Genomic DNA, 42,916 nt, shown 5'->3' on the forward strand with positions numbered 1-42,916 from the left:
AGCGCGCTCAGCGTCGCCATGGCGGTGCTGCGGGCGTACGGGGCGCGGCCCTCGACGGCGGCGTGCAGCGTGGCGCCGAGCGACCAGAGGTCGGCGCGTTCGCTGGACACCCCTTCGGCGGCCCGCTCCGGCGCGACGTACTGCGGTGAGCCCAGGATGGTGCCGGTCCCGGTCATCGTCTGATCCCCACCGTCGAAGACAGCCAACCCGAAGTCGGTAAGCAGCACCCGACCGTCGTCGGCGACGAGGACGTTCGCCGGCTTGACGTCGCGGTGCAGCACCCCGGCCTCGTGTGCCGCCCGCAACGCGTCCAGCAGCGACAGACCGATCCGAGCGGCCCGCTGCGGCGACAGCGGCCCGTCGGCGTCGAGGAGGTCCTGGAGGGTCCGAGACGGAACGTACTCCATCACGATCCATGGCACGTCGGCCTCGGAGACCACGTCGTAGACCCGGACCACGTTGGGATGGTTGAGCCGCGCCGCGGTACGCGCCTCGCGCAGCGTGCGGGCTCGCGACTGGTCGAGCTCGTCACCACCGAGCCAGGCCGGCAGCACCACCTGCTTGATCGCCACCTCGCGGTGCAGCAACGCGTCCTCGGCCCGCCAGACCGTTCCCATCCCGCCGCGCCCGACCAGATCGAGCAGCCGGTACCGGCCCGCGATCACCGCTCGCACGTTTCTCCCATCCGCCGCGGTCCGGCGTACACCATCAGGGTCTGCGTTCATGTCCCGGTCGAACCGGGTACTTCGACACAGACCCTAACCAGCGGATCGGGATTCACCTATCCGACAGGTCCACTCAGGAGGCGGCCCCTCCCACCGCGAGGAGGTTGCCGTCCGGTATGGCGATCGTCTGCTGGCGCGCGGGCAGCTCGGCGAGGCGCCGGGGCTGCGGCGCGACATGGTCGCGGCGGGCCGCGGCGTACGTGTCGGCGGTGCGGGCGGCGATGGTCGCCCAGCCGTACCGTCGACCGACCATGCTGCGTGCCTGCCGAGCGACCCGGCGGGCGAAGACCTCGTCGCCGAGGAGCTGCCCCACGGCACCGGCCAGCGCCGACGGGTCGCTGTGCGGGAAGGTGACGCCGGTGACGCCCGGTTCGACGATCTCGGCGAGCCCACCGGTACGGGCCACGGCCAGCGGCGCCCCGGCTGCGGCGGCCTCCAGCGCCACCATGCCGAAGGGTTCGTAGAGGCTGGGCACCACGGTCGCGTCGGTGGCGCCGAGCACCGCCGGCAACTGGGTGTTGTCGAGGAATCCGGTGAAGCGGACGGTGCCGCCGAGCCCGAGCTGACGGGTCCGGTCCTCCAACTCGCCCCGGTAGGGGCCGTCCCCGGCGATCAGCACCCGTAGCCCGGGATGCCGTGCGCGCAGCTTCGGCACCGCGTCGACCAGGTGCTGCACGCCCTTCTCGTAGACCAGCCGGCCGGCGTACCCGACCAGCGGCCCGTCTCCGGCGAAGCGGGCGCGGGCCGAGGCGACCGCGCGGGGCCGGGCCCGCCAGGCCCGGTCGTCGACCCCGTTGGGCACCACGTCGACGTGGTGCCCGGGGGCGCCGAACAGCGTGGTGACCTGATCACGCATGTAGCCGGAGCAGACGATGACCCGGTTCGAGGCGTTGCTGAGCCAGTGTTCGACGCCGTGGATGGTGCGGTTCATCTCGTCGGGTAGCCAGCCCTGGTGTCGGCCGGCTTCGGTGGCGTGGATGGTGGTGACGAGGGGGAGGTCGAGGTGGTCGCGCAGGGTGATGGCGGTGTGGGCGACGAGCCAGTCGTGGGCGTGGATGAGGTCGTAGTGTTCGGTGGCGGCGGCGCGGAGGGCGGCGCGGGTGAGGGTGTGGTTGAAGGCCATGGTCCAGGCCAGTAGTGATCCGGTGGCCAGGGGGAAGGTGACGGGGTCTTCGGCGGCGCGGACGACGCGTACGCCGTCGACGTATTCCTCCAGGGGTGCGTCGTCGGTGTGGCGGGTGACGACGGTGACGTGGTGACCGGCGGCGACCAGCGCCACCGACAGGGCGTGCACGTGCCGACCCAGGCCGCCCACGAGCACCGGCGGGTACTCCCACGACAGCATCAGCACCCGCTGCGAGCGCGCGGGGTTGATGTCGATCACGTCGGCGTTCGGTGACATACGCGCCCCTTTGAGTTGTCTCCGCGCACCCCTGGGAAGCCCCCTGACGGGTGGCGTTCGCGTTGCGGCCGGATCGGGACCAATCCTGGTCGTAGCTGGCTAACCGGCGGAGACATAACCGTTGCGGGGGTGTAAAGCGCTACCGGCGAACGCGCAGCAACTCGGCGACCGACCATGCCTGGAAGGGGCACCCGGTGGCGGTGTGCGGGGCGGTACCGTCGGCGGTCTCGCTGACCGAGCCGAGGCCGTACTCGCTCAGGTGCGCCTCCAGGCCGGTGAACAGGTCGTCGACCGGCAGCCCGGCGTGCCGGACGGCGTCGGCGTACGGGCCGATCAGCCACGGCCAGACCGTGCCCTGGTGGTACGCGGTGTCCCGCTCGGCCGGTCCGCCCCGGTGCCGGCCCAGGAAGCCGGGACCGTCGGGCGACAGGCTGCGCGGGCCGAGCGGGGTGAGCAGGCCCGCGCCGAGGTGACCCAGCGCCTCGGCATCCGGCTTCATCGGCGCGAACGGCAACGACCAGGCCAGCAGCTGGTTGGGGCGCAGCAGGTCGTCGTCGTGGTGGGCCGCACCACCGAGCGGGTATGCCGGCGCGGGCGCGTCGACCACGTCGTGCAACCAGCCGGCCGGGGTGGGAAACCGCTCCCGGAACGTCTTGACCGCCCGCTCGTGTAGCCGGTGCAGCCCGTCGGCGTCCTGCCCGGCCAGCTCGGCCAGTTCGGCGACCCCGGCCACCCCGTTGACCCACAGGGCGTTGACCTCGACCGGCTTTCCGTGTCGCGGGGTGACCGGCACTCCGTACACCCGGGCGTCCATCCAGGTCAGAGCGGCCCCGGGGGCGCCGCAGGTGAGCAGTCCGTCGACCGGGTCGACGGCGATGCCGTAGCGGGTGCCGGCCACGTGTGCGTCGATCACCGCCCGCAGCGCCGGCAGCAGGTCGTCGCCGAGGTCGGTGTCGCCGGTGACGGTGACGTGCCGGCTGGCCGCGTGCAGGAACCACAACGTGCCGTCCACGGTGTTGTATTCGACCCGCCCGGTATCGGCGGTGTTGGCCAGCATGCCCTCCGACAGCGTCGCCGCGTACGAGCGCAGCAGCTCACGACCCAGGTCGGCCCGTCCGGTACGCAGGAAGAGCCCCTCGTAGGAGATCATCGTGTCCCGCGCCCAGGCGCCGAACCACGGATAGCCGGCCATCACGTCCGGCCCGGTGGCGGTCCGCACCACGAATGCGTCGGCGGCGAGCACCAGGGTCGCCTCGACCGCGTCGGCCGGCCGCGCCGCCGCGACCACCTGCCGGTTGCGGTGCCGCGCCGCCGCCACCACCTGCGGCCCCGGCGGCGGTTCCTGCTCCACGTCCGTGGCCCAGGCCAGCACCGAGAGCGTGTCGCCGGGACGGTGCAGGGTGTCGCGGAACTGGCCCGCGTACCACAGGTCCTCCTCCGGGTGCAGGCCCCGCGCCGCCTCCTCGCGGTGGTACACGCCCCGCCACCAGTGGCCCTGCGGCGACCAGCCGGGGCCGGACAGCCGGTACGCCGCCTCGATCACCGCGCCACCGTCGACCGGGTCCATCCGCAGCGGCGGTCCGTCGCCGCGTCGCTCGCCGTGCGCGTCCCGCCAGGTGCAGGCGGCGGCCAGCTCCAGCTCGACCGGACCACCGCTGACCAGCCGGTGTACCACCGCCACGCAGGACCGACCGGGCAGCATGGCCAGCTCCCGCTCGATCACCACGTCGCCGACGCGCCACCGCCAGCGCGGCAGCCCGTCGGTCAGGTCGAAGCGCTCCAGCAGCTCGAAGCCGCGCGGGTCGACGTCGCCGGAGACCCACTCGTGGGCGCCGAGGCGCACCCGGGCGCCGGAGGGCAGCAGCACCGCCGGATCGAGGCTTACCAGTCCCACCTTTCGGGAAGCCGGAGTCTCGCCCGGAATAACCAGCAGCCCGTGGTAGCGACGGGTACGCAAGCCGGCGACCGTGCCCATGGCGTACCCGCCGAGGCCGTCGGGTACCAGCCACTCGCGGCCAGCGGCGCTGGTCAGCTCGCCGCAGACCTGCGAACCGTAGCTAATCTCGATCAACTTTCCTCCACGGCGGCGAGGCGTAACACGACATGACGACAATGGCCGCTGTGGTTAAGCACCGCGGCGGCGTCGAAGATGTTCAGGTGATCACTGACGGTTCGCCCTCTGCCCCCGACGTCGAGCGCATCCGGCTCGCCCAGGCCGATGCCGGGGAGCAGGACTGGCGCGCATGGGGTCCTTATCTGTCGGAGAGGGCGTGGGGGACGGTACGGGAGGACTACAGCGAGCACGGCACCGCCTGGGACTACTTTCCCCACGACCATGCGCGGTCCCGAGCCTACCGGTGGTCCGAGGACGGCATGGCGGGCGTGTGCGACGACCGGCAGACGATCGACGGCAGCCGGGACCACGACTTCCTGGCCCGGATGATGCACAAGCTGCTGATGAACTTCACCTGGTGGGTCAACCGCAAGGACACCGGTGGCAACAACGTCTTCGAGGGCGGGTTCCTCGGGCTGGACAACGTCGGACCGTTCGACCGCTCGGCGGCGCTGCCGGTGGCCGGGGTGCTGGAGCAGTCCGACGGCACCGGCTGGATGGCGATGTACGCGCTCAACCTGCTGGACATCGCCATCGTGCTGGCCGAGCACGACCGCACCTGGGTGGACACCGCGACGAAGTTCTTCGAACATTTCGCCTACATCGCCGCGGCCGCGTACGACCAGGGGCTGTGGGACGACGAGGACGCCTTCTTCTACGACGTGCTGCGGCTGGCCGACGGCACGAAGGTGCCGTTGAAGGTCCGCTCGGTGGTGGGTCTGCTGCCGCTGGCCGCGGTGACCCGACTGACCGCGCGAACCCTGCACCGGCTGCCCGAGTTGGGCGCCCGGCTGCGCTGGTTCCTCACCAACCGGCCCGAGTACGCCTCGGTGATCGGCGCGCGGCGGCTCGGCCCGGACGGTCGACAGCAACGGCTGCTGTCCATGTGCGGCCCGGAGCAGGTGGTGCGGCTGCTCGCCCGGATGCTGGACACCGACGAGTTCCTCTCCGAGTACGGGCTGCGTACGCTGTCCCGCGCTCACCTGGACAAGCCGTTCGCGGTGACCCTGGGCGGGCAGGAGTTCTGCGTCGGCTACGAACCCGCCGAGTCGACGAGCGGCCTGTTCGGCGGCAACTCCAACTGGCGCGGTCCGATCTGGATGCCGACCAACTTCCTGCTCATCAGCGCGTTGCGGGACTATGCCGCGTTCTTCGGCGACGACCTCCAGGTGGAGTATCCGACCCGCTCCGGGGTGAAGAAGACCCTCGACGAGATCGCCGACGACCTGTCGGCCCGGCTGATCGCGTTGTTCACCCGCGACGGTTGGGGTCGCCGGCCGATCTACGGTGCGGCGCAGTTGTTCCAGACCCACCCGGACTGGCGTGACCTGATCGCGTTCCCGGAGTACTTCCACGGCGACAACGGCGCCGGCCTGGGGGCCTGGCACCAGACGGGCTGGACCGCGCTGGTCGCCGACCTCATCCTCACCCTGCGCCGCTGACCGGGCTGCCGCCTACAGTCGCCAATCCGTCGCGACCAGGTGACCCTGCGTGACGTGGAGCTAGCATCGGCGGCGTGTCCGGAGCAGACGAACCAGGCGCCGGGCAGGACGGCGATGCCATCGTCACCACCGCCTGGCAGCTGGCCGAGGCCGAGGGCCTGGCCGCGGTGACCACCCGCCGGCTCGCCGAACGCGCCGACGTCGACCTCGGTGCCCTCTACCGGCGCTTCGCCGATCGGGACGCGGTGGTGGCCGCCGTCGCGGTGCGCGGCTTCGCCGACCTGGCCGCCGCACTGCTCGCCGCGCGTACGGCGGTCGACCGCCCGACGGCGATCTGGCCGGCGGTGATGGCGGCCTACCTGGACTTCGCGTACGCCAATCCCGAGGTCTACGACGCGATGTTCGCCCACACGCCGGAGCTGACCCTCGGTGCGGAGCAGGTGCCCGAGACGGTCGCGGCCACCTTCGGTGAACTGCGCACCGCGCTGACGGCACTGGCCGCCGGCCGGGACGCCGACATCCTCGCCGAGCTGGGCTGGAGCCTGCTGCACGGCATGGTGATGCTCACCCGGGGCGGCCGACTGCGCCCCGAGACCCAGGACCACCGCGAACACCTCCTCGGCACCAACCTCTTCCACCACCCGCCTTCCTGACCCACCCGGGGCCGGGGTTGCGGGGGGTGGGGCGGGGGCGTAGGTTCGCTGACACGCCGATCGAGTGGAGAGGAGGTCAGAACAATGTCCGATGTTCTGCGCCCCGTCCGCGGCCCGGCGTCCACGCGGATCTGACCCGGGGCATCGCTGTCCCGGAGGATCTGCCATGACCGATCTGGTCGTCCGCCCGCTCGTCGCGGGCGAGGAGAAACTGTTCGACTCGATGCCCGACCCGCTGCCGCAACTGCGGCAGATCAGCTACGCCGACGGGATCGCCGGTGGCGGCTACCAGCCGGAGCGCACCTTCATCGCGCTGCGCCGCGACCGGGTGGTGGGTCGCGCCGCCTGGCTGCTGCTGCCCGGTTCCGTCGGTGAGCCGTGGCTGGAACGGTTCGACCTGGATCTCAGGCCGTTCGCCGGTGCCGCGCGGCCGGCCGACGCAGCCGGGTCGGTCGACACCGTGCGGCTGGTCGACCCGACGCGGCCGGTCGATTCCGTCGGGCCGGTCGGCACGGCGGGGCCGGTCGGCACTGCGTCGGAGATCGGTGCCGCGTTGCTGCGCGCCGCACATGACGCGCTGGGCGGCCCGAAGGTCTACCACGCGGCGCTGCCGGCGTACTGGCGTCGGCAACCCGAGGCGCGGGCGGTCGCCGAGGCGACGATGGCCGCCGCCCGGCTCGCGGGACTGGTCGAGCGGGGGGAGCGGCTGCGGCTCAGTTGGGCGGGTGGACCGTTGCCGGTTGCGTCCGGCCGGTTCTCCTTCCGCCCCGCCGAGGACCCTGCGGAGATCGAGGCGCTGGCGGCCCGGATCGCCGAGCCGGTCGTGCTGACCGGTGCCGAGACCGCCCGGGCGGTGGCCGGAGTGGACCTGGCCCGCGATCCGCTGGCCTGGTTGACCGGTACGCCGTTCGGCAACTGGCGCGTCGCACTGCACGGCGACGAACCGGTGGGGCTGGCGGGGCCGACGGCCGACGCCTGTTTCCCGATGATCGCCTACCTCGGCCTGCTGGACGAGTCGGTGCTGGGTGAACTGCTGGCCGACGCGGTCGCGGCGCTGGCCGCCGACGGGGCGTACGAGGTGGTCGCCGACGTGGACGCGCACCGGGTGGCGGTGGTGGCGGAGCTGGAGCGGACCGGCTTCCGCCGGGTCCGCTCCCGGGTGGTCTTCGCACCGGCCTGAGCCGATCAGGTTCCCCGGTTATCCGGTGGCCCGCCGTGTGCCGGTTCGCCTAGAGTCCGCGTGGTGACGCGTGGGGCAGCCATCGAGCCGGGACGGGTGCTGGTCTTCGACGCCGACGACACCCTCTGGGAGAACAACGTCGTGTTCGAGCGGGTGATCGACGACTTCCTGGAGTGGGTGGACCATCCCACGCTGGACCGGGTGCAGCTACGGGTCGTGCTCGACGACATCGAGCGGGCCAACGCCGTCACCCACGGGTACGGCAGCAAGGTCTTCCTGCGCAGCCTGCGGGATTGCCTGGAACGGCTGCGCCAGCGTCCGGCCACCGAGGCGGAGCGCCGGCAGATCGAGGAGCTGGCGGTGGCCCTGGTGACGCACCAGGTCGAGCTGATGCCGGGGGTGGCCGACGCCCTGGACGAGTTGGCCGGCCGGCACGAGCTGCTGCTGCTGACCAAGGGCGAGCGCGAGGAGCAGCAGCGCAAATTGGACGCCTGCGGGCTGTTGCACCACTTCTCCGCCGCGCACATCGTGGCGGAGAAGAACGTCGAGACCTACCGGTGGCTGGCCGGGCGGCACGCCCTGGACCCGGGCCGTGCCTGGATGATCGGCAACTCGCCACGCTCGGACATCCTGCCCGCCCGGGCCGCCGGCTGGAACGCGGTGTTCATCCCGAACGCGAACACCTGGGTGCTGGAGCATGACGAGCTGGATCCGGCGGACGCCGGTGTGCTGCACCTGGATGCCTTCCCCGACCTGCTGCACCATTTCTGATCATCACGATCGGAGGCGACGGACCCGCTCGACGCCCGCTCGACGCCGATAAGCGTCGGAGGTCAGTGAGATGTTACGCCGCACTGCCGGGATTGCACGTTGCTGGGAATAGTGCGGGTACGGGCCCGAGTGGGCTTGTTCGCTGGCGGTGGCGCTGCCTAGCCTCGGCCGCGGCGTCGCGGTTCCCCCTTGGGGCGGGCCGCGCGTCGTTGTCCGGACGTGGGGCACCGTGGAGCTGAGTGCGGGCGGGTCGGTCGCCATGCTGGGGCTGGCCGCTCCGCCGGACGGCGCTCAGCAAAACCCGCCGTCCACACCCGGACGGGGTCAGGACCGGAGCTGGCGGGTCCGGTCCTGACCCGGACCAGGTCGGGGCGAAGTGCTGGGTCCGTCAGGTGGTCTCGCCGCGCACGATGGCGACCGCCACCCGGCACAACTCGTCCATGTCCGGTTCGAAACCGGCCGCGATGTCGGGGTGCAGGCCGACGCGGGTCTCGTCGAGCAACCGCTGGCAGACCTGCTCCACCGGCTCACCGGCATAGCTGTCGCGCACCCGGTCGGCGGCCACCTGCAGGGCAGAGGTCAGCTGCTCCTCCAGTGGCCCGCGCAGCTTCTCCTGCACCGGGTCGTGAGGATCCAGCGTGACGTGCGGCTCCGACATTGACGCTCCCTTCGTCGGCGGCTGCGGTACCCCACCGCTGCCGTCGGTCAAACCCCGCCCGGTACGGCCGCGACGCGCACCTGGTACGAGAACTCCTCGGCTGGCTGTTCCTGGTAGGACAGCCGGCGGATCTGCTTGTCGTCGTCGTAGAGTGCGACGTCGACGAGCACGCCGAGGTGGGCCAGCCCGATGCTGGAAAGCCGCTTCTTGTCCTGGAGCACCGCGCACACCCCACCCAGCAGCGTGCTGGCGTCGGAGGTGCGGTGCCCGGGCGGGCAGCGCAGGGTCAGGTCGATCTCGATCGGGCCGGACAGCGGGGTCCAGCCGGTCTCCTGCGCGGCCGCGCAGGCGGCCTGCAACAGGGCGCGTACCCTCGTCGCCTGCCGATGCCCGGCGGCGAAGATGGACAGCGCTTCGGTCTTGACCGGTGGCAGGCCGCTCACCTCGAATGTCAGGGTGAGAGCGCGGGTGTCCTGCACCACGGCGGCACCTCCTCGTTGGGGACGATCATGCCCAACCGGTAACCGGTGAGGGGCTGTTCCCGCGAGAACCAACCGATCGGGCGGGTCGGGGTCGGCCGGGGGCGTATCGACGGCGACGGCGTACGCGCTGGCTGCGGAGCTTGTTAAACGCTAGTCCACCTGACGGTTGCCCGGTAGCACCGGCCGGTCAGTCCCGTGGCGGGAAGGCGCAGAATTCGTTGCCCTCCGGGTCGGCCAGCACCCACCAGGACACCGCGTCGTCCGGCTCCCGCAGCAGGGTGGCCCCGGCCCTGATCAGCGCGGACGGTCCGGGGGCGGCGAGGTCGACGTCCCAGTGCATCCGGTTCTTGACGCTCTTGCGCTCGGAAACCGGGTCGAAGACCCAGTGGTCCCAGGGAAAGCCGGCCGCGCCGGTGACCGAGGCGTCCCCCTCCTCGCTGACCTGGACCTCGCCGCCGACGACGCCGGCCCACCAGGTGGCCTGGGCGGTCGGGTCGGCGGAGTCCACCACCAACTCGAACGGCCCCGGGCGGGTGTCGTCACGGGGGGCGAACGCGCAGAACAGGTTGCCGTCGGGGTCCGCCAGCACCCACCAGCTGATCTCCGAGTCCGGCTCGCGGACCAGCCGCGCGCCGGCTTCCAGCAGCGCCGTTGGGCTCGCCTCGGCCAACCGCAGGTCGAGATGTACCCGGGTCTTGACGGTACGTCGTTCGGGCACCCGGTTGACCCAGATCGACTCGGCACCGACACCGGTGGGCGAATCGACCCGGGTGTCGCCGTCACCGGTGTCGGCCAGCTTCCCGTCCAGGATTCGGGCCCAGAACCCGCCGAGGGCGTGCGCGTCGGTGGCGTCGAGGCAGAGGTCCCTGAAGCGTGCGATCATTCGCCGATCATGCCGGTCGGCACCGACATCCGCCGCCGAAGGCCGCTGCCGTCGGGGCGCAACCTGACGCCGCACGAGGGCCGCGCCGCCGGCACCCTCGCCGACTGACCGGCGTCACCGGGTGCATCTGTCGGGGTGACAGCGACAGACGCGCCCGGTGGGTGCCGGAGTCAGTGCGAGTGCCGAGGCACCGAACTGCCGCTGCCACCGACCAGGAAGTCCAGGTCGGCACCCTGGTCGGCCTGCTGGACGTGCTCGCTGTACAGGCGTACCCAGCCGCGATCCGCGACCGGCCGCGGCGGCTGCCAGGCGGCGCGGCGTGCGGCGAGTTCGGCCTCGTCGACCAGCAGGTCCAGGCGGCGCGTCGGGACGTCGAGGTGCACCAGGTCGCCGGTGCGCACCAGCGCGAGCGGGCCGCCCACCGACGCCTCCGGTGCCGCGTGCAGGACACAGGTGCCGTACCCGGTGCCGCTCATCCGGGCGTCGGAGATCCGCACCATGTCGGTGACGCCGTCGGCGAGCAGCCGTCGTGGCATGGGCACGTTGCCCACCTCGGGGAAGCCCGGGTAGCCGCGTGGCCCGGCGTTGCGCACCACGATGACGGTGTCGGGCGTGACGTCGAGATCCGGGTCGTCGGCGGCGACGGCGTACTCCTCGATCCGGTCGAAGACCAGCGCCGGCCCGGTGTGCGTGAGCAGGTGAGCCGAGGCGGCGGAGACCTTCAGCACCGCCCCGGACGGCGCGAGCGACCCACGCAGCACGACGGTGCCCGATCCGGCGGGTTGGAAGGGTTCGGCGAGGGTGCCGATGACCTGCCGGTTCCAACACTGGACACCGTCGATGTTGTCGGCCACGCTCTTCCCACTGACCGTGATCTGGTCCAGGTGCAGCAGCGGGGCGATCTCCGCCATCACCGCCGGCACCCCACCGGCGTACGCGAAGTCCTCCATCAGGTACGTCCCGGACGGCATCAGGTTGACCAGCATGGGCACGTCACCGGTGAGGGTGTCGAAGTCCTCCAGCGACAGGGGCACACCGACGCGGCCGGCGATGGCGAGCAGATGCACCACGGCGTTGGTGGAGCCACCGATCGCGGCGTTGACCCGGATGGCGTTCTCGAACGCCTGACGGGTGAGCACCGTGGACAGGCGCTGGTCCTGGTCGACCATGTCGACGATGCGCCGTCCGGCGGCGTGGGCGAGCGCGTACCGTCGTGAGTCGACCGCCGGAACCGCGGCGGCGCCCGGCAGTTGCACACCCAACGCCTCGGTCACGCAGGCCATCGTGGAGGCGGTGCCCATGGTCATACAGTGACCCCGGCTGCGGGACATGCAGACCTCAGCCTCGGCGCAGTCGGCCGCGGTCACCCGACCGGCGCGCAGATCCTCGGTGAAGCGCCAGACGGCGGTGCCGGATCCGATGTCCTGGCCACGGAACTTGCCGTTGAGCATCGGCCCGCCGGTGATCAACAGGGTCGGCAGGTCGACGCTTGCCGCACCCATCAGCAGGCCGGGTGTGGTCTTGTCGCAGCCGGAGAGCAGCACCACGCCGTCGAGCGGGTTGGCCCGGATCAGCTCCTCCGCCTCCATCGCCAGCAGGTTGCGGTAGAGCATGGTGGTGGGCCGCATGAGTGGTTCACCGAGGCTCATCGCGGGAAACTCCAGCGGCAGGCCGCCGCTCTCCCAGATGCCACGCTTCACCGATTCGGCCAGCTCGCGCAGGTGGGCGTTGCACGGAGTCAGCTCCGACCAGGTGGTGGCGATGCCGATCACCGGGCGGCCGTCGAAGACGTCGTCGGCGAACCCCTGGTTGCGCATCCAGGATCGATGGATGAAGCCGTTGCGGCCGTCGGCACCGAACCACTGTCCGCTGCGCAGCGGTCGACTCGTCATCGACATCGGCACACCTTCCTGTCAACGGTCTGGCCGCGCGGTGCGCGGCGGTCGAGGGGACAAGCTGCTGATCAGCTGGCGGTGGCGAGCTACCTGAGGCCCCCGACGGACAGTCCGCCGCGCCAGTGTCGTTGCAGGCTGAAGAACGCGATGATCAGTGGAATGACCGACACCAGGGCGCCCAGGATGATCAGGCTCCACAGGGAGGTGCCGCCCGCGTTGTTCGCGGAGGCGACCCCCTGCCAGAGGCCGAGACCGACGGTGACCGGGAAGAGTCGGTTGTCGGAGAGCATGGCCAGCGGAAGGAAGTAGTTGTTCCAGGACGCGACGGCGGACAGCAGCAGGACGGTGACCACCGCGGGACGCATCAGCGGGAGGGCGATCTGGAGGAACGTCCGTATCTCGCCCGCGCCGTCGGCCCGCGCCGCGTCCAGGATCTCGTCGGGCACCGCGTCGCGCGCGTACACGTGCATCAGGTAGACACCGAACGGGTTGAGCAGCGACGGGAGGATCACGGCCCAGACCGTGTTCGTCAGGCCGAGCCGGGCGAACATGATGAAGGTCGGGATGACCAGGGCGGTGGCGGGCACCATCAGCGCGCCGAGCACGACCGCGAAGCTGAAGCGCCGGGCGGCGAACCGGTACTTGGCGAACCCGTAACCGGCCATGACCGCCAGGACGGTCGCGCCGATTCCACCGGCGAGCGCGTACAGCGTGGAGTTGAGCAGCCACCGCAGGTAGATGCCCCCGTCGTAGGTGAACAACTGCCTGAGGTTGCCGAGGTAGTCGACCTGGTCGGCGAACCAGAGGGTGTTGCCGCCGCCGAACAGGCCCGGCGCGTCCTTCGAGCTGTTGACGACGACCCACCAGAACGGCACGAGAAAGTAGATCACCAGGAAGCCGAGCAGGATCTGCAGCGGAAGGTGGCGTTGCGCTCGGCGGTGGCCGGCGCTGGCGCTGGCGCTCTCGGACATCAGAGGAAGCTCCTCCGCTTGCGGGTGAGGAACAGGAAGGCGTAGACGCAGATGAAGACGACTCCGCCGAGGGCGAACGAGATCGCCGACCCGTAGTTGAAGTTGGCCAGCCCGAACGCCTGTTGGTACGCGTACATGTTGGGCGTGAAGTCCGGCCCGATCGTGCCCGCCGCGAGGTACCGCAGGATCTGTGGCTCGTTGAAGAACTGCAGGGTGCCGATCAGCGAGAAGACCAGGATCAGGATCAGCGCGGGCGCGATCAACGGAATCTTGATCCGCCGGGCGACCTGCCACCGTCCGGCACCGTCCATGCGGGCGGCCTCGTAGAGCGTCGGGTCGATGCCCTGGAGGGCCGCGTACAGGATGATCATGTAGTAGCCGGCCCACTGCCAGGTGACGATGTTCAACAGGCCGTAGAAGATCAGGTTGCTGCTGAGGAAGTCGGGCGCGGTGGCGCCGAAGAACCCGAAGACGTCGGTGAGCGGGCCGAAGCTCCGGCTGTACAGGAACCCCCACATCACCGCCCCGATGACCGTGGGGATCGCGTACGGCAGGAAGATCATCAGGCGGGAGAAGCGGGTGAACAGGGAGGTCACCGCGTCCAGGATGAGCGCCATGGCCAGCGCTACGGCGATCTGGACCGGGATGGCGACGAGCGCGAAGCGGATGACGAACCACGCTCCGGACAGGAAGCTCGGGTCGGTGAACGCCTTCACGTAGTTGTCGAACAGGACGAAGCTGGTTCCGCCGATCAGCTTCTTCTGGAACAGGCTCAGGTACAGCGCGTACCCCAGCGGGGCGATGAGGAAGGCGAGGAAGACGACCCCGAACGGCCCGACGAACAGCCACCCGGTCAGGTGCTCCCGGCGGCGCGTCTTGCCGCGGGTCTTGCGCCTCTCATCGTGGGTACGCGGTGTGCGCTTCTCGATCAACGATGTCATCTCGGGCTCCGGGACGAGGGCCGCTGGGTGGAGGGTGGGCCGGCCGGGGGAGGACGGCACGGCCCACCCGGTCGGTCACTGAACGGTGAATCCCTGTTCGGTGGCGTGCTTCGTCACGTCTTCCTGGAGCCGGTCAGCAGCCTGCGATCCGGTGATGGAGCCGGCGCTCATCTCGCTGATCTGCTTGGTCATGGCGTCGTAGTAGTACTGACCGAAGGGGCTGTACACCACGCCCTGGTATGCGTCGGCGGCGGGGACGTACACCTCCTTGTTGGCCTGCTGGCCGTCGAAGAACTCCACCTTGAGGTCGACGAACTCGGGATCGTTGAGCGCGGTCAGGTTGAGCGGGAAGATGATCTGGTTGGTCCAGCCGTCGGTGAGCGATTCCTGGTCGGCGTAGAGGCCGTAGGCGGCCTTGGCGGCGAGTTCCGGCTGTTTCGACTGGCTGGAGACGGAGAAGGCCGACCCGCCCCAGTTCACCTGGACCGGACTGTTCGGATCCCACTGCGGCAGCGGCGCCACCGCGAACGTGCCGGTGTCCGCGCCCTGACCGACGCCCGCGCCGGTCAGGTAGCCGGGCGCCCAGGCGGCCGAGATGTAGGTCGCGTAGTTGCCGTTGATCACCCCGGAGATGTACTCCGGGGTGAACTGGTCCTGCGTCCCGACCAGGCCCTTGCGTACCAGACCGCCCCAGTACTCCAGCACGTCCTTGGAGGCCTGGTCGTTCAGCCGTACCCCGATCGACTCCGGCTGGGCGGGATCGTAGGTGAACGGGGCCGCGCCCTTCTGGATCTGTAGCGCCATCATCAGCGCCGGGACGTTCGCGCCGAGGTCGCCGAAGAGAGGTCCACCGGCGTCCTTCACCTGCTGCGCGGCCTGCTCGTACTCGGCCCAGGTCTTCGGCGGGGTGATGTCGTACTTGTCGAAGATGTCCTTGCGGTAGATCATCGCCAGCGGGCCGCCGTCTACCGGTACGCCGTAGACCGCGTCGCCGACCGAGACGTCCTTCCAGGCGCCCTCGCCGTAGTTGGCCCGGACCGCGTCCAGGCCGTACCCGCTGATGTCGACGAGCGCGTCCTGGATCTGGAAGGTCGGGATCCGGTCCATCTCGACCATGACCACATCGGGCGCGCCGGTGCCCGCCGAGATGGCCGTCTGGAACTTGTCGTACTGGTCGCCGCCCTGCCCGACGTTGGTCCAGCAGACCTGGACCTCGTCGTTGGCCTTGTTGAAGTTGTCCACGACCAGTTGCATGTTGGGATACCAGGCCCACATCGTGACCACCGGCAGGTCCTGCTTGGTGATGGTGTTGGTGCAGTTGCTCGCGTCGCTGCCGCCGTCGTCCGAGGAGCAGGCGGCCAGGCCGGTCGCGGCGGCGAGCATCGCCACCGTGGCGAGTTTTCGTGTCGTCGTCATTGACGTGGTTCCCTTCGGGCTCGGTGCGCGAGGCTCCATGCGTCGACATCAGAGCTGCGGGTCGATTCCTGGCACCCACCTCCCATCGACTCGGCGGGGGATCGCGGTGTACTCGTCTCGCAACTCCTCGGGGAGAATCCACTCCGGGGCGTTCTGCCAGGCCAGCGGGCGCAGGAACCGCCGGATCGAGGTGGCGCCCACCGAGGTGTGCACGGCGTTCGTCGACGGCCAGGGGCCACCGTGGTGCTGGGCCCACGACACCCGGACACCTGTGGGATAGCCGTCGAAGACGATCCGACCCGAGCGGGCGGTGAGGACGTCGACCAGCCCGCGTACGGCTTCGGTGTCGTCGCCGGGTCCGCTGTGGAGGGATCCGGTGAGTGACGGCGGTACGGTCGCCAGCGCGGCGTCGAGGTCGGCGACGTCGCGGTAGCGGACCACGACCATGAGCGGGCCGAAGCACTCGTCGGCGATCTCGGCGGTCAGGCCCGGCAGGTCGACCTCCAGCAGCGTCGGCGCCACCGTGAAACCCGCGTCGGCGTCGATCCGGGGTTGTGCGACGAGGCGGGCGCCGGCCTTCTCCAACGCGGTGGCCCCGCTGTCGTACGCGTCCCGGATGCGCTGGTTCAGCAGGACCATTCCGCCGGCGGAGGCGACCTTGCCCCGGAGCGTGTCGACCAGGCGGTCTCCGCCCGGGTCCGCCGGAAGGAACGCCAGCCCCGGCTTGGTGCAGAGCTGACCGCCCGAGGCGGTGAAGGAGGTGAACAGCCCGTCGGCGATCTGGTCCCCCCGGCCGGCCGCCGCGTCGGGCAGAACGACGATCGGGTTCACGCTGCTCAGTTCGGCGTACAGCGGAACGGGGTCGACGCGTTCGTCGATGGCCGCCTGGATGGCGCGGGCAGCACCGACGGAGCCGGTGAGGGCGGCGGCCCGGATCGCTGGCTGGCGGACGAGCGAACGGCCGGCCTGCTCTCCGTACACGGCCGCGAGCACACCGTCGGGCCCGCCCAGGTCGCGCACGGCCGACTCGATCGCGTCGGCGGAGGCACGCGACGTCAGCGGATGGGACGGGTGAGCCTTCACCACCGTGGGACAGCCGGCGGCCAGCGCCGAGGCGGTGTCGCCTCCGGCGACGGAGAAGGCGAACGGGAAGTTGCTGGCCCCGAAGACGGCCACCGGCCCGAGGGGCACGAGCATCCGTCGCACGTCCGGGCCGGGTCCGAGGGGCGTGTCGGCGGCGTGGTCGATGGCCGCCTCCAGGTACCCACCGTCGCGCAGCACCGCCGCGAACATCCGGAACTGGATCGCCGCCCGGGTCAGCTCCGAGTCGAGTCGCGCCTGACCCAGCCCGGTCTCCGCGTCCGCCGTCGCGACGAGATCCGCACGACGGGACTCCAGGGAGCTGGCGACCGCGTCCAGCAGCCGCGCCCTGCCCGTCCTGCCCAGGTCGAACAGCCACTGTGCCGCTCGGGACGCCTGGCCGGCGATCGTCGCCACACCGGCCTCGTCCGTCTCGGTGAGATCCGTCGGGTGTTGCCGGCCGTCGCGCGGATCGGTGGTGGTGACTTTCACAGCAGGTCTCTCCTCGCCAGATTGCTCATGAGATCGCGGACGCCGAACCGCCACGGCTCGCACTGCTCCGCGTGCCGCACCCGGTTGACCAGGCTGCCGAGCGCCGGGCAGCTGATCCGCACCACGTCGTCGACCTTGTGGGTGAAGCCGTCACCCGGGCGTTCGCGGTCCTGGGTGGGGGCGAACATGGTGCCGAGCATCAGGACGGCGCCGTCGGGATACTGGTGGTGCGGGCCGATCATCTGCCGCACCAGCTCCGCCGGGTCGCGTGACATCCGCGCCATCTCCGAGGTCGCCGCCAGGTGAAAGTCGTCCACCCCGTGGACCCGGAGACCCACCTCCAAATCGCGTACCCGACCGGGCGGAAAGCGGTCGTCGAACAGCCGGATCAACGGACCCAGGGCGCATGAGGCGTTGTTGTCCTTGGCCCGGGGGAGCAGCAGCGCGGAGCGACCCTCGACGTCCCGCAGGTTCACGTCGTTGCCCAGGGTGGCGCCGACGATCCGACCGCTGGACTGGACGATGAGCGCCACCTCGGGCTCCGGGTTGTTCCAGGTCGAGGCGGCGAGGACGCCGACCGGGACGGCGGTGCCGACGGCGGACAGGGGCTGACCCTTGGTGAAGATCTCGGCGTCCGGCCCGATCCCCACCTCCAGGTACTGACTCCAGACGCCCTCCGCGACCAGCGCGGTCTTGAGCCGCTCCGCCTCGACCGAGCCGGGGACCAGGCTGTGCAGGTCGGCACCGATGTCGGCGAGCATCCGGCCACGGATGTCCGCCGCGAGGGTCAGGTCCCCCCGGGCCCGCTCCTCGATGACGCGTTCGATCATCGACACGGGAAAGGTCACGCCGGCGGCCTTGAGCGCTTGCAGGTCGACCGGGGCGAGCAGCCAGGGCCGGCTCCGGTCCCGGTTCGTGGCATCGGTGTTGGCCAGCAGTTCGTCGAAGCGCCCGACCCGTGGCCCGTCCAACCCGGCCACGGTCTTGGCGGGTTCGGGCAGTTCGCAGATGTCCCGAACGGTCGGGAACCGGCGGCTGAGGTCGATGACTCTGCCGTCGCGGACGGTCACCGGGGAGGGGCCGTCGACGGACGGATCCCAGATCCGCCCGACGAGGACGCTGTCCTCGGCGTCGTCGGGCAACGCCTCGGCGGCACTGCCGAACCAGGGCTCCTTGCTCATCGTCGCTCCCCTGTAGCAGGTCAGAGTCGTCGAGCTGGAATCTGCAACGATCGTAGCGTTATATGCAACGGTGTCAACGTCTAGTTGCGCCTGGAGCGGCGGTCATTGCATATGATGCAACAGGCGATCGTGTGGGTCGCCGCGTGGAGGGAGACGCCACCTTGTCGCAATCGATTCGCCGTGCGGTCGATCTGATCCGCCGTGCCGCGGAGCATCCGCTGTCCCTCACCGATGCGGCAGAGGTTCTGAGGGTCCACAAGTCCACGGCCCTGCGGATCCTCCAGACGCTCGAATCGGCGCGCTTCGTCCGCCGGACCGGTGCCGGGACGTACGTGCTCGGCAGCGGCATCATCGAACTGTCGGAACTCGCGTTGGGCTCGATGGACCTGCGCCAGTTCGCCGCCGCGCCCCTGCGTGCGCTCCAGCGCGAGACCGGCCACACCGTGCACCTGGCGCAGCTGACCGGGGACGAGATCATCTATATCGACAAGGTCGACAGCCCGGCCTTCGACGCGGTCAAGCTGCCGTCGCGGATCGGGCGCGCGGTGTCGATCTACGCGAGCGCCGTCGGCAAGACCATCCTGGCGTACCTGCCGACGGAGGAACGCGACCGCCTCCTCTCCCACGTCGTCTTCGAACGATTCACCCCCACCACGTACGCCGACCGCGAGTCGCTCGACGCCGAACTCGTCCGCATCCGGGACCAGGGCTGGGCCGTCGACGACGGCGAACACGACACGTACGTCATGTGCGTGGCCGCACCGATCAGGGACTCACGCGGACGGGTCATCGCCGCCGCCTCGATGACCGCCATCGAGGTCATCGCCAACCTCGACAAGCTCAGGGACAGCCTTCCTCTCCTGCTCGACACCGCGAACCAGATCTCCCAGGAACTCGGCCACCCCGCCGATCTCAGCTGAGCCCGAGCGGTGGAGCCCGCCCCGGGCCCGCGTCGGGGGAGTGCGCGGACCCGGGGCGGGCGGCTCATCGGGACCGTGCCGGAACCCAGTCGGTGAACCGGCGGTGCAGGTCGGTCGGCGGCTCACTGCCGCCCAGCCCGGCGAGCTGCTCGGCGGCCTCCTCGCGCAAGGTCACCAGATAGACCATCAGGCCGGGCATGTTGTCGCGGTACTCGGCGAGCAGACGCAGCTTCGCCGGGGAACAGGGCCAGGCGATCCCGCAGGCCCGGCAGCGCCACGTGGGACGGGACGCGACGTGCTCGACCGGGCCGCTGCTCACCCTCCCGCCCGCGCGGCGGGGTGGGGCGGGCGCCGACGCGTGGCGTAGGGGACCGGTGCCAGGCGTACCGGACGCATCCCCTGCGGCATCACGAACAACTGCCGCTTCTCCGTCGCGTCGCCGTGCCGATCGAGCTGGTAGCAGTCGACCCAGGTCCAGGCGTACGGCGGGTGCCGGTCTGGCAGCTCGCGGATCACCCGCACCAGTATCGGGCTGGCGAACTGCGGGGAGGCCGCCCGGTCCAGCAGGTACACGCCGGGAGCGACCCGAGGCGTACCGTCCTCCCGCATCACCAGACATGGCGACGATCGGGCCGGGCGGGTACGGCGCTCGTGGGCTTCGGAACAGGCACGGCGGGGCCTCCTCAGTCGACACGGAGTTGGGGAGGGCCGCCCGAGAGTGCTCGCCCGTCGGGCGGCCCCGTGCTGGTCCCGCCGATGGGCCGTGCCACGCCTGCGGTTCCGCTGGTGACACTCTGCTGTGCAGACCGCTACTCTCGGAAGGTGCTTCCGGCGTCCGGGCTGAGCTGGCGAAACGGCCGCCGACTCCGTGGCGACGTGGGTAGTTGACCTTCAGTGTGGGGAGCCCTGAATGCGTGACATGCCAGAACCCGTGGCGGCCTTCATCGTTGGCGAGATCCGCCGGGCACGGGGCACGGCCGGCATGACGCAAGAGGCATTCGGGCGCGGCGCCGGTTTCAGCGCCTCCCACGTCAGCGCTGTCGAGGGCGGTACCCGGGCGCTGACGTTGGACTTCGCCCGAGGCGCCGACCGCGCGCTGGGCAACGGTGGCCTGTTCGAGCGGCTGGCGGCGAAGCTCGGCACACCGTCGTGGTTCCTGCCGTGGCTCGACGCCGAGCGCGGTGCGACGCAGCTCCGCTACTTCGAGCCCAACCTGATCCCGGGCCTGTTGCAGGTGGAGCACTATGCCCGGGCGGTATTGCGGACTGTGGACAGCCTGACCGATGACGACGTCGAGCAGCGCGTCAGGACGCGTATCGACAGGCAAGCGATCCTGACCGGCGAACGCCCGCCGCAATTCGTCGCCGTGCTGGACGAGGCAGCGCTTCGCCGTACCGGCGACGGCCTCGGCGGCATCATGGCCCAGCAAGTCGCCCACCTGATCGCACAAGCAGAGCTTCCGCACGTGCACATTCACGTCATCCCGCTTGGAGGCGGTCTGCACGTCGGGCTGTCTGGGCCGTTCGCATTGGCGCGTATCGGGGAGGGCGTCTGGGTCGGCCATCTCGAAAATCAGCTCGGCGGAGATGTCGTTGACAAGGATGACGACGTGGCTACGCTTCAAGCGAGGTGGGAAAGTGTCCGGAACGAGGCGCTACCACGCCGGCAGTCCATCGACCTGTTGAAGGAAGTAGAGAGCCATCATGGACCTCAGTGACGCCCGGTGGCGCAAGAGCACCCGCAGCGGCGCGAGCGGCGGCAACTGCGTTGAGGTTGCCGACAATCTTCCCGGCGTCGTCGGTGTCCGCGACTCGAAGGACCCGACCGGCCCGGCGCTGACCTTCGCCCCGTCCGCGTGGCGCGCGTTCGTCGCCCCGCTCACCCGTCGGGCCTGACTCAGACGGGTCCTTCGTCGCGGCGCCACCGAGGCAGAATGGCCGCGTGACGCGGGTGCGGTTGTTCCGGCAGGACGACGCCTCGGCGGTGGCAGAGCTCATCGAGCGGATGTGCGCCCACTTCACCGCCGAGCGGTTGGCGCAACTGGCAATGGAACGTCAGGTATTCGTCGCCGAGTGGGACGAGGTCGTCGGCACGGTGTCCCGCGACGGCAACAAGGTTTTCACGATGTTCGTGCATCCGGGGGCGATCGGTCGCGGCGTCGGCCGCCGGCTGATTGGGCACGTCGAGGAACTCGCGGCGGCGGACGGGTTCGACCACATGGAAACCGGCGCCAGCATCACCGGGCACGGCTTCTACCACCGGCTGGGCTACGTCGACGTCCGCACCAGCGATACCGAGTTCGGTCTCAACTACATCCTCCGTAAGCCGCTACCTCGCCAAGGTGGCCCCGCCGAGAGCGAGCGCAGCCGGCGGCCGTTGCCAACGTGAGCGGACAATGGAGACGGATTCGCGCCGGTAGTCCAGTCACGATGACTCGTCCCGGCGGGAGGTAAGTCCGGTGCTTCGGCTGCGCCAGGGCGGGGTGCGGGAAGAGGCGGAGGGGCGTTCGCCGGGCCGTACAACTACAGGGATGTTGCTGCCTCGCGGTGGCTTGACACGACAACATCCCTGATGTTGTCGCCTCCTCGGCCAGCTACAGCGTTTGTCCGTCGCAGCCCCTGGCAGTCTGACCGGGGGCGCTCGCCCGGCTCAGGGCGTCGAGCAGCTCGGCCTCTCGGCTGGCGCTCAGGCCGGCGCGCCGGTCGCGGTGCAGTCCGGCCTCCCGCTCCCAGGCAAGGGTGTCCGCCAGCAGGTCTGGGCGTGGCCGGTGGCGCAGCCCGGCGTCGACGGCTGCCGCGCCGCTGCGCGCCGACCAGCCGGACCAGCCCGGTTCGACAAGCCACATCGGCAGCGACTCCGGGCCCATGTACTGGGCTACGCCCCGGGCCACCAGCCAGTCGGCGTCGGCGTCGACCACCGGACCGGTGTGCCCGCCGACGGCGCGGCATAGGGCGACCCATTCACCGAAGGGCACCACCGGGCCGAGCGCGTTGAACGTGCCGACCCTGCCGGCTGCGGCGCTGTCCAGCAGCCAGGCGGCCAGATCGCGCACGTCGACCACCTGCGTGGGCAGATCGGGGGTACGGGGTACCAGCATCGGCGCCTCGGGGGCGCGGGCGGCCCGGGCCACCCAGTAGCCGGAGCGATCGGTGTGGTCGCCGGGGCCACCGATCAACCCGGCTCGGGCCACCAGCAACCGGTCTCCCACCTCGGAGGCGGAGAGTTGCTCGCAGGCCACCTTGGCCTCGCCGTACTCCGCACGGTCGACCACCTCCCGCATCGTTGCCGAAAGCGTGGCCGCCGACTCGTCGGCGCCGGGTGTGTCATGGCTGGCGTAGGCGCTTACCGACGAGACGTAGCTCCAGTGCCGGGCCCGGCCGCCCAGCGCACTCAGGGCCTGCCGGACGAAGCCCGGCTGCCACGACACCTCGATGACGGCGTCCCAGTCACGGTCGCGCAGCACGTCGTACGCTGTCGGGTCGCTGCGGTCCGCGGCGACAAGGACCGCGCCGTCCGGCACCGCTCCGCTGTCTCCACGGGCCAGGCAGGTGACGGCATGTCCCCGGTCGACGGCCTGCCGGGCCACCTCCCGCCCCAGCCACGCCGTCCCGCCCAGAACCAGTGTCTCCATGGCGTCCAGCCAAGCAGCGGCGGCGCGGCGCGGCCAAGGATCTCTGCCGTGGGCAGAATGCGGAGCCGACGGCGCGGTCCGGCTGCTCTAACCTCGTCTGATGACCTCCATTACGGAGCGGCCGACGACCACCGTGACCCTGTCCGCCGGCCCGGTGGAGTATCGGTTGGACCAGCGCGGGGACGTGGTCGTCGTGGTGTTTCACGGTGGTCACATGCGCGCTGGTCTGGCCCTGGACGAGCGGGTCTACGCCGAGGCGGACGTCACCGTGCTGGCGCCGTCGCGTCCTGGGTACGGCCGCACCCCGGTCACCACCGGGACGACCGTGCCCGGCTTCGCCGACGTGACCGCCGACCTGTGCCGGCACCTGGGCATCGAGCGGGTCACGGCGGCGGTCGGCATCTCCGCGGGCGGGCCGACCGCGGTGGCCTTCGCGGCCCGTCATCCGGACCTGGTGCAGCGGCTGATCACACAGGCTGCGGTGGGGCCGCTGCCCTATCCGGACCGCCGTACCCGCCTGCTGGCGGGGCTGATGTTCTCGCCCCGCACCGAGGGCGTGACGTGGGGCGGGATGCGTTCACTGCTGCGCCGCTCACCGGAGCGTGGCCTGCGGCAACTGTTCGCCGGCCTGGCCACCGGCCCGGCGGACCAGGTGCTCGCCGAGTTGACCCCGGCGCAGCGTACCCAGTTGGTCTGGCTCTTCTCCCGGATGCGCTCCGGCGCCGGCTTCTGCAACGACCTGCGCCCCCGCGACGACCTCACCGCGCAGGTCACCCAGCCGGCCCTGGTGATCGCCAGCCGTCGCGACGGTGCGGTGCCGTTCGCCCACGCCGAGGCACTGCTCGCCGGGATCTCCGGGGCCGAGCTGATCGAGAGCCAGGCCGATCACCACTTCTACGAGTTCGCCGCGGACTGGCCGACCATCACCGACACGGTGCGTGCCTTCCTGACCTAGTCGTGGTCAGAGCCGCCACGGAGGAAATCCTTCGTGGCGGCTCTGACCATTGTTGACGGACAGGTGCGGCTATCTCACAGGCGCGGGTCCTGCTGGACCTTGAGGGCGTTGAGGACCGGGTCGCGCTCGCCCTTCTCGCGGCGAAGCTCGACCTTCAGATCGCCACCGGTGTGCTCGACGGTGAACGTGTTCACGTCGGCGGTCAGCGCACCCACCTTCGCCTGCACATCGTGGTCGTGTAGCGCGACCTTGCCGTCGACCAGAACATCGAAGGCACGCTGGCCGGGCCTGACCTTCTCGATCTCCGCGAAGTCGAGGGTGATTCGGTACTTCCCGGCGGGCGCGTTCCTGAACACGTAGTTGAACGTCTTGCCGGTCCGCTGGGTGCGGAACAGCGCGTCGTCCTCGGTGCCGGCGATGTCGGCCTTGGTGGCACGCGCCTTGCCGCCGACGTAGCCCCACGGCCGCGAATCGAGCCGCTGGTCCCCCGACCAGACGAAGCCGTCGGTGCCGATGTACCCGGCACCGCCGACGTTGACGCCCTTCCAGTAGGCCGAGGTCGCCATGCGGACCGGCTTGAGCTGGGCCTCGCCCTTGCCGGCGTTCGACGCCACGAGCACGGCGCCGGCGAGCAGGCCGGGCTCGACGTCGGCACTGTCAGCCGTCGCCGTGACCGTGGTGGACTCGCCGACCGCGAGCTCGACCGTGCCGGTTGCGGCCGCGCCAGTGAGGGTCAGCCACGGAAGGTCGGCGGCCTCGTGCCCGCCGTCGCTGGTGCGCTTCCGCTCGCTGATCCGCACCTCGAGCGGGGCGGAGCCGGTGTTGGTCACGGTCACGTCGGCCGTCGCCTTCTGGTCCCTGTCGAGGAGCCAGTCGAGGTCACCTGTCGTGACGGTGGCGACGCCCGTGGTCAACGCCGTGTCGACCACCTCGGCCTGATCCTTCTTGGCGATGGTCACCGGGTGGCTGGCGGTGACGTAGTTCGGCACCGAGACCTGCACGGTGTTCTCGCCGACCAGCGCCTGGGCCTTCCACCGGCCCTGCTCGTCGGCGGTGATGACCCGTTCGCCGCTCGGCCCGCCGAGCGTGACGATGGCACCCGCGATCGGCTCGCTGTCGTTCGCGTCGGTGACCGTGCCCTCGATCGTGCCTGCGGCCGGGAGGGTGTACTCCAGCCCCAGGCCGGCCGTCAGGATGGGCTCGTCGAAGGAGTACTGGCTCGCGGGATTGCCCGCCAGGCTCTGCAGGCCGACCGTCGCCGACGACCCTCGGGTGAGGGGATTGTCGCCGCCGATGCCGTCGCCGTACCCGATCTGGACCCGACCGTCCGCGACCAGGGTGACCGAGAAGCTCACGCGAGCCGTCGGGTCGCTGTCGAAGGTGACATCGCGCCATTCGATGACCTGCGCCGCCACCCCGTCCACCTGGGTCGTGCCGAGGTAGATGCCTGCCTGGGCGTCGACGATGAGGTCGTCCCAGAGCGGATAGATCGCGTCCACCGGACTCGGCGACGGCAGAGCCGTGTTGTTTCGGAGTGTGCTGTAGCGGTCGAAGACAAGCATGCCGTTCGTCGTCACACACACGCCGTCCCAGGCCGTGTCGTAGAACGGGAACAGGAAGCTGGAGTCGAACCACAGCACGCCGCAGACGTCATCGCCGTGCCACCCGGACTCCTCGGTGCCCTGGCGGTAGAGCCCGTCGGTCACCGTCATCGAGTACGAGCGACCGGCGGGGGCCACCGGCACGGGGCCCGGTTCCGGCTGCTCGGGCTGGGGCTCCGGCTCCGCCGCGTCCGCGCGCGGATCGCGCGTCACCCGCAGCGCGGCAACGGTCGGGGCCTTCAGTCCCTTCGAGCCCCGCAGCTCCACGGTCAGCGGACCACCCTCGTGCTGCACGACGGCGGTGCGCCAGTCGGCGGTGTTCGACCCCACGACCGCGGCCGCGTCGTACGCGTACTCCGCAAGCGAACCGTTCACGAGGACGTCGAACACCCGCTTCCCCTTCGCCACCTTCTCGATCTCGGCAAACCCGAAGTCGATCGCGTAGGTGCCCTTGGGCGCGTCGGGGAAGCGGTAGAACAGCTCCTTCTGCCGCGTGGTGCGCTGCGACTGGAACAGGGCGTCGTCCGTCGTGCCCGCGATGCCGGCCTTCGTGGTGGCGACCTTCGTCTTGCCCTCGTAGCCCCACGCCCTCTTGCTCGCGGCCTGGTCGCCGGACCAGGTGTAGCCGGAGGCGTCGGTGAAGGAGGGGCCGCCGGCGTTGACGCCGACCTGGTACTTCGTGGTCGTGAGCGTCACCGGGATGTAGGTCTTGGACTGGCGTCCGGAGTCGGACCTGACCACGATGTTCGCGCCGAGAACTCCTGGCTTGGTGTCCTTCGAGGAGATCGAGACCCTGACGGTGGTCGACTCACCCGGGGCGAGGGTTCCGCCGGTCGAGGAGAGCGACAGCCACGGCAGGTCGGTCAGCAGGTCGTCCTCGACGTCAACAAGCACGACGTCATCGGCGATCTGGTCCACCGCCCACAGCGCACCGGTCGAGTCGGTCTCGAGCCCGCCGCCCTGGCGTGGCTTCTGGTCGGGGAACCACCATGCGTTCACCAGCGAGCAGTCGTCGGGGTCGACCTGCAGCAGGCGGGTGGGCCGATTCGAGGTGAGGTCGGTGTACCAGATGGTGTCGGACGTCTGGTTGTAGGCCAGGCCAATCACCTCGGGCAGCGGTGGGGCGCAGAAGGACAGCAACGCACCCGGGTTGTCGTGCGACGTCCCGGCGACGGTTCCGATCATGCCGTTCGCCCGGCCGCCGACATAGAACACGTCCGCCTTCGGGTTGTAGGCGAGTCCGGTCAGCTGCAGCGTGGACCAGTCACCCTTGATCTGCCGGGTCTTCGTCCCGGTCTTCCGGTCGAAGCAGTGGATGAAGCTGGCGGGGCTGTCCTCCATCTGACACATGTCACCGGTCCTGGTGTCGAGCGCCATGTCGAACGCCCGGTACGCGGGGTTCCACGACGCGTCGAAGACCTTCCCGGTCGGCTTGCCGGTCACCGTGTAGGCGGTGTTGGTCCGCGCGAAGTAGTCGTGGACCCAGACGTCGCCGTCGTACCCGATGCCGGTGGGCTCCTTCTCGTCGATGGTGCCCGGGATGGCGATCCGGGTGATGACGTCACCGCCCGCGGTCGCGCCGACCTTGCCGGCCGCCTGAGCTTCCGCGGCGCTCGCCGTCGCTGCCTTGCCGTCGACGTTCGACGGCTTCAGGCCGCTTGCGCCCGCCCGCCACGCGGCGAGGTCGATCGTGCTGTCCGCACCCTTCCCGGTGCGCCTGGTGGCCGCGGCGGCGTCAAGGTCGGGGTGGCGCGCGGCCTCGCCCAGGTCGTACGTGAGTGGGGCGGAACCCTTGTTGGTGAGCGTCAGCGAGCCCACGCCGTTCTGGTCGGTACCCAACAGCGCGTCGAGGCCGTCGGCCTTCAGGCCAGCGACACCCGTGGTCAGCCGTACGTCGATCTTGGCATTCGCGTAGAGCTTGTCGAGGGTGAAGGGGTGTGTCGAGGTCGTGTAGTTCGACTTGTCGACCGTCATGGTGTAGCTGCCGAGCGGAAGCTGGCGATGCACGATGCCCGTCGCGTCGGTGGTGACGGTCTCGACGAGCCCATTCGGATTCGTGAAAGAGACCTTGGCCCCGGCCACCGGCAGCCCGTCGTTCTGGTCGACGACGGTCGTGTCGAGGTACCCGAAGTCAGGCAGGTCGTAGGTGACGATCATCCCGTCGCGCAGCACCGGGGCGCTGTCGGAGAACCGGATGCCGTCGACGCCAGCCCAGCCCTGTATGCCGGTGACGGCGTGGGCGCCGGCGGTCACCGGGTCGTCGGTCCCGACGCCGTCGCCGTACCCGAAGATCACGGTGCCGGAGCGGGTGAGCGTGGCCGAGAAGTTCACCGGCTCGGTGTGCTCCGACCGGGTCGGATAGGCCCAGATCCTGGCCTTGCGGAACTCGACGACGAACGCGTCCTCGCCGTTGACCTTGGTGGCCGCCGTGAAGACTCCGCCGCCAGGGGCGAACTCGACGGGGCTCTGGACGTAGAACGGGAAGACTCCCGCGCCGCCGAACCCGGGTCCGGTGCTGGTGTCCGGGGAGATCACGCCGCGCCGGCTGACACTGAGGGTGTCGTGGCTGCCGTTGTAGAGCGCGACCGGGAACGGCAGCTGCACCGTCGCCCACACGCCACTTGTGAACGCGACCGGGTCGGTGCCGCGCAGGTACTCGCCGTCGGAGACGGCGCAGCTGTAACCGCCCTCGTCAACGACGAGCCCGACGGTTATCTCACGCGACTCGTTCTGCGCGCCGACGGTCAGCGGGACGGTCGCGGGCGCGAAGCAGGCGTTGGGCTTGACGTCCAGCGTGTACCCGCCCTCGGGTACGGCGCCGATCGTGAACGCGCCGTTGGCGTCCGTGCGTACCGGCTTCAGCGGCGTGTCCCGGACGGAGACGTCGGCGTTCGGTACGGGCCGCTTCTTCTCATCGACGACCCTGCCGCTGACGTCGTGCCTCGCGGCGGCCGTGAGCGGTAGCTTGACGGAGGTGTCCTGGCCGAGGGAGATCGTGACGTCCGCGGTCGCGGTCAGGTAGCCGAAAGCCTGGGTGCTGAGCTGGTAGTCGCCGGCCGGCAGGTTCGTGGTGAACCGGCCGTCCTCGTCGGTTCTTGTCGACCGGCTGAACGGCCCGCTGATCGTCACCTTGGCGGCGGAGACCGGGGCGCCGTCGGCGGTGACGACACCGGTGAGGGTGCCGCCCTCACGGGGCGCGAGCTCGAGCAGGCGGACGAGGTCGAGCCGCCCCTCGCCGTACTTGTTGTTGTCCTCGGCGGTGCCGCCGCACTCGGTGTCGTCGACGTCGACGGCCGACTCGGCGAGCAGGCGGCGAGCCGTCTCGACCTGCCCGATGAGGGTCGGGTCGTAGCTCCACAGTGCCGCGACGGCGCCGGCGACGTGGGGTGCCGCCATCGAGGTGCCGGACAACTGGGCGTAGCCGTTGTTCGGGTAGGCCGAGCGGACGCCCTCGCCCGGTGCGGAGATCTCGGGCTTGACCTCGCCACCTTCACCCTCGCCCTTGCGGGAGAACAACGCGAGCGTACCGTCCGACCGGTAGGCACCGACGGAGTAGGCGCTCGCGGCGGAGCCGGGCGAGGAGACGGTGTCGCAGGCCGCGTACGGCGCGGTGTTGCCCGAAGACCAGACGCTGAAGATGCCGGCGGCGCTCCAGGCCTCGTCGATGGCCCGGAAGAAGTCGTCGAAGCTGTGCTCGACGGACTGGCCCCACGAGTTGTTGATGACGTGCGGGCGCTTGGACGGGTCCGGGTTGTCCCCGTGGACGTCGGTCGGGGCGAGCAGCCACCAGCCGGACCGCAGCAGCGACTCGACACCGGTGCTCTCGCAGCAGCCGTTCGTCGCGATCCACTGCGCGTCCGGGGCGACACCGACGTGGTTGGTGCCGTCGTCGCCGACCATGGTGCCCATGGTGTGCGTGCCGTGTCCGTCGTCGTCGCAGGGTGCGCCCGTGCACGTGCCCCGGGTGGCCATCCAGTTGTAGTTGTGGTCGAAGGTGCCGTCGGGCTTCGTGCCGCGGTACTGGTGCATCAGCGCGGGGTGGTCGAATTGGACGCCCGAGTCGAGGTTGGACACGGTGATGCCCGCACCGGTGGCGCCCATGGCCCACGCCTGCGGAGCGTGGATGGCGTCGAGACCCCACGTGGAGGCGCCTTCATCGTCGGTGGCCTTCGGGTCGGCGGGGCGGGCAGCCCGGTCAGCCAGGCCCTTCTCGTCGACGGGCTCGATCAGCGCGACCTGCGGCGTCGCCTGGATCTCGGCGACCTGCACCTTCGTGGCCACGTCGAGGGCGAGCTTCTCGTTGCCCCCCTTCACGAGCACCTTGTTGACGATCGGGTAGGAGGTGTATTCGACGCCCGCCCGGTCGAGCTCGGCCGAGACGGACGCCAGGGAGTTCTTCGCCGCTGTGACCAGCGCGTCGTAGACGAACTGACCGCGAGCGTTCCAGTCGGTGATCTTCTTCGCCGGCTCTAGGTCGGCTGCGGTGTCGAACGTGATCCAGAAGTCAGCAGCCGGAGCCGTGCGGAACCGGTCCTTCAGATCCGAGGCGATCTTGTCGGCGGCGGCACCTGGATCCGGCACGGCGGCGGACGCCGGTGATGCCTGGATCACGCTCAAACCGACTGCTGCGGCCAGCGTAGCCGCGAGGGCTTTGAGTTTCATGTCGATCCTTCGGCCTACAGGGGTTGGTAGGGGTCGTGGTTGTTGTGGTCGTCGCCACCGTCGGCGTCGTGGGCGTCGGGGGCACTGACGCGCGGCTCGCGGAGCAGCTCGGTTGCTGGCGGGTGCTCGGTGGCGGCATCGTCACGCGCGGATGGTTGCTCAGGCATGCATTGCCATAGGGCGATGGATCATGGAGCCATGCTCGGGGGGACCGAGTGGTCGTCGCTATCCAGCGGATACGTCAATTTTCACGACGGGGCGTCGAGAAAGTCCTCTTCGGCGAACACTCCGGCCTCGACTGCCTTGACCGCGAGCGCAGTCCGGGAGGTCACCTTCAGCTTGCGCATCGCCGCACGCAGCTGTTGATCCACCGTGGCCGGGGACTTGGCCAGGATCCGGCTGATCTCCCGGTTGGTCTTGCCGGCGACAACCAGTTGAACCACGTCGAGCTCGCGCGGTGAGAGCTGGTCGCCGTACCCTCGTCGGCCACCGCGCCACAGTCGCGGGACCTCGGCACCGTGTTCGCGAAGCCGCTGTGCGACACGGTCTGCGTCGCCGCGAGCCCCGAGCCTGAACAGCTGCTCGTACTGTGCGGCCAGCAGCTCCCGGCCGTGTTCGATCTGGCCCTGCGCGATGAGCGCCTCGGCCTGACGCTCCCGGGCGAGCATGGCGTCGTAGGGGCGCGGCAACGCGCTCCAGGCGCGCGCCGCCCGGTCGTGTGCCGTCGCCGCGCGAGCGTGGTCTCCGGCCGCGGCGAGCAGCAGAGCACGGCACACGGCGAGCGCGGCGCGGGGCGCAGGCGCCGTTCGGCCACGCAGTCCCCTGGCGAGCTGGTCGCCCAGGCGGGTCGCGGTCGCGAGGTCGCCGGCGGCGAGGTGCGCCTCGATCCGGGCGGGCACGAGGTCGGTCGCCCAGATCCAGATGCCCTTTCTCCGGACGGTGTCCATCGGCTCGTTCGTGACCTGCAGCGCCCGGCCGCTGTTTCCGTCCGCCAGCCACAGTTTGGCAAGCGCAGCGGCGGCCTCCATCGTGTCGTCGGCTGCGCCGAGACGGGCGGCCTCCTCGAGAACCAGGCGGAACTGCTCCTCCGCGGCCCGCCGCCGTCCGGTTGCGGCTGCCAGCCGCGCCGCGAGCCGGATACTGCCGAGGTAGTGCGCCGGCCGGTCCCGGTCGGCGTCGGCGAGTGCCGCGCTGCGGTCCGCGAGCCCCTCCCACCGGCCGGTGAGCCACGCCAGGTTGGCCTGTTCGAGTCGGACATTATGCTGCAACCGGGACGCCTGCTCGGCCTCCGCAAGGCGGATCGCCACGGCGAGGTGTTCCTCAGCGTCGGCGTACCGACCCCAGATCAGCGCGCCCGTCCCGACATTCGTGTGGATGCGGGCCACGTCGAGACGCTCCGCCGAGGTCGCACCGTCGACGGGTAGGTCAGCGACGACGTCCCAGGCCTCCGCTTCGCCGAGCATGAGCAACGCCGCGGCCCGGTTGCCGGCCAGGTTCAGCCGCTCTGCGGGAGAGTCGACTTCCGTGGTGAGTTCAGCGGCGCGATCAAGCCAACGCCGATGAGTCGACGCCGGCCACGGTCCCGCATAGGCCCATCCGAGGTAGGTCATCGCCCGAGCCGCCTCGACCGGGTCGTGGTCGAGGTTGGCCACCGCCTGCTCCAGCTCGCTGAGTGCGGCCTGCGCCTCGCCCCCGCGGATCAGGAGCCGACCCAGGGGATTGCGGATCTCGGCCTGCTGGCGGGCGGAGAGGCCGGGGGTCTCCAGCACCGAGCGCAGAGTACGGATCACACGGTGGTAGACCTCGTCGACCGGTTCACGACGGCCCAGTGCGGCAACTCCGGCGATGCGCGCGACCCGGGTCCGATCCACCGCCGGCAGCACGGCATACCGCAACAGTTCGACGAGCAAGTCGACCGCCTTGGTGTGGTCACCCGAGGCTACGGCCCGCTCGGCACCCTGCTCGGCGTAGCGCGCCCAGCACCGGGTTTCGCCCGCCTCACGGAAGTGGTGGGCAAGGCGTGCCACCGGCTGCGGATGGATGTTCTCCAAAGCGCGGCCAGCCAGCAGGTGAAGGCGTCTACGGTCGGTCAACGGGATCGCTTCGTAGACAGCCGTGGCTGCCAGCACATGCCGGAACCGCCACTGGCCGCGGTCGCCCGCGTCCAGGACGCCGGCGTCGGCCGCCTCCGCGATGGCGTCCTGACACGCGGCGGGTGACAGGCCGGCGGTCGCCGCGATCGTGGCCACCGATGACCGTTCGGCCAACGTGGCCGCGGCCCGCAACACCTGCTGTGCCGGCGGCGACAGCCGGCCCACCCGCTCCCGGGTGGAGTCGCGCACCGTTGGCGGCACCCGTAGCTCGCGCAGCTTGAGCCGGACCCACTGCCCGTCGCGGAAGACGAGGTCGGCACGGTCGCACGCGAGGCGTACCGACTCCTCCAGTGCCAGCGGAACGCCACCGGTCCGCTCGTGCAGGAACGTCGCGAACTCGTGCGATACCGGGTTGCCGTCCAGCATCGAGGACACCAGCGCTGCCGTGTCGTCGGGTCGCATCGGGGCCAGGGCGATCCTCAGCTGGGTCACGCCCGCAGGCAACCGGGACGTCAGCCGCAGCAACAGCGACCCGTCGCCCACCTCCTCCGGCCGATAGGAGATCACCAGGCTTGGCCCGTCCGTTTGCTGCCGGGAGGTGACGAACAGCAGGAACTCCAAGGTCACCTCGTCGGCCCAGTGAGCGTCCTCGAGCACGAGAACGTCGACCCGCAGCGCCCGCAGCAGCTCGTCCAGGGCGCGGAACAGGCGATGCCGTGCCGCCTTCGCATCGTCCAAGGGTTGCAGCGCGGGCGGCAGGTCCGAGGACCACTCAGGGAACAGGGGCCGTAACGCACCCGCGAGCGCGGTGAGCGGCAATCGCGACACCGGAGTGTCGACCCCACGGAATGCGTCGACGATCGGTCCCAAGGTCAGCGACTCGCGAAGCGGTGGGCACACCGAGACCAAGGCGGTGCGCTGGTCCGGCACCGCCAACCACTCTCGCAGCAGCCGGCTCTTCCCGATCCCCGCCTCGCCCTCCACCAGCACGATCGCCGGTGGCCGGGCCACGGCGCCCCGCAGCGCCGCCATCTCCCGATCGCGACCCACGAAGGCCGGCGTCGGAACAGTCGGCGAAGTCCCGTCGTCCTCGGGTGAGGGGTCGAGCATGCGTGATGATCTCGCTTTTGACGGCTCGGGCACAAGTGCCGTCACGGCGAAACCCGTCGTGGGATCCTCAGTCGGAGTGCCGGATCAGCCTGGGTGGGCACCGCGCAGCCGTCATGGCCCGTAGACCCGTGGGAAGACGTGATGTCGAAGGTCGTCATTCGAGCCGCCGCCGTCGCTGGCGCGGCAGGAACCCTCATCGCGGCCTTCGGCCTGCCCTGGGCCTGGTACGGCGACCGGGCCGTACGCCTCACCGAGTTCCCGGGGTGGGGCTGGTATGCCGGCGCGGCCGTTCTACTCAACGTGGTCACCGTGTGGACGATCGTCCAGCCAGGCCGTCGAGGATGGCTGTCGCTGGTGGCCGGTGGGTTCGGTGTCGGCACGATCGTGGCCGCCGTCGTTGTCATGACCAACTACGCCGACGTGTTCCTCGGCCCGGTCGTCCCTGCGGTCCGTCCGTCGCTCGGGCCGGGCGGGTCGGTCGCGGTGCTGGCGGGACTCGCCAGCCTGAGCGCCGTGGTCGCCTCGCGGTTCAGTCGCTCCAGTTGACCCGGGGCGGCAGGGCGAGGAAGTCGGCGTACCGGTGCAGCGCCTGCTCGACCTGCTCGCGGCGGGCCGGGCCGAGGTCGGCCAGCGGTTGCACGGTGAGGGTGACGCGGGTCCTGGTCAGGCTCCGTTTCCAGGTGCCGACCACCCGGCCACCGACCACGACGGTGGCCTGGAAGACGCCGTTGCCGCCGGGAATGATGGCCTGCTTGTGCTCCGGGTCGAGCATCAGCGCGCGGTCCTTGTAGCCGAGCAGGTACTCGTCGAAGCCGGGCAGGGTCAGCACGTCGTCCACCACGGCGCGGGGCGCGTCCAGCAGCGGCGTGTGCAGCACCGACTCGACGCCGTCGACCAGGACGGTGGTCAGCTCCGCACCGGCGGCGGCGATGTCGGCCGCCACCAGCGCGGCCACGCACTCGGCGCGGGTCAGCCGGCCGCCTCCGGCGAGGGCCGCACCCAGTACGTCTACCGCGCGGTCCGCTTCCGCCTCCGCCAGGCCGAGGAACTCACGTCGCTTCGCCGCGCCGCTGAGCGCGCGTACGCCGGTCAGCTCCAGCAGCCAACGGGCGTCGCGGGCCGGCACCAGGTGGATGGTGCCGCGCATCGGCCAGGTCCGCAGTGCCTCCCGGCGCTCCAACGCGGCATGCACGTCGGTGTGGGTCGACCCGGGCAGCCGTACGCCCAGCGACCACGCGCCGCTGGCCAGGTCCTGTGCCTGCATGGCGCCGAACCACTCCACCACGTCTGCCACCGTCGTCGGCGCGGCGGCGTTGGGATGAGGGCGCAACAGCAGGCTGGTCATCCGCAGCGCGAGGGCCTCGGAGCCGCTCAGTGCGATCGTCCCGGGACGTGCCACGTCGTCGGCCGCCTTCCACTCGCTGGTCGACGGCAGCATAGGCGCGGGCACTGACAACACGACCTGCCCGGTGTCCGAGCGGCTCCCCTGATCGCGCTACGCCAACGTCATTGGTGGCGAAGCGCGATCCCCCGTTCAGGTCGACCGGTGCGGGGCGGCGACGGGATCGCCGGCACCGGTGCCATCAGGATGACGTTTTCCTACCTGTACGAGAACTGTGAACCACGCAACTTGCGGATATCTTGAGCAAGCCGGGGGCGGGCTCGCGGTCAGCCCCGGCGCGGTTGCGGCACCCGGACGGCGGCCATGCCCGCCGCGGTCGCCGCCTCGATGCCCAGGTCCGCGTCCTCGAAGACCAGGCAGGACCTCGGTGGTACGCCGAGCAGTTCGGCGGCGCGCAGGAACGGCTCCGGGTCGGGCTTCGGGCGGGCGTAGTCGCCCGCGCAGACCAGGACGTCGAAGCGGTCGAGGATGCCCAGCGCGTCGAGCGAGGCGGTGACCGCCTCCCGGGTGCTGCCGGAGACCACGGCGAACGGGACGCGTCCGTGCGCTTCGTCGATGTGTTGCAGCACACCGGGGATGCCGGCGGCGGTCGGCAGCAGTTGCTGGAAACGCGTCTCGCGGTGGGCGACGACCGCCTCCACCGGCATGTCCAGGCCGTGCTGTTCGTTCAGGGCGACCACGATGTCCGCGGTCGGCCGCCCGGCCCAGGCGTAGAAGAGGTCCTCGGGGAAGGCGCAGTCCCACCGGTCGAGGGTGTCCCGCCACGCGGTGTAGTGCTGGGGCATCGAGTCGACGATCGTGCCGTCGCAGTCGAACAGGTACGCCTGGAACTCGCCGGTCGGCAGGGGCAACATCACCGGCCCAGGCTATCCGGCGCTGCGCGACGGTCGTCGCGCCGCTCAGAGTCGCCGATACATCACGAGCAGGTCGACGTAGCCCTCGGCGGAGTGTCGGAAGCCCTCCGGGATCCGCCCCACCACCTCGAAGCCGAGCGACCGCCACAGCGCCACCGCGCGGGTGTTGACCGCCACCACCGCGTTGAACTGCATCGCCCGGTAGCCGTCGGCGCGGGCCAGACCCAGCACGTGTTCGCCGAGAGCCCGCCCGATCCCGCGCCCGGCCGCCGCCGGGGCGACCATGAAACTGGCGTTGGCGACGTGCGCCCCGGGGCCGAGCTGGTTGGGGGTCAACTTGGCCGAGCCGAGGACCGTGCCGTCCCGGTCGACGGCGACCACGGTGCGCCCTGGCGGAGGCACCAGCCACATCTGCCGAGCCCGCGCCTCGTCGACGTCCCGGGGCCAGGTGTACGTCTCACCCGCGGCGACGATCTCCCGCAGGAACGGCCAGATTCCGGGCCAGTCATCGGCGGTCGCGATCCTGATCTCCATCACCGGTCAGCCTGCCAGCTCGCCGCCGGTGCCGGCCACCGAAATTATGCCGCCTGTATCGGTGGACACCGCCGGTGTTTGTCGGCGCAATCATCGGGTAGTCGCCGAAGCTGATCCCGAAAGAAAGGACGAGCGATGGCGGCACAGGTCAAGGTGGCGGTGATCTACTACAGCGCCACGGGCATCACCTACCAGATGGCGCAGGCGGCCTGCGAGGCCGCCGGTGAGGCGGGTGCGGAGGTGCGGCTGCGCAAGGTACGCGAGCTGGCACCGGACGAGGCGATCCGCTCCAACTCGGGATGGCATGCGCACCGGATGGAGACCCAGGATGTGGAGGAGGCACAGCCGGACGACCTGAGCTGGGCGGACGTGGTGATCTTCGGTTCGCCGACCCGCTACGGCCTGGTCTCCGCCCAGCTCAAGCAGTTCATCGACACCACCGGCCCGCTGTGGGGCCAGGGGGCGCTGGCGAACAAGGTCTACTCGGCCTTCACCTCCACCGCCACCGAGCACGGTGGGCAGGAGTCGACGCTGCTCTCGCTGTTCCACGTCTTCTACCACTGGGGCGGGATCGTGGTCGCCCCCGGGTACACCGAGCCGAGCCAGTTCACCGCCGGCAACCCGTACGGTGCCTCGCACACCAGCAACAACGGCGAGATCGCACCCGACCACGTCGCGCTGGGGGCGATGGCGCTGACCGCCAAGCGGGCGGTACACATCGGCGCGGCGCTCAAGCAGGGCCTGGCCGGCTGAGCGGTCCAGGGCAGAAGGACCGACGGTCCGGGCGGGGGCTCTCAGACCCGCCCGGACAGTCGGCTGTCCACAGCGCTACCCGGGATCGGGCCGGCTATGCCTGCGCCGCCGGGGACAACTCGCCGGCCGGTGCCGGCAGCAGGTCGCGCAGCAGCTCGGTCAGCACCGGCACGCCGTCCGGGCTGAGCACCGATTCGGGATGGAACTGCACGCCGGCGAAGCCGCGGCCCCGCAGGGCGTGTACCGCGCCGTCGGCCTCGTCGCGGGCCAGCTCCACCGGCCCGTACGGCCCGTCGTGGCGGTCAGCGGTGGCGCGAGCCGTGAAGGTGGCGTAGAAGCCGACCCGGCGGGGCGTGCCGAACAGGGGGACCGTGCGTTGCAGCCCCTGGTAGGGCGCGTCCCGGCGGTGCACGGACAACCCGAGCAGACCGGCGAGGAGCTGGTGGCCCAGACAGACGGCGAGCGTCGGGTGCCCGGCGTCCAGCAACTCCGTGAGCAGGACACGCAGCCTGGTCATCTTCTCCGTGTCGCCGGTCGGGTCACCCGGGCCCGGGCCGACCACCACCAGGTCGTACGCCCGGACCGGCTGTTCGTCCTGCCACGGCCGGACGGTCACCGACAGGCCGAGGGCGCCGAGCTGGTGGGCCAGCATCCCGGTGAAGGTGTCCTCCCCGTCGACGATGAGGGCCCGGCGGCCGGCGAGGGCGGGCAGGGCCAGCGCGCCCGGTGGCCGCTGGTCCAGCCAGAACCGGGCCAACGGGGCGTTGCGGGCGGCGAGTGCCGCGCGCACCTGCGGATCATCGGCCAGCCGGTGTGTGGGGTGCGGCGCGGCCGGCGCCTGCGGTCCGAGACCGAGGGCGGCCAGCACCCCGGCGGCCTTGGCGTGTGTCTCCGCTACCTCGGCGGCGGGGGTGGAGTGGCGGACCAGGGTCGCGCCGACCGGTACCCGCAGCTCACCGGCGGCAGAGATCTCGGCGGTACGGATCAGGATGGGTGCGTCGAGGGTCTGCCGGCCCGTCTCGTCGTGGCCGAGCAGGGCCAGTACCCCGGAGTAGTAGCGGCGTCCGGTGCGTTCGTGCCGGGCGATCACCCGACAGGCGTTCTCCATCGGGCTGCCGGTCACCGTCGGCGCGAACATCGTCTCCCGCAGCACCTCGCGTACGTCCTTCGTGCCCCGTCCGGCCAGCAGGTACTCCGTGTGCGCCAGGTGCGACATCTCCTTCAGGTACGGCCCGACCACCTGCCCGCCGTGCTCCGCGACGGTGGCCATCATCTTCAACTCCTCGTCGAGGACCATGTACAGCTCCTCGGTCTCCTTGGTGTCGGCGAGGAAGCGCAGCAGCGCGGCCCGGTCGGCGGCGGCGCCGGTGTGCCGGAAGGTGCCGCTGATCGGGTTCATCAGCACCAGACCGTCGTCGACGCTGACGTGCCGCTCCGGGCTGGCGCCGACCAGGGTGCGCGTCCCGGTGTGCACCACGAACGTCCAGTACGCTCCGCGCTCCCGGATCAGCAGCGAGCGCAGCGCGGCCAGCGCGGCGGCCAGCGGGGCACCCTGCACCTGGGCGCGCAGGGAGCGGTGGATGACGAAGTTGGCGCCCTCGCCGTGGCCGATCTCGTCGGTCAGCACCCGGGCCACGATGGCGGCGTACTCGTCGTCGCTGATGTCGAAGGCGGCGCCGGTGGTGCGGACGGGCGCGGTCGGCAGCGCGTCCAGCACGCCGGCCAACGGCAGCCGGTGGTGGCGGTCGATGCGGAGGCATTCCAGCGGTACCCCGTCGTCCGCACAGGCGAAGCCCCGCTCGGCGATCTGCCGGTACGGCACCAGGGCCAGCGTCGCCGGGCCGGCGGTGGCGGCGGGCAGGGGAAGGTCGGCGAGCCGGTCGACGGTCGTCACGGTGCCGGTGAACAGGTCGAGATGCTCGGCGCCGTCGCGGCGTAACAGGGCGAACGGGCCGGGGTCGAGGCCGGCGGCGAGCGTGGTGAGCAGGTCGGTGAGCTGGTGCATCGGTCTCCTCGGGCCGGTGACCGCTGTCGGGGGCGGCTCCGGGGACATGACCGGCGGCCGCCTCGTCGGGCGGCCGCGTGGGATGAAGCTACGCGCGGGGGAGGGCCGCCGGGTCGGCGGGCCACCAGCAGGTCAATCGCGCGAGCATGCGAACAGTCTATGCGTCGGACGGTCGGCGCGGAAGCCGATCGGCGGACCCGGTGCCCGGCAGCGTTGTCGCGTCACGATCACCGGGTACGTTGACCCGCGATGAAGATTCTCGCGCTGGACCTGGGCACCTCGTCGGTGCGTGGGCTCGTGATGGACGACGCGCGACCGTTGCCGGGAGCGTTGGCTCGTCGCCGCATGGTGGTCACCGTCGACGACGAGGGTGCCGGCACCCTGGACGCCCGTGCCTACCTGGCCTGCCTGATCGAATGCCTGGACGAGTTGCACGGGCAGGGTTGGTTGGACGGGGTGGAGCTGGTGGCGATCAGCGGCCAGTGGCACTCGGTGGTGCCGCTGGGCGTCGACGACGAGCCGCTCGGCCCGGTGCTGACCTGGCTGGACACCCGGCCCGAACCCTCGGCCACGGCGATCGGCCCGGCCGACCCGGACGCCTTCCACCAGCGCACCGGCACCTGGTGGCACCGCTGTTACTGGTCGATGCGGCTGCCCTGGCTGCGGGACCACACCGGTGACCGGGTCGCCCGGTTCACCGGACTGGTCGAGTACGTGCTCGGCGGGCTGCTCACCGAGGCGCCGATGTCGATTTCCCAGGCGTCCGGGACCGGCCTGCTGGACCTGCACACCCTCGACTGGGATCCGGAGGCCTGCGCGTTGGCCGGCAGCGACGCTGCCGACCTTCCCGAGTTGGCCCCACGCGGCTGGCACGGGAGGCTGCGCGCCGAGTACGGGCGGCGGTGGCCGGCCCTGGCCCGGGCCCGGTGGTCCCCGCCGCTCGGTGACGGGGCCGCCTCCAACGTCGGCTCCGGCTGCGTCGACCCCACCCGGACGGCGGTGACCGTGGGCACGTCCTCGGCGGTGCGGTTGTTGCAGCGGATGTCGACGTCCGCCGAGTCGACCGCCCTGCCGCACCGGTTGTGGCGCTACCGTGTCGACCACGACCATGTGGTGACCGGGGTCGCGTACTCCTCGGGCGGGAACCTGTTCGCCTGGGCGGACCGGGAGCTGCGGCTGCCGACCGGCCGCGAGTTGGAGGCGGCGCTGGACCTGCTGCCGCCCGACGGCGGTCGGCCGGCCAACGTCCGTTTCGGCGGTGACCGCCCGCCGGGCATTCGCCCGGCCGGGCTGGGTGAGCTGCGGGAACTGGGCTTCGGCACCACCGCGGTGGAGATGCTGGCCGGGCTCATGTACGGGGTGTGCGAGCAGGTCGTCGATGACCTGGTGGTGCTGGAGTCCACGGTTGGTCGGCCGGTGGAGGTGGTCCTCGGCGGCGGTGCGATAGCCGCCTCGACCTGGTGGCGGAGAGCGTTCTCGGCGGTGCTGGCCCCCCGGCCGGTCCACTTCGCGCGGCACCCCGAGATCGGAGCCACCGGCGCGGCGCTGGTGGCCACCGGCCGGATCGCCGATGCCGTGGCGGTGGCCGACATCGGCCGGACGGATGATCAAGACTCGGCGACCTCGGCATAGGCTTGCGACCAGCAGTACTCTTCCTGAACGGTTCATAAGGGCAGGGCGTTGACACTGCTCTCGGGCTGGTTGGATGGACCGCGCTCCCCGGACCGCGGCGGACGCGTGGGGGAGGAGGAGCGGGTGGGTGTAGGACCGGAGCAGGCGCCCGGGGTGTCGCAGCACCGCCGGCGTCGGTTCGACGTCCGGGTGGTACCCCACCGACGTCGCTCCGCCCTGCGCCTGCGGGACTGGCGGATGCGTACCAAGCTGGCCACGGTGCTGGTCATTCCGTCGGTCGCCTTCCTGGTGCTGGCGGGGGTGCAGACCCAGAGCCTGGTCAGCCGCGCCAACGTCCTGGGTGACTTCGCCGCGCAGGTCGGCATCGGACGCGAGATCACCGCGCTGACCCACCGGTTGCAGCTGGAGCGCGACCGGACGGCCGGGGAACTGCGCGCGCTGCGTGACGCGGCCGACGAGGAGGCGAGAGAGGAGCGGCTGGCCGTGTTGCAGCCCTATCGTGACGCCGCCGATCAGGCGGCGGCGGAGCTGCGCGCGGCGGCCGAGCCGTTGGCCGAGGCGGACGCCTCGTGGCGGGACGTCTACGGGGGGGCCTCCCAGGCGTACCAGCAGGTCGACAACATCCGGAACTCGCTGACCACGGTGCTGCTCAGCGACGACACCATCATCGGTAACTACCACCGGGCGATCGACGCGTTGCTGAACCTGCTCGCCCAGCCGACGCCCGGCGCCGACCGTCCGGAACTGGACGACGCGGTGCTGCGCTACGTGCAGTTCTCCCGGGCGAAGGAACTCTCCTCGCGGGTCCGGGCGGAGCTGTACTCGGCGGCCCGGGCCGGCAGCTACGACTCCGAGGACGCGGCCCAGTTGCCCGAGCTGCGGGCGCGTCAGCTGACCGCGCTCGGGGCGTTCCGGATCGCGGCGACGAACGCGCAGGTGACCCGCTACGACGAGATGAGCCTGGACCCCGTCTTCATCGCCGCCTCCCGGATGGAGGAGCAGGCGCTGTCGCAGGGCACGTCGGGGTCGGCGGTGCTTGACGCGGAGCAGTGGTGGACGGCCAGTGAGGCCCGCCACGAGCTGTTGCAGCGCTTCGAGGCGAGTGTGCTGGCGGCCTCGGCGCGGCAGGCTGACGACGCGAGCGAGACCCAGCTGCGGGAGACGCTGCTGGTCGTCGGCGTGATCATCACGGTCCTGCTGGTGGCGGTGCTGATCTCGGTGCTGATCGGTCGGTCGTTGGCCCGGTCGATCCGGCTGCTGCGCTCCCAGGCGTTGCGGATCGCACAGATCGAGCTGCCCGAGGCGCTGGCCCGGCTGAGGTCGGTCTCCGGCGGCGTACCGTCGATCGACGTCTCGCCGGCGGTCGTGCGGTCCCTCGACGAGATCGGTGAGCTGGCCGAGGCGTTCGTCGCGGTGCACCGCAGCGCCGTCGGGGTGGCCGTCGAGCAGGCGAACATGCGTCGCAACGTCAACGCGATGTTCATCAATCTCGCGCGACGCAGCCAGGTGCTGGTGGAGCGGCAACTGGAGCTGCTCGACGACCTGGAGCGCGAGGAGGGCGACCCCGAGCAGCTGGAGAACCTGTTCAAGCTGGACCACCTCGCCGCCCGGATGCGCCGTAACGACGAGAGCCTGCTGGTGCTCGCCGGTACCGAGTCGACCCGCCGGTGGAACCGGCCGATCGGGCTGAGCGCGGTGCTGCTGGCGGCCAGCGCCGAGATCGAGCAGTACCAGCGGGTGCGGCACGAGGCGCTGGCGGATCTGCACGTGGTCGGGCACGCGGTGGGTGAGCTGGTGCACCTGCTGGCCGAGTTGCTGGAGAACGCGACCGCCTTCTCCCGGCCGGACACCATCGTGCAGGTGATGGCCCGGGTGGAGGGGCCGGGGGCGGTGATCGAGATCGCCGACCAGGGCCTCGGGCTGAGCGCGACGGCGCTGGCCGAGGCGAATGCGGTGCTGGCCGCCCCGCCGGCCGCCGACGTGGCGACGGTCGAGCGGATGGGTCTGTTCGTGGTCAGTCACCTCGCCGCTCGGCACGGCATCGAGGTGCGGTTGCACGGCGGTGCCGGTGGACTGGTGGCCCGGGTACGCCTGCCGCGTCCGCTGCTCGCCGAAGCGCCGCCGCCGAGCCTGGATCCGGTGCCGTCGCCGCGCGCCGTCGCGACGCCTCGCCCGGTCGCTCCGGCCGATCCGGGGCCGGCGGATCTGCCGGTCGCCGGACGCCGTCCGACCACGGTGCCCCGCCAGACCCACCAGGTGCCGGTACGCGCCGAGGACGTGCTCGCCCCGGCAGCGGCACCGGCCAGCGGCGGGAGCGGCTGGTGGTCGCGGGAGGGCCCCTCGTCGTCGGTCGCCCCCGCGGTCGGGGCCGGCGCGCCGGCCCCCCCGGCCGGGCCGGGGACCGCCGGGTCGTACGAACGGGGCCTGCCGATGGCGGTGCCGATGGCGCAACTAAGTGCGGTGAACCACGCGGCCCCTC

Annotated in this window: 34 protein-coding genes and 1 pseudogene; 13 read left to right on the top strand and 22 right to left on the bottom strand. The window is 71.0% G+C overall.

Annotation, left to right across the window (positions count from 1 at the left end; all coding sequences use genetic code 11):
* From AC2CHE_RS18605 to AC2CHE_RS18615, 3 genes are all read right to left on the bottom strand, one after another.
* Nucleotides 1–617, bottom strand: a 617-nt coding sequence (locus AC2CHE_RS18605; RefSeq protein WP_484506195.1) for a serine/threonine-protein kinase, incomplete at its 3' end; no start/stop codon positions are given.
* 181 nt (nucleotides 618–798) lie between these two features.
* A complete protein-coding gene (locus tag AC2CHE_RS18610; RefSeq protein WP_484506166.1) occupies nucleotides 799–2,127 on the bottom strand; it encodes a glycosyltransferase family 4 protein in 1,329 nt (442 codons plus the stop codon).
* A gap of 139 nt (nucleotides 2,128–2,266) precedes the next feature.
* A complete protein-coding gene (locus AC2CHE_RS18615) occupies nucleotides 2,267–4,198 on the bottom strand; it encodes an amylo-alpha-1,6-glucosidase (RefSeq protein ID WP_484506167.1) in 1,932 nt (643 codons plus the stop codon).
* A 329-nt stretch (nucleotides 4,199–4,527) separates the two neighbouring features.
* On the opposite strand from AC2CHE_RS18615, the pseudogene AC2CHE_RS18620 reads away from it, so the two are divergent.
* The 4 genes and pseudogenes from AC2CHE_RS18620 to AC2CHE_RS18635 all read left to right on the top strand — a co-directional run.
* A pseudogene (locus AC2CHE_RS18620) lies at nucleotides 4,528–5,682 on the top strand (trehalase domain-containing protein); the annotation flags it as partial.
* A 74-nt stretch (nucleotides 5,683–5,756) separates the two neighbouring features.
* Nucleotides 5,757–6,335, top strand: coding sequence for a TetR/AcrR family transcriptional regulator (locus tag AC2CHE_RS18625; RefSeq protein WP_484506168.1), 579 nt, complete (start codon nucleotides 5,757–5,759; stop codon nucleotides 6,333–6,335).
* Nucleotides 6,336–6,501: 166 nt separating this feature from the next.
* Entirely contained in the window at nucleotides 6,502–7,515 is a 1,014-nt protein-coding gene (locus AC2CHE_RS18630; RefSeq protein ID WP_484506169.1) for an acetyltransferase, read from the top strand.
* A gap of 96 nt (nucleotides 7,516–7,611) precedes the next feature.
* Nucleotides 7,612–8,286 carry an HAD family hydrolase gene (locus tag AC2CHE_RS18635; RefSeq protein ID WP_484506196.1) on the top strand — a complete coding sequence of 225 codons (675 nt, stop codon included), beginning with the start codon at nucleotides 7,612–7,614 and terminating at the stop codon, nucleotides 8,284–8,286.
* A 388-nt stretch (nucleotides 8,287–8,674) separates the two neighbouring features.
* Here the strand turns inward: AC2CHE_RS18635 and AC2CHE_RS18640 are convergent, their stop codons facing one another.
* The 9 genes from AC2CHE_RS18640 to AC2CHE_RS18680 all read right to left on the bottom strand — a co-directional run bounded on the left by AC2CHE_RS18640 (nucleotide 8,675) and on the right by AC2CHE_RS18680 (nucleotide 18,285).
* On the bottom strand, nucleotides 8,675–8,944 hold the full coding sequence (locus AC2CHE_RS18640) for a hypothetical protein (protein ID WP_484506170.1): 270 nt from the start codon (nucleotides 8,942–8,944) through the stop codon (nucleotides 8,675–8,677).
* Between the two features lie 47 nt (nucleotides 8,945–8,991).
* Nucleotides 8,992–9,423: a RusA family crossover junction endodeoxyribonuclease gene (locus tag AC2CHE_RS18645; RefSeq protein WP_484506197.1), complete on the bottom strand. Its 432-nt coding sequence runs from the start codon at nucleotides 9,421–9,423 to the stop codon at nucleotides 8,992–8,994.
* 190 nt (nucleotides 9,424–9,613) lie between these two features.
* A complete protein-coding gene (locus AC2CHE_RS18650) occupies nucleotides 9,614–10,309 on the bottom strand; it encodes a VOC family protein (RefSeq protein WP_484506171.1) in 696 nt (231 codons plus the stop codon).
* 170 nt (nucleotides 10,310–10,479) lie between these two features.
* The gene (locus AC2CHE_RS18655; RefSeq protein WP_484506172.1) at nucleotides 10,480–12,207 is read right to left on the bottom strand and encodes an IlvD/Edd family dehydratase; all 1,728 of its coding nucleotides are present in this window, start codon (nucleotides 12,205–12,207) and stop codon (nucleotides 10,480–10,482) included.
* A gap of 83 nt (nucleotides 12,208–12,290) precedes the next feature.
* On the bottom strand, nucleotides 12,291–13,175 hold the full coding sequence (locus tag AC2CHE_RS18660) for a carbohydrate ABC transporter permease (protein ID WP_484506173.1): 885 nt from the start codon (nucleotides 13,173–13,175) through the stop codon (nucleotides 12,291–12,293).
* Complete coding sequence (locus AC2CHE_RS18665) at nucleotides 13,175–14,116, bottom strand: carbohydrate ABC transporter permease (RefSeq protein WP_484506174.1); 942 nt, start codon at nucleotides 14,114–14,116, stop codon at nucleotides 13,175–13,177. Before AC2CHE_RS18665 ends, AC2CHE_RS18660 begins: the two co-directional genes overlap by 1 nt.
* A 75-nt stretch (nucleotides 14,117–14,191) precedes the next feature.
* Nucleotides 14,192–15,532, bottom strand: a complete 1,341-nt coding sequence (locus tag AC2CHE_RS18670; protein WP_484506175.1) for an ABC transporter substrate-binding protein — start codon at nucleotides 15,530–15,532, stop codon at nucleotides 14,192–14,194.
* 48 nt (nucleotides 15,533–15,580) lie between these two features.
* Nucleotides 15,581–17,104 carry an aldehyde dehydrogenase (NADP(+)) gene (locus tag AC2CHE_RS18675; RefSeq protein WP_484506176.1) on the bottom strand — a complete coding sequence of 508 codons (1,524 nt, stop codon included), beginning with the start codon at nucleotides 17,102–17,104 and terminating at the stop codon, nucleotides 15,581–15,583.
* Nucleotides 17,101–18,285 (bottom strand): fumarylacetoacetate hydrolase family protein, encoded by a 1,185-nt coding sequence (locus AC2CHE_RS18680; protein ID WP_484506177.1) that lies wholly within the window; start codon nucleotides 18,283–18,285, stop codon nucleotides 17,101–17,103. Before AC2CHE_RS18680 ends, AC2CHE_RS18675 begins: the two co-directional genes overlap by 4 nt.
* A gap of 161 nt (nucleotides 18,286–18,446) precedes the next feature.
* Here AC2CHE_RS18680 and AC2CHE_RS18685 point away from each other — a divergent pair, with 161 nt between their 5' ends.
* Nucleotides 18,447–19,205, top strand: coding sequence for an IclR family transcriptional regulator (locus tag AC2CHE_RS18685; RefSeq protein WP_484506178.1), 759 nt, complete (start codon nucleotides 18,447–18,449; stop codon nucleotides 19,203–19,205).
* Nucleotides 19,206–19,269: 64 nt separating this feature from the next.
* Here AC2CHE_RS18685 and AC2CHE_RS18690 read toward each other — a convergent pair whose 3' ends face one another.
* Both AC2CHE_RS18690 and AC2CHE_RS18695 read right to left on the bottom strand, forming a co-directional pair.
* Entirely contained in the window at nucleotides 19,270–19,524 is a 255-nt protein-coding gene (locus AC2CHE_RS18690; RefSeq protein WP_484506179.1) for a flavin reductase, read from the bottom strand.
* Nucleotides 19,521–19,814, bottom strand: a complete 294-nt coding sequence (locus AC2CHE_RS18695) for a hypothetical protein (RefSeq protein WP_484506180.1) — start codon at nucleotides 19,812–19,814, stop codon at nucleotides 19,521–19,523. The genes AC2CHE_RS18690 and AC2CHE_RS18695 overlap by 4 nt, the downstream gene beginning before the upstream one ends.
* A 301-nt stretch (nucleotides 19,815–20,115) precedes the next feature.
* On the opposite strand from AC2CHE_RS18695, the gene AC2CHE_RS18700 reads away from it, so the two are divergent.
* The 3 genes from AC2CHE_RS18700 to AC2CHE_RS18710 are packed head-to-tail and all read left to right on the top strand — an operon-like array spanning nucleotide 20,116 to nucleotide 21,593.
* Nucleotides 20,116–20,922: a helix-turn-helix domain-containing protein gene (locus tag AC2CHE_RS18700; RefSeq protein WP_484506181.1), complete on the top strand. Its 807-nt coding sequence runs from the start codon at nucleotides 20,116–20,118 to the stop codon at nucleotides 20,920–20,922.
* Complete coding sequence (locus AC2CHE_RS18705) at nucleotides 20,909–21,100, top strand: DUF397 domain-containing protein (protein ID WP_484506182.1); 192 nt, start codon at nucleotides 20,909–20,911, stop codon at nucleotides 21,098–21,100. The genes AC2CHE_RS18700 and AC2CHE_RS18705 overlap by 14 nt, the downstream gene beginning before the upstream one ends.
* A gap of 46 nt (nucleotides 21,101–21,146) precedes the next feature.
* A complete protein-coding gene (locus AC2CHE_RS18710; protein WP_484506183.1) occupies nucleotides 21,147–21,593 on the top strand; it encodes a GNAT family N-acetyltransferase in 447 nt (148 codons plus the stop codon).
* Nucleotides 21,594–21,798: 205 nt separating this feature from the next.
* On the opposite strand, the gene AC2CHE_RS18715 is transcribed toward AC2CHE_RS18710, so the two are convergent.
* Nucleotides 21,799–22,836, bottom strand: a complete 1,038-nt coding sequence (locus AC2CHE_RS18715) for a Rossmann-fold NAD(P)-binding domain-containing protein (RefSeq protein WP_484506184.1) — start codon at nucleotides 22,834–22,836, stop codon at nucleotides 21,799–21,801.
* A gap of 100 nt (nucleotides 22,837–22,936) precedes the next feature.
* Between AC2CHE_RS18715 and AC2CHE_RS18720 the strand changes: the two genes are divergently transcribed.
* The gene (locus AC2CHE_RS18720) at nucleotides 22,937–23,791 is read left to right on the top strand and encodes an alpha/beta fold hydrolase (RefSeq protein ID WP_484506185.1); all 855 of its coding nucleotides are present in this window, start codon (nucleotides 22,937–22,939) and stop codon (nucleotides 23,789–23,791) included.
* Nucleotides 23,792–23,865: 74 nt separating this feature from the next.
* Here AC2CHE_RS18720 and AC2CHE_RS18725 read toward each other — a convergent pair whose 3' ends face one another.
* The 3 genes from AC2CHE_RS18725 to AC2CHE_RS18735 all read right to left on the bottom strand — a co-directional run bounded on the left by AC2CHE_RS18725 (nucleotide 23,866) and on the right by AC2CHE_RS18735 (nucleotide 33,257).
* Nucleotides 23,866–30,054 (bottom strand): S8 family serine peptidase, encoded by a 6,189-nt coding sequence (locus AC2CHE_RS18725; protein ID WP_484506186.1) that lies wholly within the window; start codon nucleotides 30,052–30,054, stop codon nucleotides 23,866–23,868.
* Between the two features lie 14 nt (nucleotides 30,055–30,068).
* Nucleotides 30,069–30,221, bottom strand: coding sequence for a hypothetical protein (locus AC2CHE_RS18730; RefSeq protein ID WP_484506187.1), 153 nt, complete (start codon nucleotides 30,219–30,221; stop codon nucleotides 30,069–30,071).
* Between the two features lie 81 nt (nucleotides 30,222–30,302).
* Nucleotides 30,303–33,257, bottom strand: coding sequence for an ATP-binding protein (locus AC2CHE_RS18735; RefSeq protein WP_484506188.1), 2,955 nt, complete (start codon nucleotides 33,255–33,257; stop codon nucleotides 30,303–30,305).
* Between the two features lie 141 nt (nucleotides 33,258–33,398).
* Here AC2CHE_RS18735 and AC2CHE_RS18740 point away from each other — a divergent pair, with 141 nt between their 5' ends.
* Nucleotides 33,399–33,803, top strand: coding sequence for a hypothetical protein (locus AC2CHE_RS18740; protein WP_484506189.1), 405 nt, complete (start codon nucleotides 33,399–33,401; stop codon nucleotides 33,801–33,803).
* On the opposite strand, the gene AC2CHE_RS18745 is transcribed toward AC2CHE_RS18740, so the two are convergent.
* The 3 genes from AC2CHE_RS18745 to AC2CHE_RS18755 form a co-directional block, all read right to left on the bottom strand.
* Nucleotides 33,787–34,602, bottom strand: a complete 816-nt coding sequence (locus AC2CHE_RS18745; protein WP_484506198.1) for a DNA glycosylase AlkZ-like family protein — start codon at nucleotides 34,600–34,602, stop codon at nucleotides 33,787–33,789. The genes AC2CHE_RS18740 and AC2CHE_RS18745 overlap by 17 nt on opposite strands.
* 323 nt (nucleotides 34,603–34,925) lie before the next feature.
* Nucleotides 34,926–35,513 (bottom strand): HAD family hydrolase, encoded by a 588-nt coding sequence (locus AC2CHE_RS18750; RefSeq protein WP_484506199.1) that lies wholly within the window; start codon nucleotides 35,511–35,513, stop codon nucleotides 34,926–34,928.
* 45 nt (nucleotides 35,514–35,558) lie between these two features.
* Complete coding sequence (locus tag AC2CHE_RS18755; RefSeq protein ID WP_484506190.1) at nucleotides 35,559–36,047, bottom strand: GNAT family N-acetyltransferase; 489 nt, start codon at nucleotides 36,045–36,047, stop codon at nucleotides 35,559–35,561.
* Between the two features lie 135 nt (nucleotides 36,048–36,182).
* Between AC2CHE_RS18755 and wrbA the strand changes: the two genes are divergently transcribed.
* Nucleotides 36,183–36,800, top strand: a complete 618-nt coding sequence (gene wrbA / locus AC2CHE_RS18760) for an NAD(P)H:quinone oxidoreductase (RefSeq protein WP_484506191.1) — start codon at nucleotides 36,183–36,185, stop codon at nucleotides 36,798–36,800.
* Between the two features lie 94 nt (nucleotides 36,801–36,894).
* On the opposite strand, the gene AC2CHE_RS18765 is transcribed toward wrbA, so the two are convergent.
* Nucleotides 36,895–38,805, bottom strand: coding sequence for an anthranilate synthase family protein (locus tag AC2CHE_RS18765; RefSeq protein WP_484506192.1), 1,911 nt, complete (start codon nucleotides 38,803–38,805; stop codon nucleotides 36,895–36,897).
* A gap of 249 nt (nucleotides 38,806–39,054) precedes the next feature.
* Here AC2CHE_RS18765 and AC2CHE_RS18770 point away from each other — a divergent pair, with 249 nt between their 5' ends.
* Entirely contained in the window at nucleotides 39,055–40,437 is a 1,383-nt protein-coding gene (locus tag AC2CHE_RS18770; RefSeq protein ID WP_484506193.1) for an FGGY family carbohydrate kinase, read from the top strand.
* A 123-nt stretch (nucleotides 40,438–40,560) separates the two neighbouring features.
* On the top strand, nucleotides 40,561–42,916 hold a 2,356-nt coding region (locus AC2CHE_RS18775; protein WP_484506194.1), incomplete at its 3' end, for a sensor histidine kinase.

Source organism: Micromonospora sp. ATLC16, assembly GCF_057196645.1.

Coding starts and splice junctions, on each gene's coding strand:
- AC2CHE_RS18610 (WP_484506166.1), bottom strand. CDS start 2,127: ATGTCACCGAACGCCGACGTGATCGACATCAACCCCGCGCGCTCGCAG.
- AC2CHE_RS18630 (WP_484506169.1), top strand. CDS start 6,502: ATGACCGATCTGGTCGTCCGCCCGCTCGTCGCGGGCGAGGAGAAACTG.
- AC2CHE_RS18640 (WP_484506170.1), bottom strand. CDS start 8,944: ATGTCGGAGCCGCACGTCACGCTGGATCCTCACGACCCGGTGCAGGAG.
- AC2CHE_RS18650 (WP_484506171.1), bottom strand. CDS start 10,309: ATGATCGCACGCTTCAGGGACCTCTGCCTCGACGCCACCGACGCGCAC.
- AC2CHE_RS18655 (WP_484506172.1), bottom strand. CDS start 12,207: ATGTCGATGACGAGTCGACCGCTGCGCAGCGGACAGTGGTTCGGTGCC.
- AC2CHE_RS18660 (WP_484506173.1), bottom strand. CDS start 13,175: ATGTCCGAGAGCGCCAGCGCCAGCGCCGGCCACCGCCGAGCGCAACGC.
- AC2CHE_RS18665 (WP_484506174.1), bottom strand. CDS start 14,116: ATGACATCGTTGATCGAGAAGCGCACACCGCGTACCCACGATGAGAGG.
- AC2CHE_RS18670 (WP_484506175.1), bottom strand. CDS start 15,532: ATGACGACGACACGAAAACTCGCCACGGTGGCGATGCTCGCCGCCGCG.
- AC2CHE_RS18680 (WP_484506177.1), bottom strand. CDS start 18,285: ATGAGCAAGGAGCCCTGGTTCGGCAGTGCCGCCGAGGCGTTGCCCGAC.
- AC2CHE_RS18695 (WP_484506180.1), bottom strand. CDS start 19,814: ATGCGGGAGGACGGTACGCCTCGGGTCGCTCCCGGCGTGTACCTGCTG.
- AC2CHE_RS18700 (WP_484506181.1), top strand. CDS start 20,116: ATGCGTGACATGCCAGAACCCGTGGCGGCCTTCATCGTTGGCGAGATC.
- AC2CHE_RS18705 (WP_484506182.1), top strand. CDS start 20,909: ATGGACCTCAGTGACGCCCGGTGGCGCAAGAGCACCCGCAGCGGCGCG.
- AC2CHE_RS18715 (WP_484506184.1), bottom strand. CDS start 22,836: ATGGAGACACTGGTTCTGGGCGGGACGGCGTGGCTGGGGCGGGAGGTG.
- AC2CHE_RS18720 (WP_484506185.1), top strand. CDS start 22,937: ATGACCTCCATTACGGAGCGGCCGACGACCACCGTGACCCTGTCCGCC.
- AC2CHE_RS18725 (WP_484506186.1), bottom strand. CDS start 30,054: ATGAAACTCAAAGCCCTCGCGGCTACGCTGGCCGCAGCAGTCGGTTTG.
- AC2CHE_RS18730 (WP_484506187.1), bottom strand. CDS start 30,221: ATGCCTGAGCAACCATCCGCGCGTGACGATGCCGCCACCGAGCACCCG.
- AC2CHE_RS18735 (WP_484506188.1), bottom strand. CDS start 33,257: ATGCTCGACCCCTCACCCGAGGACGACGGGACTTCGCCGACTGTTCCG.
- AC2CHE_RS18740 (WP_484506189.1), top strand. CDS start 33,399: ATGTCGAAGGTCGTCATTCGAGCCGCCGCCGTCGCTGGCGCGGCAGGA.
- AC2CHE_RS18745 (WP_484506198.1), bottom strand. CDS start 34,602: ATGACCAGCCTGCTGTTGCGCCCTCATCCCAACGCCGCCGCGCCGACG.
- AC2CHE_RS18750 (WP_484506199.1), bottom strand. CDS start 35,513: ATGTTGCCCCTGCCGACCGGCGAGTTCCAGGCGTACCTGTTCGACTGC.
- AC2CHE_RS18755 (WP_484506190.1), bottom strand. CDS start 36,047: ATGGAGATCAGGATCGCGACCGCCGATGACTGGCCCGGAATCTGGCCG.
- wrbA (WP_484506191.1), top strand. CDS start 36,183: ATGGCGGCACAGGTCAAGGTGGCGGTGATCTACTACAGCGCCACGGGC.
- AC2CHE_RS18765 (WP_484506192.1), bottom strand. CDS start 38,805: ATGCACCAGCTCACCGACCTGCTCACCACGCTCGCCGCCGGCCTCGAC.
- AC2CHE_RS18770 (WP_484506193.1), top strand. CDS start 39,055: ATGAAGATTCTCGCGCTGGACCTGGGCACCTCGTCGGTGCGTGGGCTC.